Raw genomic sequence first — 55,225 nt, 5'->3', positions numbered from 1 at the left:
AAGGCCTCCGAGAACTTCACCCGCCTGTGGCCCAGCCTGCTGGTGGTGGCCGGCTACGTCGCCGCCTTCGTCCTGCTGATGCAGGTCATGAAGACCGTGCCGGTCGGCATCGCCTACGCCATCTGGTGCGGCGCCGGCATCGTGCTGGTCACGCTGATCGCCAGCGTGCTGTACCGGCAGATCCCCGACCTCGCCGCATGGCTCGGCATCGGCCTGATCGTGGCGGGGGTGGCGGTGATCCAGTTGTTTTCGAAGACGGGGGCGCATTGAGGCGCGGCCCGCCGCCTCGCGGGCTTACAGGTTGGCGATTTCCAGCACTTCCTGGCCCATCAGCGTGCAGCCGGCCGGCGCGTAGATGAAGTGCATGCGGTAAGTGCCCTTGTAGATATAGCCATACACTTCCAGCACATCGTATTTGTCCTTGCCCGCGGGGTTCTTCAGCGGCGCGAGCACCTTGACCTTGGGGTCGATCTCGATGCGGTCGTCGGGGCCGGCATGGAAGGCCAGCAGCTTGCCGGCCTGCTTCAGCGCGGCGGGCGCGCAGGCATGCTGGGGCGCCGCCGCGGCGGCGCTGGCGCACAGCGCCATGAGAGCGAGACTGAGGAGGGTGTTTCTCATCGGGCGGACCTGGTGTGTGTTTGTTTGTCGCGCCGGGCAGGCGTCGCCTCTGCGTCGCCTCTTCCCGGCCTCTGTAAACAGGCGAAAAACGGGAAGCCGGCAAGCGGCATGGCGGAGAAAACACCTCTGGTGGACCGCGTAGAACCAGCGTTGCGCTGGTCCCGCCGACAGGAATCGAACCTGTATCTAGCGCTTAGGAGGCGCTCGTTCTATCCATTGAACTACGGCGAGCGGATAGACCCCGCGGAAGCAAGCGCGGCGCCTGGACGGCGCCGCTCCGGGAGCAGGCCCGGAGTATATCAAAAACCGCACGGCGCAAGACGGGCGCGGCGTGGCGAAATGCGCGCCCGGAAACGAAAAAGCCCGCCAGTCTGCTGGCGGGCCGGTTGCGGACGGTCCGGACCTTCCTGGTCACATCGGCGTTATCCCGGCAAACAGTCGTGCACGCAGGATTCCCATGATTCCGCCCATGACGCGGACGTCCCTCCGGACCACCCGGAGAGGCGAAGGAATACTGGCAGTGACGCCGACTGCCGCGATACCAGCGGCGAGCAGCGCTTAAAGCAAGCGCCGCGGAAGGTCAGCGGTATGCTCGAGTCCGCTACCTTGCCGGGCTTCGGTGTGCCCGACGGATTCAGTATAGGCAGGCGACCGGCGGATGCAACTTCCCGGCGTGCGCGGCCGCACTCCGGCGGGAAGTGCCACGCGGCGCACCCGGCGCGCGCCGTCCACAGGGACGATTCCTATCGCAGCGCAACAAACTACTTTTCTTTCTGCTATAATCCGCGCCGTGAGTTCGCACTGTGAGTTGTGCAACCAGCCCGCCGCACCATCCGGCAGGCGATACGCCCCCCTCTCAAGCTCTGCTCCCCGGTCCGCCGGCTGGCCTGTTCCGAATGGCCAAGTGGTGATACCCGACAGAACGCATTTCTCACCGACGTAGCCTCGTCTCCGATCCTGTTGAACAGCTTATCTGAAGCTGTTTGCCTGCCAGGGATTGCGCGCCCGGCCTTGTGCCGATGCCGCCCTGCCTGCCGCCGTACTGTCAGCTGTGTCTGTCGTAACGGCCTCACCGATTGGCGCCGAAGCCTTTTTTAAGACTTTGCACTGCGCCCGCCCCTGTCCGCTCGTTCGGCATGGGGTGCCATGCATATATGTAAAACCACGACATGACCCAGCACGACATTCGTGCGGAGCACGATTTTGCCTCCGCCGCCGACGCATCGACCGAAACCGCAGCCGTCGCCGCCATCGCCACGCCCGCCGTCCAGGAACAAAGCCCGCTCGACAAGATCGACGCCATGCTCAATCCGGCAGCCGCGCCCGCCGCAGCCGCTGCGCCCGCGATCGCCGCCGACAACGGTTTCGCCAAGCTCGGCCTGGATGAAGCCATCCTGCGCGCCCTGGCCGAACTGAACTACACCGTCCCGACCCCGGTCCAGTCGCAGGCGATTCCCGCCTTCCTGGCCGGCCGCGACCTGCTGGTTTCCAGCCAGACTGGCTCGGGCAAGACCGGCGCCTTCATGCTGCCGGCGATCCAGCGCATCAGCGTCAAGCCCAGCCCGAACCGCCCGCGCGCCGACGAGCCCATCAAGCGCATGAAGGGCAAGCGTCCGCGCCCGTCGCCGGCGCAGCCCGCGCTGCTGGTGCTCACGCCCACGCGCGAACTGGCGCTGCAAGTGACCGAGGCCGCCGCCAAGTACGGCCGCCACCTGCGCCGCATCGTCTGCGCCAGCATCCTGGGCGGCATGCCCTACCCGAAGCAGCTCGCCGCGCTGTCGAAGATGCCGGACATCCTGGTGGCCACGCCGGGCCGCCTGCTCGACCACATCGAAGCCGGCCGCATCGACCTGTCCGCGCTGGACATGCTGGTGTTCGACGAAGCCGACCGCATGCTCGACATGGGCTTTGCCGATGACATCGACGCCATCGTCGCCGCCACCCCGGCCAGCCGCCAGACGCTGATGTTCTCGGCCACGCTGGACGGCCGCATCGCCCAGCTCGCCTCGCGCCAGCTGCGCGACCCGCAGCGCATCGAGATCGCCGCCGTGCGCGCCGACCAGAGCAATATCGAACAGCGCCTGCACTTCACCGACGACATGTCGCACAAGGAAAAGCTGCTCGACCACCTGCTGCGCGACGTCAGCCTCAAGCAGGCGATCGTCTTCACCGCCACCAAGCGCGACGCCGATTCGCTGGCCGAGCGCCTGTCGGACACCGGCTTCGCGGCCGGCGCGCTGCACGGCGACATGACCCAGGGCGCGCGCAACCGCACGCTCACCTCGCTGCGCCGCGGCAACCTGCGCATCCTGGTGGCCACCGACGTGGCCGCGCGCGGCATCGACGTGCCGGACATCACCCACGTGGTCAACTTCGACCTGCCCAAGCAGGCCGAGGACTACGTGCACCGCATCGGCCGCACCGGCCGCGCGGGCCGCTCGGGCGTCGCCATCAACCTGGTGAACCACGGCGACATGTTCCAGTGGAAGCGCATCGAGCGCTTCACCAACAACCGCATCGACGCCTCGGTGATCGAAGGCCTGGAGCCGCGCCGCTCGCCCAAGCCGCGCACCGGTTTCGGCGGCAAGCCGGGCGGTGACCGCGGCGGCTACCGCGGCAACAGCAACGGCGGCGGCTACCGTGGCGGCGACAACCGCACCTTCGGCGACCGCAAGTTCGGCGGCGGCGAAAGCCGCGGCTACGGCAACCGCGACGGCGCACCGCGTCCGGCCGGCGACCGCCCGTTCGGCGACCGCGACGGCAACCGCGGCTTCGGCGACCGCGGCGGCTTCGGCTACCGTGGCCAGAGCAACGGCAACACCGGCGGCAATGGTGGCAACGGCGGCGGCAATGGCGGCCAGCGCAGCTTCGGCAACAACGAAGGCGGCTACCGCGGCGGCGACAACCGTGGCTTCGGCAACCGTGACGGCGCGGCCCCGCGCAGCTTCGGCGGCGGCGCCCCGGCCGGCAACGGCGGCGGCTACCGCGGCGGCGAAAGCCGCGGCTTCGGCAACCGCGAGGGCGCGGCGCGCAGCTTCGGCGACGGCAACCGCGATGGCAACCGCGGCGGCTTCGGCGGCCAGCGCAGCGGCAACGGCGGCCGTTCGCGTTTTGAGCGTTGATTCCGAGCGCTGATTTAGCGCGCTGATCGCAGGAGGGGCCGCTTGCACGCGGCCCCCTTCCCGCAAAAGAAAACGGCACCCGCGGGTGCCGTTTTCTTTTGCGCGCCGCGCCGGAGGATCTAGATCGGGCAGCTACGGAAACCGACGAAGGCGAGATCGTCCTCGGGCAGCAGCGCCAGCCGCGCGCGCGCGTGATGCTGCCGCGCCGGGCTGGCGAACGAGGCGCCGCGCACCGCCTGGTGCGTGGCGAAACTGGCGGCGAAATCCGCGTCGCCAGGGCCCGCCTCGAACCCGGCGTAAGGCTCGTAGGGCGTGGCCGTCCACTCGCGCACCATGCCCCAGCGCAGCCCGCCGCGGTTCTGCGCGGCGGCCAGTTCCCACTCCGACTCCTGCGGCAGGCGCCGGCCGGCCCAGGCGCACCACGCCTGCGCCTCGAACAGGCTGACGTGGCGCACCGCCTCGTCCGGGTTGAGCGTGCGCAGGCTGCCGAAGCGCAGCGCCATCCAGGTCCGCGATTCCGGGTGGCGCGCCCAGTAGCGCGGCGCCGAGCGCTCCTGCGCCATCAGCCAGCGGCGGCCCGCCGGCGTCCACCACTGGGCGCGCTCGTAGCCGGCATCCTCGACGAACTCGAGAAACTGCGCGTTGCTGACCGGCGCGGCGTCCATCTCGAAGGCGGGCACGTAGGTGGACTGCGGCGGCAGTTCGTCGGGCAGCGCGAAGCCGTCCGGCTCGGCCCAGCCCTGCACGAAGCGCCCGCCGGGAAACTGCAGCGTGCCGCCGTGCGGCACCGACAGCGAAGGCAGCGCCACCGCGGGTTCCACCGGCGCCACGCCGAGCGCCTGCAGCAAGGCGGCGATGGCCTCGCCCTGGCGGTCTTCGTGGAACAGCGCGCGGCGCCAGGCGTAGAGCGTGGCGTCGCTGTCGTCGGGCAGCACCGCGAGGCGGCGCAGCGCGGCATCGAGCACGTCGGCGGCATAGCGCTTGACCACCGCCACGTCGGGCAGCGCGGCTTCCCAGCGCGCCTCGGGGCCGATGCGCTCGGGATCGAACCACGCATCGGCACCGTCCAGCAGCGAGGGCGCGCCGGCCACCTGCAGCGGCAGCCCGCCGTGCTCGCGCACGCGCACGTCGCGCAGGCACCACCATTCGGCATGCCAGGCGACATGGCCCAGGGTCCACAACGGCGGATCGGCGAACGCCTCGCGCGGCACCTCCCAGCCCCGGCGGGTCTGGCCGAAGGCGGCGAGCCACGCCAGCGTGCGGCTGCGCGCATCCACCAGCGCCTGCGCCAGGCCTTCGCGCGGCAGCCGGCGGGCGTCGGCCCAGGCCGTCTTGCCGCCGTTGAAATGCAGATCGGGAAGCATGGAAAAGCCGCTCATCGCAAACCCTGCCGGTGTGTGGGATCAGCCACGGTTGCACGGCCTCCGCGCAGGCAGCGCGCGCCTGCCCGGCGCGCCGCTCCGCTGCCGGAGGGGGACGCGGGCATTATGACACCCGCGCGCCCGGTACCCGGCGCGGCTCAGGCGCGCGCGTGGAACACCGCGAACCAGCCGCGCGGGTCGGTCCACCAGACCGGATCGTGGAAGCCGGCGTCCCGCAGCAGCTCGGCGAAACCATGCGGGTGGTACTTGTAGGAATCCTCGGTGTGGATCGCCTCGCCCGCGCGGAACGCGCGGCTGCCTTCGGCCCAGCGCACCGTGACGTCGCGCTCGGCGCGCAGGTGCATCTGGATGCGCGAGCCCGCGCGGTCGAAGCTGGCGGCATGGCGCCAGTCCTCGAGCGCGAAGTCGCTGCCGACGATGCGGTTCAGGTTGCGCAGCACGTTGCGGTTGAATGCGGCGGTCACGCCCAGCGCGTCGTCGTAGGCGGCCACCAGCGCGGGCTCGTCCTTGAGCAGGTCCACGCCGATCAGCACGCCGTCGCCGCGGCCCGCGGCCGCGTGCAGCCGCTGCAGCAGGGCCTGCGCCTGGGCGGGCGCGAAGTTGCCGATGCTGGAGCCGGGGTAGAAGAACAGCCGGCGCCCGTGCCTGACCTCGGGCGGCAGGTCCAGCGGCGCGCACAGGTCGGCGCCCAGGCCCAGCATGGGAATCTGCGGATGCTGCTGCTGCAGGCAGAACAGGGTGCCGCGCAGGAACTCCACCGAGATGTCGAGCGCGACGTACTGCGAAGGCTGCAGACTGCCGAACAGCCGCGCCGCCTTCTGGCAGTTGCCGGCGCCGAGGTCGATCAGCACGCTGCCGCTGCCGGCGCGCGCCGCCATCGCCGGCGCGAAGGCGGCAAAGACCGCGGCTTCGGTGCGGGTCGGGTAATACTCGGGCAGGTCGGTGATGGCCTCGAACAGGCGCGAGCCGAGCACGTCGTAGAAGAACTTGGGGCTGATGCTGGCGGCCTCGGCCAGCAGGCCGCGCGTGATCTCGCCGCGCAGCGCGCCGTTGTCTTCGTGGTACTGCTGGATGAAGTCCAGGCGCGGCACCGGATTGGACAGGGCGATGCCGTGGGCGGCGGCCTGGCTGCCGTTGGGTCTCAAGGATGCGTTGGGGGTGCGCTTGGCCTGGGGGTGATCGTGTCGTGGATGCAGCGGGGTCGGGACAGCCGGCATGACGTTTCCTTATTGGTCTGTGGGCGATGCGTAAAACCCCCGGCCCGCACGTCACGGCATGCGCGGGACCGGCATGGAACGCGCCTCCGGTGACGTCTGGGGCGCATCGGCCGATGCCGGTCTTCTAGGATAGGACGCAAACCGCGGCCGGCGGCGTAAAAATGCCCGGGCCGCGGGCCGCCGCGCCCGCATGTGCGCCGGCGCGCATATTTATTTACCGCACGGCCATCCGGGCTTCGTTTATAATCCGCGTCAGCGTATCGCCAAGGGGGCAGCCCCACGGCGGCACGTCCCTCAAAGGGGAGTAGCTCCGGGGCCCAGCCCTTAGCACAATCGTCATTCCGAGACCTGTCCCCGACAGCCTCCGGTTGTGCTGACCGCCAACGCAAATCGATGCACAATGGCGGTCGAGCAAGACCTTTGCAACCTGGTTTCATGGTTTGCAAAGGCGCCCCCAAAGCTCCCGAACTTCATGTCTCCAGGCGAACCCTGCGCAAGCGCAATCTTTGCTTACGGCTATTCGTTTTTCGAGGAGAGTTCATGGAATGGTTCACCGATCTGTTCACGATGCAGTTCCTGACGGCGCTGCTGTCCATCGTCGTCATTGACCTGGTGCTCGCGGGCGACAACGCCATCGTGATCGCGCTGGCGGCGCGCAACCTGCCGTCCCACCTGCAGAAGAAGGCCATCATCTGGGGGACCGTCGGCGCGGTGGTGGTGCGCTCGGCGATGACCATCGGCGTGGTCTGGCTGCTCAAGATTCCCGGCCTGCTGCTGATCGGCGGCCTGGCCCTGGTGTGGATCGCCTACCGGCTACTGTCCGACGACGGCGACGGCGACGAACACGGCGCCGGCGCCACCACGCTGGTGGGCGCCATGAAGACCATCATCATCGCCGACGCGGTGATGGGCGTGGACAACGTGCTGGCCGTGGCCGGCGCCGCGCACGGCAGCTTCCTGCTGGTGGTACTGGGCCTGCTGATCAGCATCCCGATCGTGGTGTGGGGCTCGAGCCTGGTGCTCAAGCTGATGAGCCGCTTCCCCGCGATCATCTACGCGGGCGCCGGCGTGCTGGCCTTCACCGCGGTCAAGATGATCGTCAGCGAACCGCTGGTCAAGGCCTTCTTCGACGCCAACGCGGTGGTCTACTACGGCCTGTTCGTGCTGATCATCGGCGGCGTGCTGGGCGCGGGCTACCTCAAGCAGAAGCGCCGCGCGCCCGAGACGGCGCACCAGTGACGGCGCGCGCGCGCCACCCCGGGTGACACCGGGCGGCGCCGGACGACACAGACGGGGAACGGGCCGCCACGAGGCGGCCCGTTCTTTTGCTTTGCGATAAAATGCCAACCCTCCGGCTGCCGCGCGCGCCCCGCCGCGCGGATGGCCGTTCCACGCGGAATGCCGCTGCCGCATCACTTTCCCCAACACCCGCGCCGATGAAACAGTACCTCGACTTCATGCGCCATGTGCAAGAGCATGGCACCGAAAAGGCCGACCGCACCGGCACCGGCACGCGCTCCGTGTTCGGCTACCAGATGCGCTTCGACCTGCGCGAAGGCTTTCCGGTGGTGACCACCAAGAAGCTGCACATCAAGTCGATCGTCCACGAGCTGCTGTGGTTCCTGCAGGGCTCGACCAACATCAAGTACCTGAAGGACAACGGCGTCAGCATCTGGGACGAGTGGGCCGACGAGAACGGCGAGCTGGGCCCGGTCTACGGCTCGCAGTGGCGCGCGTGGCCCACGCCGGACGGCCGCCACGTCGACCAGATCAGCGACCTGATCGCGCAGATCCGCAGCAACCCCGATTCGCGCCGGCTGATCGTGTCGGCCTGGAACGTGGGCGAGATCCCGCAGATGAGGCTGCCGCCGTGCCACGCGTTCTTCCAGTTCTACGTGGCCGAGGGCCGCCTGTCGTGCCAGCTCTACCAGCGCAGCGCCGACATCTTCCTCGGCGTGCCGTTCAACATCGCCAGCTACGCGCTGCTGACGCACATGATCGCGCAGCAGACCGGGCTGGACGTGGGCGACTTCGTCTGGACCGGCGGCGACTGCCATATCTACAGCAACCACGCCGAGCAGGTGCGCACCCAGCTCGCGCGCGAACCGATGGCGCTGCCGCGGCTGAAGATCCTGCGCAAGCCCGACAGCATCTTCGGCTACAAGTACGAGGACTTCGCGCTGGACGGCTACGAGTCGCACCCGGCCATCAAGGCGCCGGTGGCCGTATGACGCTGCTGACGCTGATCGTGGCCAAGGCCCGCAACAACGTGATCGGCCGCGACAACGCGCTGCCGTGGCGCCTGCCCGAGGATCTCGCGCACTTCAAGCGCGCCACGATGGGCGCGCCCATCATCATGGGCCGCAAGACGTGGGAGTCGATCGGCAGGCCGCTGCCGGGCCGCCGCAACATCGTGGTGAGCCGCAACCGCGACCTGCGCATCGACGGCTGCGACGTGGCGGGCTCGCTCGAAGAAGCCCAGCGGCTGTGCGCGGGCGCGGCGCAGGTGTTCCTGATCGGCGGCGCGCAGTTGTACGCCGAGGCGCTGCCCAGCGCCGACCGGCTGGTGGTGACGGAGATCGACGCGGACGTCGAGGGCGACGCGCACTTCCCGCCGATCGACCCGCGCCGGTGGCTGGCCACCAGCCGCGAGACGCACCGCTCCGAGGCCAACGGCTTCGACTACGCGTTCGTGACCTACGAGCGCCCGCCGTCCGGCGAGGAATAGGAAACCAACAGGAAACCGGCAGCCGGAAACGAAAAAACCGCGCGGCGGCCCTGGCAACAGGCCGCCGCGCGGTCGTTTGAAGCACCCCGGCTCAGTTGCCGGCGATGGTCATCTGCTCGATCAGGATCGAGCCGGTTTCCTTGGTGCCGCGCACCAGCGCGTCGGCGCCGACGGCGACGATCTGCCTGAACATCTCGGCCATGCTGCCGGCGATCGTGATCTCCTCCACCGGGAACTGGATCACGCCGTTTTCCACCCAGTAGCCCGAGGCGCCGCGCGAGTAGTCGCCGGTGACGTAGTTCACGCCCTGCCCCATCAGCTCCGTGACCAGCAGGCCGGTGCCGAGCTTGCGCAGCATGCCGGCGAAATCGTCCGCGGGCGTGGTCAGCTTGCTCGACAGCGTCAGGTTGTGCGAGCCGCCGGCGTTGCCAGTGGTCTTCATGCCCAGCTTGCGCGCCGAATAGGTGGACAGGAAATAGCCCTCCACCACGCCGCCGCGCACCACGTCGCGCGCGTGGGTGCGCACGCCTTCCTCGTCGAACGGCGCGCTGCCCATCGCGCCGGGCAGGTGCGGCTGCTCGTGGATGTGGATGTGCGGGGCGAACACGGCCTTGCCGAGCGTGTCGTGGAGGAAGGTGGACTTGCGGTACAGCGCGCCGCCCGACACCGCCTGCACGAAGGCGCCGAGCAGGCCGGCGGCCAGCGGCGCCTCGAACAGCACCGGGCAGCGCCGCGTGGAGAGCTTGCGCGAGTTCAGGCGGGCCAGCGCGCGCTCGGCGGCGTAGCGGCCGATGTCCTCGGGCGCGGCCAGCGCGCCGGGCGCGCGCTTGGACGAGTACCAGTCGTCGCGCTGCATGCCGCTGCCGGTGCCGGCGATGGGCGCGCACGAGATGAAGTGGCGCGAGTACGGGTAGCCGCCCATGAAGCCGCGCGAGGTGGCCAGCACGAACTGCGAATGCTGCGCCGACACGCTGGCGCCGTCGCTGTTGCGGATGCGCGGCGAGACCGCGAACGCGGCCGCCTCGGCCCGGCACGCCAGTTCGATGGCCTGCGCGGCGTCGATGTCCCACGGGTGGAACAGGTCGAGGTCGCGCGGGTTGCGCTCGAGCAGCTCTTCCTCGGCCAGCCCGGCGCAATCGTCCTCGGCCGTGAAGCGGGCGATGTTGTAGGCGGCCTCGGCGGTGGCGCGCAGCGCCGCCGGCGAGAAATCCGAGGTGCTGGCATTGCCGCGCCGCTTGCCGATCATCACCGTGACGCCGACCACCTTGTCGCGGTTCTGCTCGATGGTCTCGACCGCGCCCTTGCGCACGGTGACCGACAATCCGCTGCCTTCCGAGATCTCGGTGGCCGCGTCGGTGGCCCCCAGCTCGCGTGCCACCCGCAGCACATCGGCGGCCATCGCGCTGAGCTGGGCCTGGGTATAGGTGAAATGGGCGGTCTGGTCTGCGGATTGATCCATTGTGGGCGCGGTCATCAAAAGTCCAAACAAGAATCATAGCAAGATAAAATGCTCCCCATGACGCGAAACTCCCGCACCTCCCCCCGGAATGCCTCCGGCTTCCCCGGCCAGTTCGCCCCCGAACCGGACGAAGACGACCTGCCCAAGAGCAAGTCGCAGAAAAAACGCGACATGCTCGCCCTGCAGGACCTCGGCGTGGAGCTCGAAGCGCTGCCCCGCGACCGCCTGGCGCGCGTGCCCATGCCCGAAGCGCTGGCCGACGCCATCCGCGACGCGCGCCGCATCACCAACCACGAAGGCAAGCGCCGCCAGATGCAGTTCGTCGGCAAGGTCATGCGCAAGCTCGACGACGCCGAGGTGGAAGCCATCCAGCGCGTGCTGGAGGCCTTCAAGGGCGCCAGCAAGGCCGAGACGGCCCGGCTGCACCTGGTCGAGCGCTGGCGCGAGCTGCTGCTGGCCGACGACGCCGCGCTGACGAAATTCCTCGCCGAGCACCCCGCCACCGACGTGCAGGCGCTGCGCAACATCATCCGCAATGCCCGCAAGGAACGCGAGATGAACAAGCCGCCGCGCTATTTCCGCGAGCTGTTCCAGGCCGTCAAGAATGTGCTGGACGGCACCCGCGCCGCCGCCGGCGAGGACGAGGCGGCCGACGCCGGCGCCCACGGCGCCGCCGACGCCAACGACGACTGATGCCGCAACCGACCACCCCGGAGCCGACATGACCCAGCCCGCGACCACCCATCCCATTGCCCGCAAGCATCCGGACGAGCTGCTGGTCGGCCTGGTCTCGATCTCCGACCGCGCCTCGGCCGGCACCTACCAGGACGAAGGCATCCCGGCGCTGCGCGACTGGTTCGGGCGCGCCCTGACCTCGCCCTGGCAGACCGTCGAGCGGCTGATCCCGGACGAGCAGCCGCTGATCTCGCGCACGCTCATCGAACTGGTCGACGTGGCCGGCTGCGACCTGGTGCTGACCACCGGCGGCACCGGCCCGTCGCGCCGCGACGTCACGCCGGAGGCCACGCTGGCGGTGGGCACCAAGGAAATGCCGGGCTTCGGCGAGCAGATGCGCCAGATCAGCCTGCATTTCGTGCCGACCGCGATCCTCTCGCGCCAGGTGGCGGTGATCCGCGAGACCGCCAGCCGCGCCGCGCTGATCGTCAACCTGCCGGGCCAGCCGCGCGCCATCCGCGAGACGCTCGAAGGCCTGCGCGGCGAGGACGGCAAGACCATCGTGCAGGGCATCTTTGCCGCGATCCCCTATTGCGTGGACCTGATCGGCGGGCCGTACATCGAGACCGATGCGGCGGTGGCGCCGTCATGGCGCCCCAAGAACGCCGTGCGCGCCAAACCCGCGGCCTGATACACGCGGCCCGATGCGCGCGGCCTGAAGCGACGCCGCACTGGCCTCAGCGCAGGCCGAGGTAAAGCCCCAGCGGCACGAACACCACCGCGCCGATATTGCCGAGCAGCACGATCGAGGCCACCTGGTCGGGCTCCTGGCGGAAATGGTCCGCCACCAGGAAATTGAGCACCGCCGGCGGCAGCGAGGCGAACACGAACAGCAGCCCGCGCTGCAGTTGGCTCAGCGGCACCACCTGCACCAGCAGCAGCGCGCAGGCGATGCCCGTGAGCGGGCACACCGCGGCGCCGATCGCGCCCATGCTCCAGTTGCGCAGGCTCACGTCCTTCATGCGCACGCCCAGCGCGAACAGCATCAGCGGCACGGTGGCGTCGCCCAGCAGCTTGACCGACTCCAGCACCGGCTCTGGCAGCGCGAACCACGGCCGCGCCAGCGACAGCCCCACGCCGGCCACGGTGGCCAGCACCATCGGGTTGCGCGCGATCTGCGCGATCCGCGCGTGGCGGTTGACGATCTTCATGCCGATGGTGAAGTGCATCAGGTTGGACGCCGCGAACAGCGCCACCGCCGGCGCCAGCCCCACCGGCCCGAACGCGAACACCGACAGCGGCAGGCCCATGTTGCCGGAGTTGTTGAACATCATCGGCGGCACGAAGGTGCGCGGGTCCACCCGCATCGCGCGCGCGGCCAGCCACGCCAGCAGGCCAGAGCCCAGCACCACCGCCACCGCGCAGCCGAGCAGCGCGAGCTGGTCGGCCAGCACGAAGTCCTTGCTGACGAAGGCCGACACCACCAGCAGCGGCGCGATCACGTCGAGCGTGGCGCGGTTGATGCCCGCCATGTCGGGATGCGCGCGGCGCCCGTACAGCCAGCCCACCAGGATGATCAGGATGACGGGGGTGATGATCGAGACGATGCGCGCGAACATGGCTGGGCGATGAGTGGGCTGCGGGGGACCGCGGTAATGGAACGAGGCGCCCCGCGGGGCGCCTCGTGCGTGGCATGGAGCCGGCGTGTCAGGCGTGCCCGCGCGTCAGGCCGCGGGCGCCGCCGGGGCGGCGGGGGCTGCCGGCGCGTCGGCGGCAGCAGCGTCGGCGGCGGCCGGATGGCGGATGAAGTGCGTGCGGTAGTAGCGCAGCTCCTCCACCGACTCCAGGATATCGGCCAGCGCCGTGTGCAGCTGGCGCTTGACGAAGCCCTTGTGGATGGCCGGCTCCCAGCGCTTGCACAATTCCTTGAGCGTCGACACGTCGAGGTTGCGATAGTGGAAGAACGCCTCCAGCTTGGGCATGTAGCGCGCCATGAAGCGGCGGTCCTGGCAGATCGAGTTGCCGCACATGGGCGACTTGCCGGCCGGCACCCAGCGCTTGACGAAGGCCAGCAGCTCGGCCTCGGCCTGCGCTTCGGTCAGGGTCGAGGCCTTGACCTTGTCGATCAGGCCGGAGCGGCCGTGGGTGCCCTTGTTCCAGTTGTCCATGCCGTCGAGCACGGCGTCTTCCTGGTGGATCACCAGCACCGGGCCTTCGGCCAGGATGTTGAGCTCCGAGTCGGTCACGACGAGCGCGACCTCGATGATGCGGTCCTGGTCCGGCAGCAGGCCGGTCATCTCCATGTCGAGCCAGATCAGGTTGTTTTCGCTCTTGACGGATTTGGCGCCGGCGCCGGCGTGGGTGTTTTGGCTGGTCATCTGGACTGCTATCGAAGGAGGGGCGGGAAAGGGCGCGCCCGGCCCCGGACGAGGAACACGGGGCGACAGGCACGAACAACTTATAATTCTCGCATATCCGCCGCCGCGGCCGCTCTGCGGCGCGGCGCGCAACGCTTCACACGACAAGGCCCCGCCCGATGTTCACGTATCTGTTCCTCGCCGCACTGATGCTGATGGTGCTGACCAAGCTCTGGCTGGCCGCGCGCCAGGTGCGCCATGTGGCGCGGCACCGCCACGCGGTGCCCGGCCGCTTCGCCGACACCATCACGCTGGACTCGCACCAGAAGGCGGCCGACTACACCATCGCGCGCACCCGGCTGTCGATGCTCGAGGTGCTGGCCGGCGCCGCGCTGCTGATCGTGCTGACCATGCTGGGCGGGCTGCAGTGGCTCAACCTGTTCTGGCTCGACGCCTTCGGGCCCGGCTACCGCTACGGCGTCGCGCTGATCGCCAGCGTGGCCGTGCTCGGCGGCCTGGTCGACCTGCCCTTCTCGCTCTACGGGCAGTTCGTCATCGAGCAGCGCTTCGGCTTCAACCGCATGACGTGGCAGTTGTACGTCGTGGACATGCTCAAGATGGCCGGCGTCGGCATCGCGCTGGGCCTGCCCCTGCTGCTGGCGGTGCTGTGGCTGATGGAGCATATGGGCCAGTTCTGGTGGGCATGGACGTGGCTCACCTGGATGGCCTTCACGATCTTCGTGCAGATGATCGCGCCGTCGGTCATCATGCCGCTGTTCAACCGCTTCGAGCCGCTGGCCAACGCCACGCTGGAAGCGCGCATCACGCGCCTGCTGCAGAAGTGCGGCTTCCGCAGCCGCGGCCTGTTCGTGATGGACGGCAGCAAGCGCAGCGCCCACGGCAACGCCTACTTCACCGGCTTCGGCGCGGCCAAGCGCATCGTCTTCTTCGACACGCTGATGGAGCGCCTCGCCGACGACGAGATCGAAGCGGTGCTGGCGCACGAGCTCGGCCACTTCAAGCGCCGCCACATCCTCAAGGGCATGCTGGTCAGCTTCGCGCTGAGCCTGGCCTTCCTCGCGTTGCTGGGCTGGCTGGCCGGGCGCACGTGGTTCTACACCGGCCTGGGCGTGCTGCCCAACCTCGGCGCCAGCAACCATGCGCTGGCGCTGGTGCTGTTCTTCCTGACCCTGCCGGTGTTCACCTTCCTGCTCGGGCCGCTGGCCAGCCAGACCTCGCGCCGCCACGAGTTCGAGGCGGACGCCTTCGCCGCCGGGCAGACCGATGCCGGCCGCCTGGTGTCGGCGCTGGTCAAGCTGTACAAGGACAATGCCTCGACCCTGACGCCCGATCCGCTCTACAGCGCCTTCTACTACTCGCATCCGCCCGCGGCACAGCGGATCGACCGCCTGCTGGCGCACGCATGAGCCGCGCCGGCAGGACGGGCCCGCAGCGCGCCGCGAGCGCCGGCAAAGGCAATGGCGCGGCCACGGCCGACGCGCTGGTGGTCGCCGCGCACGGCCGCCACTACGTGATCGAGTTCGACGACGGCAGCCGCCTGCACGCGTTTCCGCGCGGCAAGCGCAGCGAGTGCGCGGTGGGCGACCGCGTCGCGGTCGAGTACGCCTCGGCGGACCAGTGCGTGATCGCCGGCGTCAAGCCGCGCAAGAACCTGCTGCACCGCTCGGACCAGTTCAAGTCCAAGCTGCTGGCCGCCAACATCGACCAGGTGGTGATCGTGCTGGCGACCGAGCCCGGCTTCTCGGAAGACCTGCTCGGCCGCGCGCTGGTGTCGGCCGAGGCGATGGCGATCAAGCCGCTGATCGTGCTCAACAAGGTCGACCTGAGCGCGCGCCTGGACGAGGCGCGCGCGCGCCTGGCGCCCTACCAGGCGCTCGGCTACGAGGTCCTGTTCCTGTCCGTGCACGGCGCCCCGGACGACGCGCTGGCGCAGTTGCGCCCGCGCCTGGCGCAGCGCGCCAGCATCCTGATCGGCCAGTCGGGCATGGGCAAGTCGTCGCTGCTGAACCTGCTGATCCCGGGCGTGGAAGCACAGACGCGCGAGATCTCGGCCAAGCTCGATTCGGGCAAGCACACCACCACCTTCACGCGGCTGTACCACCTGCCAGCCGGCCTCGGCGAGGGTGAGAGCGCCGGCGAGCGCGAAAACGGCTGCCTGATCGACTCGCCGGGCTTCCAGGAATTCGGCCTGCACCACCTCAGCGAAGGCATGCTCGAGCGCGCCTTCCCCGAGTTCCGCGCGCGCCTGACCGAATGCCGCTTCTACAACTGCCATCACGTCAACGAGCCGGGCTGCGGCGTGCTGGCGGCCATCGAGGCCGGCGAGATCTCCGAGCGCCGCCACCAGCTCTACACGCAGTTGCTGCACGAATCCCGCCAGCAAAAACCGTGGTGAGCCGTGGTAACGTAGCCGGGTGCCCGCGCGGGCACGCCCGGCTGCCATGAAACTACTGCTCTCGACCCCTTCGCTCGTGCACGCGGCGCATTGCCGGAACCTGCTGGAAGCCGCCGGCATCCGCGCCGACCTGCGCAACACCTGGCTGGCCGGCGCGATGGGCGACATCCCGTTTCGCGAAAGCGCGCCGCAGGTCTGGCTGGTCGACGACGAGATGGAAGCCCAGGCGTGGGCGGTATTGCGCGCGGCCGACAACCCCGCGCCGGGGCCGCGCTGGCGCTGCGCGTCCTGCGGGGAATGGCACGAGGCGCAGTTCGGCTCGTGCTGGCAATGCGGCGCGGCGCGCCAGCCCTGAGCAACTCGGGCGGCGCGGACAGCTGGCTCAGCCCACCCAGAGCGCCAGCGACAGCATCGCCAGCAGCAGCATCCACAGCACCACCGCGCGCCACACCAGGCCGATGGCCGACTGCAGCGTGCGCACGCCCGGCTCGGCGCCGAACTCGGGCGCGGCCGGCTCGGGCTCGCTGTCGTCCTCCATGCCGGGGGCGTAGTCCACCGCCGGGCCGGCCATGCTGATGCGCAGCACCACGGCGGAATCCTCTTCCGCCAGCGGCACGCCGAGGCGCACGCCGAGCGCGCCGCCGCCGCTGGCCAGCAGGATGCCGTTGACGGCATCGTTCCACTTGCGCGCGTGGTTGCGCCAGGCGTAGACCGCGTCCTCGAAATTGCCGACGATGGCAAAGCCCACCGCGGTCAGCCGCGACGGCACCCAGTCCAGCAGGTAGAACGCGCGCGCGGCGAAGCGCCCGAGCGCCGGGCTGCGCTCGGTGGAAGGCAGGTTCCAGTGGCGCGCCAGGTATTCGGCGATGCGGTACAGCACCACGCCACCCGGGCCGATCGGCACCAGGAACCAGAAGAACACGCCGAACACATGCCGGTGCACCGCCACGATGGCGGCCTCCAGCGTGTGGCGCACGATCTCGGTGACGGGCATCTCCACGGTGTCGAGCCCGGTCCACTGGTGCAGCAGCGCGCGCGCGCGCGGCAGGTCGTCGCGGTTCAGGGCCTCGTGGATGTCGGTGAAGAAGTGGCTGAACTGGCGAAAGCCCAGCGTGAGGTAGAGCAGCAGGACGTTCCATGCCAGCGTCAGCGCCACGCTGATGGACGCCAGCAGGTAATGCACGATCACCACCGCCAGCGTGAGCGGCAGCACCACGGTGCACCAGGCCAGCGCGGCATCGCGCGGGCGGCCGGTGTCGAAGGCATGCTCGGCGCGCTCGGCAAGCACGCGCACGATGTCGTAGATCGGATTGTTGCGGCCCAGGGCACGGAACTGCTCGGCGATCAGCGCGAGGAGAACGGATACAAAAGTCATCTCTGGTCTGGGGGTCGTAGGCCTGGGCGCGCCCGGAGCGGCATGTGCCGGCCCGGGCGCTTATCTATAGCGAGAAGATAGCACACGGCAAACCCGCCAAGACAAAGCCCCGCGCGGCCGCCGCGACGATGGCGGGCTGCGGGGCTTGCCGGGTGCGCCTGTTGCGCGAGGCGCGCGACAGGCGCGAGGCGCGCGCCGGGCCTCAGGGCAGGTCGAACACCAGCACCTCGGCGCCGCTGCCGCCGGACAGGCTCACGGCGTCCTCGCCTTCGATCCTGGCGGCGTCGCCGGCCTCGAGCGCGCGGCCGTTGACCGTGACGCGGCCGCGCGCCACGTGCACATAGGCGCGCCGCTGCGGCGCGAGCGCCAGCGTGGCGGACTCGTCGCCGTCGAACAGGCCGGCATAGAGGCGCATGTCCTGGTGGACCACCACCGAGCCGTCGGCGCCGTCGCGGCTGCCCACCAGGCGCAGGCGGCCGCGCTTGTCGGCGGCCTCGAAGTGCTTTTCCTCGTAGCCGGGCTGCAGGTTGGCCTGCTCCGGCAGCACCCAGATCTGCAGGAAATGCGTGGTGTCGTGCGCCGCGTGGTTGTACTCCGAGTGCCGCACGCCGGTGCCGGCGCTCATGCGCTGCACGTCGCCCGGGCGGATCACGCTGCCGTTGCCCATGCTGTCCTTGTGGGCCAGTTCGCCTTCCAGCACGTAGCTGATGATCTCCATGTCGCGGTGGCCGTGCGTGCCGAAGCCCATGCCCGGCGCGACGCGGTCCTCGTTGATCACGCGCAGCGGTCCGAACTGGACGTGCTGCGGGTCGTAGTAGTCCGCGAAGGAGAAGCTGTGGTAAGACTGGAGCCAGCCGTGGTCGGCATATCCGCGTTCGCCCGCCTTTCTGATTTCAATCATTTTGACGGCCCTCCTTGAGGCCACATCGGCGGGAAAACTCACAAAGACCGAGTTCCTGCCTTGCATTACGTTTCGATGCTAGGCAGTTTATGGCGGCAGGAGTATATTGGGCAGGACGATCTTAGTAGCATTCATTCAGAATTTCTGAACATGGCTCTCTCACTAGAATCCCTGGAAGTCCTGGACGCCATCGAGCGCAAGGGCAGCTTCGCCGCGGCCGCCCACGAGATGGGCAAGGTGCCCTCGGCGCTGACCTACGTGGTGCGCAAGCTCGAGGAAGACCTCGACGTGCTGCTGTTCGACCGCCGCCGCCACCGCGCCGAGCTGACCCCGGCCGGGCGCGCCCTGCTCGACGAAGGCCGCCACCTGCTGCACGCCGCCGACGACCTCGCGCGCCGCGTCAAGCGCCTGGCCACCGGCTGGGAAGCCACGCTGACCATCGTGGTGGACGACCTCATCAACTTCCGCGCGCTGCTGCCGGTGATCCAGGATTTCTACGCCGAGAACACCGCCACCCGGCTGCGCTTCGCCAAGGAAGTGCTGGGCGGTGCCTGGGACGCGCTGGTCAGCAACCGCGCCGACGTGGTCATCGGCGGCGCCTACGACGCGCCCAGCACGCAGGGCTTCCAGGTGCGGCCGCTGGGCACCATGCCCTTCGTCTTCGCCGTGGCCGCGCATCACCCGCTGGCCAGCGAGGCCGGCCCGCTCACCACCATCCAGATCGCCAAGCACCGCATCGTGGCGGTGGGCGACACCTCGCGCAACCTGCCCGCGCGCACGCACGGCGTGCTGGCCGGGCAGGACGTGCTGGTGGTGCCCACCATGCGCGACAAGCTCGAGGCGCAGATCCGCGGCCTGGGCTGCGGCTGGCTGCCGGCGCCGATGGCGCAGCCCTTCATCGAAAGCGGCGTGCTGCAGGCGCGCGAGACGCTCGAGGTGCGCGCGCCCGGCAACTTCAAGGTGGCCTGGCGCACCAGCACGCGCGGCAAGGCGCTGCAATGGTGGGCCAGCAAGCTCGAGGACCCGCGCCTGGCGCAGGCACTGCTACAGCAGCTGCCGGGACAACCCGACTGACCGCCGCCGCCCTTCCGCCCGCACCCCGATGACGTTCCAAGCTCCGGACCCGGCGCCCGGCTACCGCGGCCGCTTTGCGCCCTCGCCCACCGGCCCGCTGCACATGGGCTCGCTGGTCACGGCACTGGCCAGCTGGCTCGACGCGCGCGCGCACCGCGGCCGCTGGCTGGTGCGCATCGAAGACATCGACTACCCGCGCTGCGTGCGCGGCGCCGACCGGCAGATCCTGGACACGCTGGCGCGCCTCGGCCTGCATGCCGACGAGCCGCCGCAATGGCAGAGCCGCCGCGAGATGCTGTATGCCGAGGCGCTGCGCCGGCTCGACGCCGGCCACCACACCTACCCGTGCGGCTGCTCGCGCAAGGAGATCGCCGACTCGCTGCTGCACGCGCGCGAGCGCCACCAGACGCTCGGTTATCCCGGCACCTGCCGCGACGGCCTGCACGGCAAGCCGCCGCGCGCGTGGCGCGTGCGGGTGCCCGATGGCGACGCCGCCGTGATCTGCTTCGACGACCGCTGGCAGGGACGGCAATGCCAGGACCTCGCCACCGAGGTCGGCGATTTCGTGCTGCGCCGCGCCGACGGCCTGTGGGCCTATCAGCTTGCCGTGGTGGTGGACGACGGGCAGCAGGGCATCACGCACGTCGTGCGCGGCGCGGACCTGCTCGACTCCACGCCGCGCCAGATCCACCTGCAGCATCTGCTCGGGCTGCCCACGCCGTCATACCTGCACGTGCCGGTGGTGACCAACGCCGACGGGGAAAAACTCAGCAAGCAAAGCGGCGCCGAGCCCGTCGACGCGATGGCGCCGCTGGACGCGCTGCGCGCGGCGGGCGCGCACCTGGGACTGGCGAGCGGAGCGGATGCGGTGGAAAGCTGGCTGGCCGAGGCGACGGCCGGATGGCAGGCGCTGCTCGAACGGCTGCGCCGGAACGACTGAGACTGGCCGGCGGCCCGCTGCGCGCGGGCCTCGCCGGATGTGCTTGCCGGATGTGCTTGCCGGATGTGCTTGCCGGATGTGCTCGCCGGTTGTGTCAGACCGGCCGTGTCAGGCCAGATGCGGCTCGCGTGGGCGCAGCGCGCCCCGGCAGATCAGGACTTGCGCGGCACGCCGCCCAGCAGGGCCGCGAGCGGGCGCTTCGGCGCGGGACGGCCGCGGCCGAACGCGGCGGCATTGTTGTCCACCGCCTCGGGCTGCGCGGCGGCGCCGCCACTCGGCTCGTAGGGCCGCGAGAAGAACGGGTCGTCGGACGGACGGAACGCATTGCGCGAGCTGGCCGGGTCGTGCCGGCGCGGACGCGGCTCCCCGTCGTCGCCGTTGCGGGGGCGGCGCGCGTCGGTGCGGCTGTCGGTGCGGCCATCGGCACGCCCATCGGGACGGCCGCGGCGGCGCTCGCCTTCCTCGGAGCGGGCACGGGAGCCGGTGGGATCGAAACCGTCGAGCGTGCCGCGCGGGATGCTGCGCTTGAGCAGCTTCTCGATGTCCACCAGCAGGCGCTCGTCGCTGGGCACGTAGATCGACAGCGCGTCGCCGCTGGCGCCGGCGCGGCCGGTGCGGCCGATGCGGTGCACGTAGTCCTCGGCGCTGAACGGCAGGTCGAAGTTGATCACGCACGGCATGTCGGGGATGTCCAGGCCGCGCGCCGCCACGTCGGTGGCGACCAGCGCGTCGATGGTGCCCTGCTTGAAGCCTTCGAGCGTCTGCATGCGCTCGGTCTGGGTCTTGTCGCCGTGGATGGCGGCGGCGTTGATGCCTTCGCGCTCCAGGTGGCGGGCCAGCCGCGAGCAGCCGATCTTGCTGTTGACGAAGACGATGCACTGGCGCGACAGGCCTTCGCCGGCGCGCTTCTTCAGCAGATGCACCACGGCGGCCTGCTTGTAGCCGTCCTCGACCTGGAACACGGACTGGCGCACGTTCTCGTTGGCCGAGTTGCTGCGCGCCACTTCGATGGTGACCGGCTGGCGCAGGTAGCTCGACGCCAGGCGCTTGATCTCGGCGGAGAAGGTGGCCGAGAACAGCAGCGTCTGGCGCTGCGCCGGCAGCAGGTTGATGATGCGCTGCAGGTCGGGCAGGAAGCCCATGTCGAGCATGCGGTCGGCCTCGTCGAGCACCAGCATCTGCACCTGCGACAGGTTCACCGACTTCTGCTGCACGTGGTCGAGCAGGCGGCCCGGGGTGGCCACCAGGATTTCCACGCCGCGGCGCAGGGCCTCGGTCTGCGGGTTCATGTCGACGCCGCCGAACACCACCGTGCTGCGCAGGTCGGTGTGCTTGGCGTAGCGGGCCACGTTGTCGTAGACCTGGTCGGCCAGCTCGCGCGTGGGCGTCAGCATCAGCGCGCGCACCGGATGGCGCGCCGGCGACGCGCTGGCGCTCGACAGCGGCAGCAGGCGCTGGATGATCGGCAGCGCGAAGCCGGCGGTCTTGCCGGTGCCGGTCTGGGCCGCGCCCATCACGTCCTTGCCCAGCAGCACCACGGGAATCGCCTGCGCCTGGATCGGCGTGGGCTTGGTATAGCCCTGCTCGGTCAGCGCGCGCAGGATGCGCGCGTCGAGCCCGAAGCTGTCGAAGGTGATCTCTGGGGTGGTCTGGTCGGCTGAGGTGGTCTGGCCGGCGGTCTCGGTGGTCGTAGTCGTCATGGTTTCCGTGTCTTGCAATAGGCGAACCCGGCGCCAACGGACACGCGTCTTGAACCGAGCGGGGTAGATCTGCGCATGGATTCGGGGCCCGGCCGGACGACATCATCGCCGCCGCTTGCCGCGCTGCCAGTGCCTTTCGCGGGGGAATTCTCCCGCGAGATCAATAGCTCATGTAAATCAAAGACTTAGATTGTAGCACCAGAGCCCCTCGGATGGGTAGTGCGGGTGTGGCGTATCAGGCAGTCTAGGCAAGGCGGATTTCAGGCGCGTGTCAGCGGGCCAGGCAGCCCGGCGCGGGCGCGGTACCGCGCGCGGCACAGGCGATCGAAGCCGTGCCGCGCGCGCTGAAGCGCCGGATGGCGGCACGCGGGCGCCGCCATCCGTGCCCCGTCGCGCTCTTGCCGCACGCTTATTGCGCGCGCTCCACCAGCGACGCGAGCACCGTCTGCAACGGCACCGTGCCCTTGCGCGTATCCGCCTCGGCGGCTTCGAAGCGGATCCAGCCGGCGTTGAAGCCGTCGAGCATCTGCATGCGTGGCAGGGGATTGTTCATGCCTTGCGCGCGGAACAGGGCTTCCCAGGTGTCGCGCGGCACCACCTGCGCCCGCACCTCGCGGCCCAGCACCGCCGCCAGCGCGGCGGCCTGCTCCAGCGGCGTGACGCGACGCGGGCCTTCCAGCTCCACCACGCGCGTGCCCTCCCAGGTCTGCCGCAGCAGTTCCGCCGCGACGCGGCCGACGTCGGCGGTCGCCACCATCGGCACCGGCCGGTCCAGCGGCTGCAGGAAGCTGGCCATCACGCCGCCCGCGCGCGCCGGCTCGATGTCCCACTGCGCGTTCTCCATGAACCAGCCCGCGCGCAGGAACGCCACCGGCACCGGCAGCGTGCCCAGCTCGCGCTCCATGTGGGAAAGCTGCTGCAGCAGGTTGGGCTCGCTCGCCTGCGCGCCGATGGTCGACAGGCACACCACGCGCGGCGGGCGCGCGGCCAGCAGCGCTTCGCGCAGCGCCGCCACCACGCGGCGCGACTCCGACAAGTCCGGCGACGGATCGAACACCGGCGGCAGCAGCACGAACACGCCCTCGGCGCCGCTGAACGCGCGCCGCAGCGCCTGCGCGTCGCCCATGTCCGCCAGCGCCACCTCGCAGCCCTGCGCGGCCCACTCGGCACCCTTGTGCTCCGAACGCACCACCGCGCGCACGTCCCTGCCCGCGGACAACAGCGCGCGCGCCAGCACGCCACCCACTTGTCCGGTAATCCCAGTCACAGCAAACATCGTCATCTCCGGTCGGTTGCGGCGCCTGCCGCGGTGACTGGATTGTGGTCGGCGGCGCGGGATTTCGCGATAACATGACCGTCACTTGATTGATGACTGCGGAGCATCGATGAGCTTCGACGAGCGCATCCTGGACGGCATCGGCGTGCTGCTGGCGGTGGTCGACAACGGCGGCTTCGCGCGCGCCTCCGAGACGCTGGACATGACGCAGTCCGGCGTCAGCCGCGCCATCGCGCGGCTCGAGGCGCGGCTCGGCATCCGCCTGTTCGACCGCACCACGCGCGCCGTCACGCTGACCGACGACGGCCGCCGCTTCTACGAGGAAATGCTGCCGCTGCTGGCGCAGCTCGAAGAAACCACCGCCTCCGCGGCAAAGGGCGTGAGCGCCGTGCGCGGCCGGCTGCGCGTCAACATCGACCCGCTCTTCTCGCGGCTGGTGATCGCCCCGCGCCTGGGCGCGTTCGTCGACAGCCATCCCGACCTCACGCTCGACCTGGTCACGCGCGACAACCTCGGCGACATGATCGGCGACGGCTTCGACCTCGCCTTCCGCTTCGGCTTTCCGCGCGCCTCCACGCTGGTGGCGCGCAAGCTGCTCGACATCCCCGTGCTGACCGTGGCGGCGCCGTCCTACCTCAAGCGGCACGGCGCGCCCGCCACGCCGGCCGACCTCGAAAGCGGCGCCCATGCGTGCATCCACTTCCGCGACCCCGAGACCGGCCGGCCCTTCCAGTGGGAATTCCATCGCGGCGACGAGCGCATCCTGATCCAGGCCAAAGGCCGGCTGACCGTCAACGACGTCGGCACCATGCACAGCGTGTGCATGGCCGGGCACGGCATCGCGCAGATCCTCCAGCTCGGCGCCGAAAGCCTGCTGGCCGAAGGCCGGCTCGTGCCGGTGCTGGCCGACTGGCCCGACGAGCGCTTCCCGCTGTACGCGCTGTACCCGTCGCGGCACCACCTGCCGGCCAAGGTGCGGGCCTTCATCGACTTCGTGGCGTCATTGTGCGAGCGCTAGCGCGCTGCGCGCGCCAAGCGGCGGCGGCATAATCGACGTCCCGGCTTCCACCCCCGCCGCTCCAGAAGGACTAACGACGTGCCATTCATCCTCGCCGGCCTCGCCCTGATCGGCGCCCTCATCTACGGCGCGGTCCGCCTCTACGCCACCGTGGCCGCCCTGTCCGGCCCGCTCGCCGGCGCCGCGGCCGTCGCCGCCGGCGCGGCGCTGCTGGCCGCGCTGGCCGCCGGCCTGCTGCGCCGCTACCGCGCCATCCACGGCAGGAAAGTCGACGGCGAACGCATCGTGGCCGTGGCCGGATCGTGGGGCAGCCTGCGCATCGAAGCCGACAACAAGCGCGGCTACCTCGACCTCGGCGGCCAGCAGGCGAAATTCCTGTTCGCTGACATCGCCAGCGCCACGGCAGCGGACAACGGCGGCACGTGGATGCTGGGCCTGGCGCTGGAGCACAATGCGCAAGCCCACTGGGACATACCGATGGCAAGCCGCAAGGAGGCGCTGCGCTGGGAGAAGATCATCGGGCTGGCGGCGGCGCAGAGGTTGTAGGCGGGGGGCTCGCCGTGCTTATCCAGTGTTTCCGATACCGTGCGCCAATATTGATGCATCGACGCCCGCGCCAAGCGTATCGTCGGTTTCGATGCCAGCAATATACTGAAATTCGTTCGCGAAATTTATTGCTCCGAACTTTGTCATCAGCGAGCCGAGATCATTGATTCCTGATCGTACTGTTTTCCCTTGATGGCATAGACGACATCGCATCGGCAAGCCGTACCCATCTGTACAGTTCGGAGATTGAGGTAATTCGACTATTCCGTTCTGATGTACTTCAGGTTGTGCTTCGAGGAAAACCGAATTCGTTCCTCATTGCTATCGCAGCTCCCATTGAACAGCAAAGGGCCGTTTGTCTCCGATATTCCGATTAAGCGGATCAACCATCCACCCTCCGCATCAATCCTGTTTGCCTCAAAAAGCGGCGCCCTGTCTATGGAATCCGCCGCCACATAGCGCAAGAGGTGCATTGGCAAGATCGCCTGGGAAATCGATTCCGCCGGACTGTAGATTGCCACGTAACTTCGGTCTGGTCTCAAACCTTCACGTGGAGTGACTATTGCGTAACGGCCGCATAAATAGTCGAACTGCACCGCGCCGATCAATTCATCGGCAATAGGAATCAATACCAGAAAAAGAAAAACCGCCCACTTGGACAGCATGCGCTCCCAGCGATATTTAAAAAAATGATTCGTCAGCTCATCGACCCGCTTCGAAAAAGATATCATCGCACTTGCGACGACCCAAGCTACAATAACGCTCAGAAAAATTAACCCCGTCAAGATCGCCCCCAATCGATTTATCCGGCAAGGCCAAAGCTGATCGTCAAGACACGGCCTGATCACTCGTCGTGATAGCCATGATACTGTGGCTGAGGTCTGAGGACTGCCCCGAGCTGACCACGGCAGATCCTATTCCGGCGCGGCTGGTGAATTCCAGCGCCACGCGAGGAAACATCGCCAGATCGCCCCGTGCCAGATAGCGGCGGCAGTACGTATCGAGGCGCCGACGTATCGAGACAGCTGGCCAAATACGACGACCCGGCGCCTGCTTGCCCTTGCCGGCCTGACGCCGTGCATAGCAGGGCATCCGACATTCGCGCTATGCCTGCCGGGATGCCGGCCTCGCCGCCGTGGCATGGCGCTCCGGCGCCGGAGATGGTGGATCGGAACGCATGACCGAGGCCGCAGGATCCCAATGCGCTCCTGGCACCGATGCGATCAACATGCGCGTGTATGCATGGGAAGGCGCGTGGAAAATGCGATTCCGCGTGCCATACTCCACCACGATGCCGTCCTTCATCACGGCAACGTGGTCGCACAATTGCGCGGCTACGCGCAGATCGTGCGTGATGAAAATCATCGACAAGCCAAGCTCGGCTTTCAGGCGGCCGAGCAATTTCAGCACCTGCGCCTGGACCGAGACATCCAGTGCCGATACGGGTTCGTCCGCAACCAGCACCTTCGGGTCCAGCGCCAGCGCCCGGGCCAGCCCGATCCGCTGGCGCTGCCCGCCGGAAAATTCGTGAGGAAAGCGAATGATCGCATCCGGATCCAGGCCCACCAGCAAGAACAGCTCCCGGGCGCGGCGATAGGCCTCGTCGCGGGGAACCCCCTGGGCGATGGGACCCTGCGTGACGATGTCGCCGACCCGCCGGCGTGGATTCAGCGAGCCAAAAGGATCCTGGAACACCATCTGCAGATGCAGGGCCAGCTTCCTCGCGCGAGGGCCATCCAGGCGTCCGGCCAGGTTGACGCCGCCGTACAGGGCCTCGCCGGCATCGGGCGCCACCAGCCGCATGATCGTGCGTGCCAGCGTGGATTTTCCCGATCCGCTCTCGCCCACGATGCCCAACGTCTCGCCCGCAGCAAGATCCAGCGACACATCCCGCAGGGCTGTCGTGGCGCCTTGGGCGTGGCGCAACCAGTTGCGCGAACGGTAGGTTTTCGTGAGTCCCCGCATCGACAGCACCGCAGACCTGCCCTGTGCGGGCGGATCCGACGGTGATGCCTCCTGAACGGGGAGAGAGAGCACAGGCACCGCCGCGATCAGCGAACGCGTATAGGGATGCCGAGGTCTGTCGAGCACCTCGCGGGCCGATCCCGATTCGACGATTTCACCATGCCGCATGACGGCGACCCGATCCGCGATCTCGGCCACGACCTCGAAGTCGTGCGTAATGAACAGCACGGCCGTGCCCTTGCGCCGCTGCAATTCCTGGATCAGGCTCAGGATCTGCGCCTGCGTGGTGACGTCGAGCGCGGTGGTGGGTTCGTCGGCGATCAGCAAAGCCGGCTCCAGCGCCAGCGCCATGGCGATCATCGCCCGCTGGCGCTGGCCCCCGGACAATTCATGCGGCAGCCGCTTCGCCGCCGCGGCCGGCAATGGAATCTGCACGGCGTCCAGCAACTCCCAGACCTTGCGCCGGATCACGCTGCCGGACAAGCTGGTGTGGGTGCGGAACACTTCGGCAATCTGGTCGCCGATGCTCCTGAGCGGATTCAGCGCAGTCATGGGCTCCTGGAAGATCATGCCGATGCGCCTGCCGCGCCAACGTCGCATTTCCGATTCCGGCAGCGCGATCAGGTCCTGGCCGCCCTCCCAGAGCGCGCGCCCCGACGCCGCGCGCACGCCATCCGGCAACAGGCCGAGCAACGCGCTGGCGCTCATCGATTTTCCGGAACCACTCTCGCCCACCATGCAAAGGATCTCGCCCGCATCAAGCGAAAAAGACACATTGCGAAGCGCGTGGGCGCGATCGGCGCCCGGCGGCAATGCGATCGTCAGGTCCTGGACGTCAAGAAGCCTAGTCATGGGAATCGAAGTCGCCTCGCTGTTCAAAGACGTTGCCCGCCGCTGGCATCGATCTTCTGCCCCGTCACCCAGCGGCCTTCCGCGCTGGCGAGGAACGCCACGATATCGGCGATGTCCTGCGGTTGCCCGACGCGTCCGAGGGCCACGGTCCTGGCGATCGCCTCGCTCGCAACCGGATCGCTCGCCCGCTTGTTCAGGTCGGTGGCGGTCGCGCCGGGCAGGACGGCATTCACGGTGATGCCGCGCGCGCCAAGCTCGCTGGCGAGCAGCAGCGTGAGCGCTTCGAGCCCGGCCTTGGCCGGCGCGTAGACGCTCATCTCGGGGTAGGCGGCGCGGGTCCCGATCGAGGAAATGTTGATGATGCGCCCGCCGTCGCGCAACCACGGCAAGGCTTGCTGGATCAGGAAAAACGGTGTCTTGAGGTTGACCTGCATGACGCGGTCGTAGTCCGCGGCGGTCACCTCCCCGATCCTGGCGCGCAGCCCCACCCCCGCGTTGTTGACCAGAATGTCGAACGATGCCTCGCCCGTGCGTTGGCGAAGCGTCTGCCGCAGCGCGGCGACCAGCCCACCCGCGGCATCGGCGTCGCCGAGGTCCGCCTGCAATGCAAAGGCCTGTCCACCGGCTTCCTCGATGCGGGCGACCACGTCCTCGGCCTGCGCGAGGGCGCGATGGTAGTGCACGGCGACGGTGGCGCCGCGATGCCCCAGCGCCAGTGCAATGGCGCGCCCTATCCCCCGGCTCGCACCTGTCACCAATGCGACCTTGCGATGCAGGTCCTGCGATGCGGCAGCGACATGGCTCATCGTGCGGCACCTCCCGCGATGGCGGCATCCGCACTCCAGCCCTGCGTTGCCTCCAGGGTGCTGGCGCGCACCAGCAACGCATGCCGATCCACCTTGTTGGTGCCGGCCCAGGGCAGTTCGGCCAGGAACTCAATGCGCCGCGGATGCTGGTAAGCCGGGCCGTGCCTCAATGCGTGCTGCTTGAGGGCCGCCACGGTGAGATCGCTGCCGGGCTGAAGCACCACGAAGGCAACCGGCACCGCTGCCCGCTCCTCGTCGGGCAGCGGCACCACGCTGGCCTGCCGCACCGCGGGGTGCGATTCGAGCAGTTTCTCGACCTCGACCGGATAGATGTTCTCGCCGGCACAGACGAACATGTCGTCCGCCCGCCCGACGAAATGGAAAAAGCCATTCTCGTCGCGCCGCATCACGTCGCCGCTGTAATACCAGCCATCCGCGAGCACGCTGGCGGATTTCTCCGGCAGCCGGTGATAGCCATGCATGACGGCGGGATTGCGCATGACGAGCACGCCGTGGTCGTCGTCCGGCCCGTCGACCAGCCGCACGGCATCCAGCGACAGCGGATAACCGAGCGCCAGCGGCGGCGTGGGCAGCCCGTCCGGATGCGGGCCGAAGATGCTCGGGCCCGCCTCCGTCGTGCCGTAGCCGTGGGTGATACGCGCTTGCGGAAACGCCGCCTCGATGCGCGCGAGCAGGCCCGCGCTCATCGGCGCCGAGCCGAGCATCACGCGCTTGAGCGCCGAGAAATCGCGCCCCGCCAGCCGGCCCGGATCCTTTATCAGGCGCGCGAACATCGTCGGCACCGCGGTCAGCACGGAAATGCGATGGCGCTCGAGCGCATCGATGTAAGTCTCGACGTCGAACGACGGCAGGATGACCAGCAGGCTGTTGGTCGAGAACGCGCGCTTGGCCATGAACAGGCCGTTCATGTGAAACAGCGGCTGCGCGAGCAGATAGCGCTCCGCCTCCGGGCCGGCCGGCTTGGCATAGGTCGCGCCCAGCGCCCACAGCTGGCCTGCGTGCGTCAGCGGCACGCCCTTGGGGCGTCCGGTCGAACCGGAGGTGTACAGCATCTGGGCGACGGCCCCGGCATCCGGCACCACCGCGGCAAGGTCCGCGGGCCGGACCACGGCGGCGAAGCCGCTCGGGCCGCCGTCGTCGAAGTCGATTACCGGCACGCGCGCCGCGAGGCTGTCATGACGCTGCCGGTCGACAAAGGCCAGGACCACGTCGGCGTCGTCGAGCACGAAGTCGAGCACCTCCGCCGACTGCTTGATATTGACCGGCACGGCCACCAGACCGGCGCGCATGATGCCGAAGTAGGCAATCAGGTATTCGGCGCGGTTCAGCGACGCAATGGCGACATGCGCGCCGGGAGGGAAACCGCGCGCGCGCAGCGCCGCGGCGACGCCGTTCGCCAGCCGGTCGACCTCCTCATGCGAATACGATCGGGGGTGCGCGGCGTCGCGCAGGTCGACGATGGCGGCCGAGGTCAGATCGAGAGAGCGGTCGATCAGGTCGCCGAGATTGGTCCATTGCCGTGTCATGGGATGTGGAAGAATGAGGTTAGCGCCGGCGGAACGCCGGATTGAGCGCGTCGTTGAGACCGTCGCCGATGAGGTTCAGCGCGAGTACCGCCAGCATGATGGCGAGGCCCGGCACCGCGCAGATGTACCAGGAGGTGCGGATCAAGGTGCGGCCCTCGCCGATGAGGCGCCCCCAGCTGGCGACATTGGGATCGCCCAGACCGAGGAAGGACACCACCGACTCGTAGAGGATCGCGCCCGCGACGACCAGCGAGCCCATCACCAGCACGGGCGGCAGAGCATTGGGCAGGATCTCGCCGAAGGCGATGCGCCAAGGCCCGAGGCCGGTCGTGCGGCACGCCTGCACGAACTCGCGGCCCTTGAAGGACAGGAACTGGCCACGCGTCAGGCGCGCGATTCCCGGCCAGGACACCAGCGCCACGGCAATGGTCGTGTTCTCGATATGGGGCCCGAGTATCGACACCACCGTCAGCACGAAAACCACATTGGGGATGATCTGGAACAGCTCGGTGACGCGCATCAGTATCTCGTCGATCCAGCCGCCGAACCAGGCTGCCGCGGCGCCCACCAACACCCCGAGCACGGTCGCCGCCAGGCTGGCGGCGACGGCTACCAGCAGCGTGGCGCGGGCGCCATGCACGAGCATGGCTGCCATGTCGCGGCCAAGCGAGTCGGTGCCAAGCGGGAACAGCCGCGATTCGAACGGCCATAGTTCGGGCGCCCCCACGATGCGCAGCGGCTTGGCCGGGTACCACAGGCCCGCGCACAGCGCCGCCGCCACGATGGCGAGAAGGATGATCGCGCCCAGCATCGCGCCGCGATTGCGCGCGAACTGGCGCCATGCGCCGCTGCCGGCAATGCGGCCGGTGTCCGCCGGCGCCAGCGGGGAACCGGCGGCCGTCATCGGATCTCCTTCGCCATGCGTGGGTCGAGCCGCGTGTAGAGGATGTCGACAACGACGTTGGCGACCACCACGAACACGGAACACAGCAACAGCATGCCCAGCACCACCGGATAATTCCGGCTCATGACGCCGTCGAACAGCACGCCGCCGATCCCGGGCCAGCTGAACACCGCTTCGACGACGATGCTGCCGCCGAGCAACGCGCCGATCTGCAGGCCAAGCAAGGTCACCACCGGCAGGATGGCGTTGCCCACCATGTGCCCGACGATCACGCGGGCGCGCGTCAGGCCCTTCGCGTAGGCCGTGCGCACGAAGTCGTTGCGATGCACTTCCAGCATCGACGCGCGCATCACCCGCGCATAGGTGGCGGCGTAGAAAAGACCCAGCGTGACGGCGGGCAGCACCAGGTGGCGCAGGATGTCCAGCGCGGTGCCGAGCGGGCCGAGGTCGGCGCCGATCGTCGTCATGCCGCCCACCGGAAACCAGCCGAGCCTCACCGAGAACAGCACGATCAGCATGATGCCGAGCCAGAAGCTGGGCGCGGCGAAGCACACCACCGCGGCGACCGAGACCAGCGTGTCCCACCACGTATTGACCTTGACCGCCGCGACGATGCCCGCCGTCACGCCCACCAGCACCGCAATCGCGATGCTGCTGAGCATCAGAATCAGCGTGGCGGGCAGGTGCGCCGCGATCACGTCGAACACCGGGAGATTGTGGCGGTACGAGTAGCCGAGGTCCAGGTGCGCGACGGCGCCGATATAGTGCAGCAGTTGCTGCCACACCGGCTTGTCCATGCCGTAGGTGACGCGCAGCCGTTCGATCAGGGCGGGGTCCGTGACCTGCTGCTCGGCGGTCATCACGTCCAGGAAGCTGCCGGGCACCAGCTGAATCAGGAAAAAATTGAGCACCACCACGCCGAGCACCAGCGGCACGGCCTGCAGCAGGCGGCGCAACAGCAGACGCGCTACCATGTTCGCCCCACCCTCATTGCGCCAGCCACACGTCGTTCAGGGATTCGCCCTGGACATTGGCACCGGTGGAAAAATCGCGCACCTTCGTACCCGCCAGCGTGAACGACTCGATCTCGACCAGCGGCACGATCGGCACATCGGTCGACGCCAGCCGCGCGAACTCGTGCGCGAGCTTCTTGCGCAGTTCCGGATTGGTTTCGATGCTGAGCTTTTCGACCAGCGCATCCATGGCCGGGTTCGAGTAGCCGGTGGCGTTGCGGAAGGCGGCGCCCTTGACGATGCCGTCGCTGGTGAAGAACTGCGTGACGACCGGCACCAGTTCCAGCGGCGCGGTGAAATTCGACACGGCGATATCGTAGTCGTAGTCGCCGTATATCCGTTTCAGTGCCGTGGCGCGGTCGACGGAGTCCAGGCGAACGGCAATGCCGACGTCTTCCAGGGCCTGCTTCAGGTATTGGCCAAGCTTGGCGTTTTCCTCGAACCATGCCGCCGCCAGCAGATTGATCGTGAAACGGCTGCCGTTCTTGCGAGGCAGTCCGGCGGCGTCGAGCAGCGCCTCCGCCTTCTTCGGATCGAACGGATACTTCGGCACATCGTCGGTGAAAAAGATCGGGTTGCTGCGGAAGATCGGAGACACCGCCGGTTTGCCGCGGCCGAAGTAGATTGTGTCGACGATGAACTTGCGGTCGATGGCGTGCAGGATCGCCTGCCGCACTTCACGGCGCTTGACGATCTCGCGGCGCTGGTTGAACTCGGCGGTGACCGTCCATGCCGAGTTCTCGTAGCCCTTGGTATCGGCGACGACCTTGCCGGTCTTGAGCAGCCGCGCGACGTCGCGCGCGGGCACCGGATTCGAGTAGGCAAGGCCGAGCTCGCCCGTTTCCAACGCCGCCGCGCGCGACGCGGGGTCGCCCCACCAGCGCACGATCAGCTTGTCCAGGTAGGGCTCGCCACGGTTCCAGTACTGTTCGTTGCGCTTGTACTCGACATGGCTGCCGCGCACCCATTGCCCGTACTTCCAGGGCCCGGTACCCACCGGCGCGTTGTTGAGCGGATTGGTGATGAGGTCGCGTCCCGCGTACAGGTGCCTGGGCACCACCAGCTGGTACTGGCCGGCCAGCACGGACTTGAGGAAGAACTCGGGCACCGGCTTGCTGAAGATCAGCTTCACGGTGTAGGCATCGGGTGCCTCCACCGTTTGCAGCGCCTTCAGGGCGATGCCGGCCGAAATCGGCTTCCAGTGTTCCTGCACGTTGTACACCACGTCGGCCGAAGTGAACGGCTTGCCGTCGTGCCAGCTCACGCCCTGGCGCAGTTTGATGGTGTAGGTCTTGAAGTCGGCCGAGGCATTTACCTCGGTCGCCAGCACCGGCTGGAACGACAATTGGCTGTCGATCTTGAGCAGGCGCTCGAGAATCTTGGTGGAGGTCTGGAACGGGCTCGACCCGCCGCCCCCCGGCACGAACAGGGCTTGTGGCTCCAGGCCGCCCCAACTGGCCACCAGGGTGCCGCCGCGCCGGGCCTGCGCCGCCGCGGCCCATGCGGCCGTGGGCATGCCCAGTCCGACCAGCATCGTGCCGGCCGTATTGGTAAGAAACGAACGTCGGGACAGGCCCGTGATCTTGCTCATGGAACACTCCGAATCATGCATGCGTTGCGGTGCCGCTACCGGGCGGCCGGCAATGTTGAATAGCTGGCGCGTCCGATCGCGAGAAGGACGCCCTCCCCGTTTAGCAGCTCGACGTCGGCCACGCCGACGCTGCGGCCATGACGCCGGACGGTGGCCACCGCGACCAGATCGGTCTGGATTGCCGGACGCAGGTAGTCGACGCGAAAGTTGATGGTGGGCAGGCCGCGGCCGGCGAGCATGCCGACGGCGAAGTCGCCCACCGTATCGATGATCGCGGCGAGCGGTCCGCCATGCCATTGGCCGGTGCCGGCGCCGCGCTCGAACCCGGGCTGGAAAGGCACGCTCACCGTGAGCGTCTGCGCCGCATGGTCGACGCGGGTCACCGTCATCCCCAGCGAGGCGATGAACGGCGAATCGTCAAAGGCGCGCTGGATCTGCGCTTGCGTGAGAAGCGTGCTCATGCGCCCACCAGGACCTTGCCTGTCACCTGGCGGTTCTCCAGCGAGGCGAGCGCCTGGGCACCCGCTGCGAGCGGCCATTTGCGGTCGATCAGGACGCGCAGGCGCTTGCGCTGGACGAGGTCGAGCAGTTCGTGCAGGTCTTCGCGCTCCCAGCCGTTGGAGCCGCGGATCTGCAGCTCGAAGGTCCAGATATAGCGGATGTCTTCCTTGGGATCGAAGCCGGCCGTCGCGCCGCACGTCAGCAGGCGCCCGCCGAGGCGCAAGGCGCGCAGCGACCTGACCCAGGTATCGCCGCCGGTGAAGTTCACCACCACGTCCACGCCGCCCCGGTTGGCGGCGCCGCGGCGGCGGGCGGGCTTGCCGAACTTCCGCTGGATCGCGGTGAGGAAGTCCTCCTCCGTATAGAGGATGACGTGGTCGGCACCGAGTTCGCGCAGGCGTTCGGCTTTCTCCGCCGAACCGGCGCAGGCAATGACCTCCGCTCCCGCGAGCTTGGCAAGCTGCACGGCGCAGACCCCCACGCCGCCGCTGGCGCCGAGGATCAGCACCCGTTCGCCCGCGGCCACCTGCCCCACGCGATTCATCATGCGCAGCGCCGTGCCGTAGGCCACCGGCAGCGCCGCGGCTTCGTCGTAGCTCACGCCTTCCGGCAGGCGGATCAACTGGTGCTCCGGCACGCGGCATAGCTCCGCCAGCCCGCCGTGGATGGTTTCGCCGACCAGCCCGCCGTTTACCCGGTCGATGGGATCGACCAGCACGCGATCTCCCGGTTGCCAGTCCGTCACGCCGGGCCCGACCGATGCGATCTCGCCCGCCACGTCCAGGCCGATGATGACGGGAAATGGCAGATTGATGCCGGGCATGCCGCGGCGAGTAAACACGTCGTGATAGTTGAGCGAGGACGCCCCGACGCGCAGCACCACTTCGCCGGGGCCTGCAACCGGGTCGGGGAATTCGGTTTCGAGCCGCAGCTTGTCGTTGCCGCCATGCTCGCGCAGTACGATGGCTTTCATAGGATGGGGATGAGAAGGAAAGAGGGAAACCGGGCTCGCCGCCCTGCCGCCTGGCGATCGGCCTATTGCCAGCCGGCGAGCCCGTCCAGCGCCTGCGCCGTGATCTGCAGGCCGTGGCGGACGACGCTGCGGCGCCACACCGCGGAGTACGGCACGAACGCGTCGCGCAGGTCGTCGCGCAACAGCGCGTCGCGCTGCGCATCGGGCGCGAGCGGCGCCTTGAAGCGCAACCACTGATCCAGCCGCGTGGACAGCGACGTATTCGGTCCGCGCGTGCCGAACTCCACCACCGCGCCTACCATCGGCCGACCGCCCAGGAAGCGCTCGACGCCGTTGAAGACGAGTCCCTGGTAGTTCGGACGCGCGAGGCCATGGGGCCGTTGGCGCAAGATCCGGTCCCCGCCCCACCAGCGCGCGGCTTCCCGCTGCAGGGCACTGCCTTCCTCGTTGAAGCAGAGGAAGAACGGTTCGGCATAGTCGCCGATGCCCGTGTGCCAGTCGATGAAACCAACGCGTTCCGCCTGCGCCAGCTGGGCGTCGACGATCTGCTGCAGCACGCGGTTGGACCATTCCCGCCCGTTGCCGCCATACACCAGGCCCTCGGGGTGGGTGTACTGGCCGCTTGCCAGCACGTTGAACAGCGCGTCGGCACCGTGCCTGTCCCGGAATGCCTCGGTGGCAAGGACGGCGTCGGCGAGAGCATCGCGGTCCCAATGCCCCGGAATCAGCCGCTCGTGCAGCTCGGCATAGTCGGCATTGCCGGGATAGGGCGCATCGTGGTCGACGAAGTTGCGGTTCAGGTCCACGTTGTTCTCCGTGGTCCGGGTCGCGTGGGCAAAGCCGTATGGGTTCAGCCCGTGGATCAGCGTCACCGCGACGCCAGCCGGCAGCTGCCGCGCTGCCGTCGCCAGCCAGGCCACCTGCACCGCCGACCCGGCGGCGCCTTCAAGACCGTGCGTGCCGCTGATCGCCAATAGCTGGCGAGGCGCGCTCGCCGCCCCTATGCGGGCCACGTCGATGCTCAACACCTCGCCGCCGGGGCCTCTGGCGGTCGGGTGCGCATGGGTGGTCTGCTCGGCCTCCGCACGGGACGCCGCCTCGCGGAAGCGTTCGCGAGCCGCCACGTAGCCGGTGGCGAAATAGTGCCAGTAATCGAGCTCCGTGCTCATCGCGCGGCCTCTTCCACGAACTGCAAGGCGACGCCGAACGCGTCCTCGGCCAGCACGCGCACGGAGCCATCGGCAAGCGTGGCCGACGGCACGCCATTCTCCGCCAGCGTGGCGCGCAGCCGCGCGAGCGAACTGGTCTGCAGGATCAGCGCCACATTGCGTTCGCTGCCGTCGTCGGTCGTGGCGACCGGGCCGAAGCGCCGCTCGGCCTGCGCCGGCGTCACGAACTCCACGCGCGCCCGGCCCGCCTGGAAGACGCGGCCACCGGCTTCGGCAGCCGATACCGCCTTGCGGTCGAACAGCGTTTCATAGAGCGCGACTGTCTGCTCCGGCGACGCCGAGGCAATCACGAAACCGACGATGTCGGTGACCCCGTTGGGATGCGCGCGCCATTCGTCGCGCCAGACCAGTTCAGGGGTGAAGTGGTGACAGAAGAAGGTACGGCCGTTGCGCACGAGTTCCACGCCAAGGCGTACGGTGCGAAAGCGCGCTTCCCGCACCGCATCGGGAAGGTTGACCGGCCGGCCGAACTCGGCCGGCGGCTCGACCGCGAGGCCTCCGGCGCGGATCGCGTCATACAGTCCCAGCGAGTCGGTGGTCTTGAACACGAGACCCGTGAGACCCAGCGGCGCTTCGACTACCTCTGGACGCTGGATCGTCTTGCCGGTCTCGTAGCCAAGCAGTTCGAGGTAGTTCTCGCCAAAGATGGCGAGGTGATTGCTGCTGCCGAGCGAATGGTGCCCACGTTCGGTCGGCGCAAAGCCGAGCTTGCGATAGATGGCCAGCGCGTCGTCGAGCTGCTCCTTGACGTTGATGACGACATGATCGAGCACGGGAGCGGGAATCTTGCTCATTGCGCGCTCCACGCCAATGGGGAAAAGAACACAGGACGATGCGACACGGCGGCTCCAGGACGGCGGACAGAATTTCGAATGCTACGAGTCCCGGCCGTTCTGGCGAACTGACCATTTTCTCTATGTTTATCAAGCCGGCGCGGCACTTGGGCCGCCCAGCTGACCTGCCTAGCTGAGCCGCCCAGCCGGCGCGCGGCCAATGCGTGGTGGGCGGCCCAGACCACGCGGCGAACAGATGTGCTTTTGACAAAAACTTCGTTGGCCGCCCCTGTCGGCGGAACTAAGCTTTGCTGCTCACCGTGGGCGCCGCAGTGCCAATCTGTAAGCCGCTCACAAGTCAGGGAGCTGCACGCCAATGACCGCAATGACCGGAATGACTGATCTGCCAGCGAGGCCCGCTCGCGTCGCCATGCCCGCGTCGCGGGACGACACCGATGCGGGCAGCCAGGGCCTGGCCGCGTACACCAGCATCCGGCGCGATATCTTGTCGTGCCGCCTGATGCCGGGCGCCACGGTGACCGAAGCGGAGCTGATGGCTGCCTATGGGTTCGGCAAGAACAGTTGCCGGATCGCATTGACGCGCCTGGCCCACGAGCGCCTGGTGCGATCCCGCCCGCGCAAGGGCTACCAGATCGCACCGATCACGGTGAAGGATGTGGAGGAGGTCTTCGCGCTGCGCGTGCAACTGGAGCCGATGGCCGCCCGGCTGGCGACCCGCCGCGTCGACACCCGCCTGCTGCACCGCCTGGAGGCGGCCTGCCGGGTGGAGCACGTGGGGCCGCTGCCGGACCGCATCGATGTCTTCATGGATGCCAACAAGCAGTTTCATCTCGCCATCGCCACGGCGACGGGCAACGAGCGACTGCTGCGCACGCTGTCCGGACTGATGGATGAAATGTCCCGGCTGGTTGCGCTCGGGTTCAACGTGCAGCGCGTCAAGCCTGAAATCAAGCATGACCACAACGCCATGATCAAGGCCTTCGAGGACCACGACGAAAAGGCCGCGGAGACGATTGCGCGCCGCCATATCGAGACGTTCCGCGCGCAAACGCTGGAGAAGGTCTACGCCAGCCTGTCGCAGGCGGGCACCTACCTGCCTCTGCTGGCGGTGAGGGATGGCAAATGATCGCCGTGCCCGAAACATTGCCCGATGCCCTGCTGCGTGCCGGCCCGGCACCGGCCCTCGAAACCGCGGGCGTCGCCAAGCGCTTCGGCGCCGTCACCGTGCTGGAGAGCATCGACCTCACCGTGCGCACCGGGGAAGTGCTGGCGCTGGTCGGTCCTTCGGGCTGCGGCAAGAGCACGCTCCTCAACATCCTGTCGGGCCTGCTCGCGCCGGACGCGGGGCGCTTCACGGTCGGTGGCGTGCCGGCCGCGCAGATCGCCGACTGGCGCCGTATCGCCTACATGTTCCAGGAAGACCGCCTGCTGCCGTGGCGAAGCGTGCGCGACAACGTCGCCTTCGGCCTGGAAGGCACGAATCTGTCCCGCGCCGCGCGCCATGCGCGCGCCCGCGAGATGCTGCGCCTGGTCGGCCTCGAATCGCATGCCGGCGCATGGCCGCACGAACTGTCGGGCGGCATGCGCAGCCGGGTGGCCCTGGCCCGCAGCCTGGCGGCGGAGCCGTCGGTGCTGTTGATGGACGAGCCCTTCTCCAAGCTCGATCCGCAAACGCGCTCGCAGATGCATGACGAACTCCTGCGCATCCAGGCAGGCAGCGGCATGACGGTCGTGTTCGTGACCCACGACATGGAGGAAGCCGTCGTCCTGGCCGACCGGGTGGTGCGGCTCGCGGCGTGGCCGGGGCGCGTGATCGACGTGATTGCGCTGGACCGCCTGGCCCGGCCGCGCGTGCCGACCTCCCCCGCGGTTGCCGAGCAGATCCGCGTACTGCGGTCCAGACCCTGAAGGAGAAAGACTACGATGCCCAGGAGATTCGCGACCCTGTTGGCCCAGCGCCTGCTGCTTGCCGGCGTCATCCTGCTGGCCTGGTGGATCGGCGCGGCGCGCCTGCCGTCGTTCGTCCTGCCCGGCCCCGGAAAGGTGGCCCTGGCGCTGGTATCGCTATGGCACAGCGATACCTTCGCGCAGGACGTGGCGGCCACTTGCCAGCGCGTGATGCTGGGTTTTGCCATCGCCACCGTCATCGGCACGCTGCTGGGACTCGCGCTGGGCGCCAGCCGCGTGCTCGCCCGATTCTTCGAGCCGCTGCTGACGCTGTTCAATACCGTTTCCTCCGCCATCTGGGCGATCTTCGCCATCATCTGGTTCGGCATTTCCGACGCAACCACGATCTTCGTGGTCTTCATGACAGCCATGCCGCTGATCCTGACCAACGTCTGGCAAGGCGCGCAGACCGTGGACATGCAGTACGTGGACCTGGCGCGCAGCTTCCGGATGTCGCGCGCCCGGATATTGCTGAAGATCTACGGCCCGACCATCCTGCCGCACTTCTTCGCCGGTGCCCGGCTGGCCTTCGGCTTCGGCTGGCGGGTGTCGCTGGTGGCCGAGACCATCGGCGCGTCCAGTGGCATCGGCTACCGGCTGCGCCAGGCCGCCGACCTGGTGCAGACCGACCAGGTCTTCGCCTGGACCGTCCTGCTCGTCGCCCTGATGCTGCTGCTCGAAGGCGGCGCGCTCAAACCCCTGGAGCGGTGGCTGTTCCGATGGAAGTTTCCGTCGCGTCCGGCGCCCGCCCTGACACCATTTCCCGTCCCACAAGGATAACCATCGTGCGCAAGCTCTTCGCCGCGGCCCTGGCCGCCACCTCAATGATCGCCGCGTCCGCCATCACGGCTGGCCCGGCTCGCGCCGCGGATACCGTGCGCATCGGCTACTGGACCAGCGGCGTCAGCCTGGGCTATGGCTCGGTGCTGGAATCGAAGGACTTCCTCGCCAAGCGCGGCATCAACGCCGAGTTCGTGCATTTCCCGGACGTCAACGCGCCGCTGCGCGCGCTGGCCTCCGGCTCGATTGACCTGGCCTTCGGGGCGCCGGTGGCCGGCGTGTTCGGCACCGCCGCCTCGGGCGTGCCGATTCGCATTTTCGCCGCGACCCAGCCAGCGGACGTGCAGTTCGTGGTGCCCAAGGACTCGCCGATCCGCACGCTCGCGGAGCTCAAGGGCAAGAAGATCGGCATGTCGCCCGCGGGGTCCTCGGTGGCCGTGATCGCGGGGGCCATACTCGCCGGCAACTACCAGATCAAGAGTTCGGATTTCTCGCTGGTGGGCGGCAACGAATCGCGCCTCGCCCAGTTCCTGGCGCAAAAGCAGGTGGATGGCGCCGCGCTGCGCTCGGTCACCGTGGCCCAGTTGGGCGACGAACTGCCGGTGCGCCGGCTGAGCAGCTTCGCCGAGGAATGGAAAAAGCTGACCCGCTCCGATGCGGTGCCCTATATCGGCGTTGGCGCGGTGCGCGCCGAATTGGTGGAGAAGCAGCCGGAGGTGGTCGCCCGCGTCATCGCCAGCCTGCGCGACACGCTGGCGTGGGGCAACACGCATCGCGAAGAGGTGGTGCAGATCCTGCGGAAGAAGGCCAACCTGCCGGAAGACGACGCCAGGACCTATGTCAGCCTGTGGAACGAGATGAATCGCGTGGCGTTCGAGCCGGCGGACATCGCCACGCTCAAGCGCCAGCATGCCGTGTTCACCGAGTCGGGGCTGGTCAAGGGCGACATCACGGACGAGCTCTTCGCCACCAGGCCCTACCAGTTGGCCAACGGGCTCAAGTAGGCGGACGCGGCGCAGCGCGGACGAGACACACAACGCAAGAACACACGACACCAAGAGAAAGGAAACATCGCGTGAGTCAGACAATGCAAGCCCTTGTGCTGGAGGCACACGGCACTCTGGAACAACTGCAACTGGTGCATGACAAGGCTGTGCCGCAGGCCGGCCCGGGCCACGTCGTCATCCGGGTAGGCGCATCGTCGTTCAATTACCACGACGTCTTCACCGTCCAGGGCATGCCGGGCATCAAGGTCCCGCTGCCCGTGGTGATCGGTCTCGACCTCGCCGGCACCATCACCGAGGTCGGCGACGGCGTGGCCGACTGGAAGGCCGGCGACCGCGTCCTGGTCAACCCGTTGAAGCCGGGCGTCGGCCTGATGGGGGAGATGGTGGACGGCGGCATGGCCCAGTACGCCCGCGTGGACGCGGCGCAGCTGATCGCCCTGCCGGATGCGGTGACGTTTGCTCAGGCGGCCGCCTTGCCGGTGGCCTACGGCACCGCCCATCGCATGCTGTTCACGCACCGGACCGTGAAGGCCGGCGACAAGGTGCTGGTGCTGGGCGCCAGCGGCGGCGTCGGCACCGCGACGGTGTTGCTGGCCAAGCTGCTGGGCGCCGAGGTCATCGCCGCGGCTGGCAGCGACGAGAAGGCGCAGCGCCTGCTGGAGCTGGGCGCCGACCATGTCATCAACTACCGCGAGACCGACTTTGCCAAATGGGTGATCGCCAGGTACGGCAAGCCGCAGCGCCGCACCCACGAAGGCGGCGTGGACGTGGTGGTGAACTTCACCGGTGGCGATACCTGGCTGCCTTCGGTCAAGAGCCTCAAGCGAGGCGGCACCCTGCTGGTCTGCGGCGCCACCGCGGGTCACGACCCGAAGGAAGACCTGCGCTATGTGTGGAGCTTCGAGTTGAACATCAAGGGCTCCAACAGCTTCTACGAGGCTGACCTGAAAGCGCTGCTGGAACTGGTCGCCGCGGGACGCCTCGACCCGGTGATCGATCGCGTGCTGCCGCTCGCGCAGGCCGCGGCAGGACTAGCGCTGATCCGCGACCGCGCCGTGCTGGGCAAAGTGGTGGTAGCACCCTGAACCGCCAACGCGCCGTCAAGGCGATGCGCCTGCCCTCCTGAATGCCAAGAAAATCATCATGAACGACACCGTTTCCCCGGCGCTGCCCAGCGCCGAAGCCATCCAGGCCAAGCTGCTGCGCGGCCCCTATCATCAATGGCTGGGCCTGCAGGTCCTCTCCGTCGGCCACGGCGAAATCACGCTGAGCGCAAAGTTCCGCGACGAGTGGGTGGTCAATCCCGATCTGGGCTACATCCACGGCGGCATTCTTGCCGCGCTGGTGGACCTGGCTGCCGACTGGGCCCTGGTATCGCATACCGGCAAGGGCGTGCCCACCATCGACTTGCGCGTGGACTACCACCGTGCCGCACGCGGCGACCTCAAGGTGGTAGGGAAAGTCATCAAGAACGGCCGGCAGGTCTGCGTGGCGGAAGCCAGCGTCTTCGACACCAACGGCGAACTGGTTGCCAGCGGCCGGGGCGTCTATGCCACGCCCGCACCCGCGGCACGTACCGGCGATGCCTGATGGCGGCGCCAATGGACATCCCTCGCGCAAACGCATCGGCGCAATGCGCGTTCGCCCTGGAGGCACCGCAATGAGCGATAGTGAAAGCCGGAACCTGGGCCGGGTCATTGCCCGCCAGGCCGACCGTGACAGCATTGCCTTGATCGGCGTGAATGCTGGCCAGCAGGACACACTGCACAGCTTCGGCGAGATCGACGACCGCGCCGATGCGCTGGCGCGAGGCCTGCTCGCCCGAGGCTATGCCCAGGGCGAACGCATCGCGCTGCTCGGCGTGAACTCGGTGGACTATGTGGTCTGCCTGCTCGGCATCCTGCGCGCCGGGCTGGTGGCCGTGCCGGTCAACTTCAAGCTCCCGCAGGACCTGATCGGCTACATCCTGGCGGATAGCGGCGCCCGGCTGATCCTGTGCGATGCCGAGCGCGGCGCCCGCGTGCCGGCCGGCGTGCCCGCGTGCGTGTTCGGCACGCCGGACTTCGCGGCGCTGCCGAATCCCGGGCCGTTCACGGCGGTCGAACCGGAAGCGCGGGACGTTGCCTTCCTGCTCTATACCTCGGGTTCCACGGGGCGGCCCAAGGGCGTACTGCTCAGCCATGCCAGCCATCTCTGGGTGGTGCGCACGCGGCAACAGGCCACGCCGCTGGAGCGCGAGCGCGTGCTGATCGCGGCGCCGCTCTATCACATGAACGCGCTGGCCCTGATCCTGCTCACGCTGGCCAGCCATGCGCCCGCGGTGCTGTTGCCGCAGTTCGACGCGCGCGCCTACGTAGCGGCCATTGGCCGTTACCGCTGCACGTGGCTGACCGCCGTGCCGCCGATGATCGCCATGATGCTGCGCGAGCAGCAGGCGCTGGCCTCGACCGACCTGGGTTCGGTGCGCGTGGTGCGCATGGGCTCCGCGCCGGTCAGCGCCAGCCTGCTGGAGCAGATCCGCGACCTGCTGCCCAATGCCCGCGTGCTCAATGCCTATGGCACCACCGAAGGCGGCCCGGTGGTGTTCGGCCCGCATCCGGCCGGGCTGCCGACGCCGCCGCTGGCCGTGGGCCATGCCCACCCGGCCGTGCGCCTGCGGCTGGTCGACGAGCAAGGCCGCGAGGCCGATGAGGGCGTACTCCAGATCCGCAGCCCCGGCTTGATGCTCGGCTATCACCGGCGCCCCGAGCTTGCCCCGTTCACAGACGATGGCTACTACGTGACGGGAGACATCTTCCAGCGCGACGCCGACGGCTTCCATACCTTCGTCGGCCGCCGGGACGACATGTTCGTCAGCGGCGGGGAGAACCTCTATCCCGGCGAGATCGAGAAGGTGCTGGAACGCCATGCTGCCGTCCACCAGGCCAGCGTGGTGCCGGTGCCCGACGACGTCAAGGGCACCAAGCCGGTCGCCTTCGTGGTTGCGCGCGCCGGCGTTCCCGCTCCCTCGGAGCAGGAGCTCCGGGCGTTCGCGCTTGCCAACCTGGCGGCGTACCAGCACCCGCGCCGCATCTGGTTCATCGACTCGCTGCCGCTGGCGGCAACCCAGAAGATCGATCGCCGGGTCCTGACGGACGAGGCGCTACGCCGCCTTGGCAAGGACTGATACCGCGCCGCCACGCCATCCACGGAGAAGCGGCGCGCCGACCACTACACGAGGAATCAATCGATGCACACTCCGACAGCATTCGCAGCCACCGCCGCGGCCATCTTCGCCGGCCTGCTGCTGGCCGCCACGCCCAGCCACGCTCTGGACGAAGTCACGGTCGCGCTGGCCATACCGCCGGCCGTGCACGACGGCGCGCCGTACGCCGCGGCCGAGGCACTCGGCTTGTTCAAGGACGCCAACCTCAGCGTCAAGACCATCGTGTTCCAGGGCGCCGGCGCCCTGCTGCCCCAGGTGGCGGGCAAGCGCGTGACCTTCGGCTACCCCACGTCGGAGCCCGTGATCGCAAGCTACTTCTCCGGCAAGGACCCGCTGCCGCTGCGCTATTTCTACAACGGCGTACCGGCCAACACGATGGAATTTGCCGTGCTCGCGGATTCGCCCATCCGCACGCTGGCCGACCTGAAGGACAAGAAGATCGGCGTCGGCGCGCTGACCTGGGGCACCATCCCCGGCGGACGCGCGGCGCTGCGAGTGGCCGGGCTGGAGCCGGGCAAGAACGTGGAATACGTCGCGGTCGGCGCGCTCGGCGCGGGGTTCCAGGCCTTGCGCTCGCACCAGATCGACGCGCTGAACTTCAACAGCAGCTGGGATGACCTGCTGGAGCTCTCCGGCACCAGGATCCGCCGCCTTGCCTATCCGGCGGTGTTCCAGGAGGCCGCGGGCAACGGGTTCATCGCGCACGTGGACACCCTGCGCGACCAGCCCGACCTGGTGAGACGCTTTGGCCGCGCCTACACGCAGGCACAGTACGCATGCGAGGCCAATCCGGTGTTCTGCGTGAAGGCGTTTTGGAAGCAGAACCCGGAGGCGAAGCCGGCAGGCGACGAAGCCAGGAACCTGCGCGAGGCGGCCGAACTGCTGAGCCGCCGGCTGCAGCGCGTCCTGCATACACCGGCCGGCACCGCGCGCGTGCCGGGACAGTACGACGTGGCCGCCATTCAGCGGGGCATCGAGGCAATGGCGAAGGCCGGCGAGTACCCGAGCGCGGACGTGCCCCTGCAGAAAATATTCTCCAACGAGTTTGTGCCCGCCTTCTCCGATTTCGACCATGCCGCGCTCATTCGCCGGGCAAAGGCGGCACAATGAGCGCCGCCGCCCGCATCGAGATCACCCCGGCCGATGGCCTGGTGGACCAGCCGCGCCGCATCGTGGCATACGGCTTCGCGCCCGTGGCCGAGGTTGTGGTGCAGGCCTCGCTCGCCCCCGCTGACGGCAGTCTCTGGCAAAGCCGCGCCACCTTCGTGGCCGACGCGCGGGGAACCGTTTCCGTGGCGGACACCGCCCCGATAGCGGGCGACTGGCAGGAAGCCGATCCCGCCGCCCCGGTCTGGGCCATGCGCCGCACGCGGCTGCCCGCGCGGCCGGAACTCGGCGAGGATACCGCGCCGCTTCGGGTCGCCGTGTCTGCGAGCGCCGCCGACGGAACCGTCGCCCGGGCCGAGTACCTGCTGCGCTTCGTCGCGCCCGGCGTGACCCGCCGGGCCGTGGCCGAGGATGGATTGAGCGGGACGCTGTTCCTTCCCTCCGGCGCGGGTCCGCATCCCGCCGTGGTGGTGCTGGCCGGTTCCGGCGGCGGCATGCACGAGCAGCGCGCCGCGCTGTATGCCGCGCATGGTTATGCCGCGCTGGCACTCGGCTATTTCAAGGCTCCGCGCAGGCCGGACCACATCTCGGATACGCCGCTGGAGTATTTCGAAGCGGCACTGCGCTGGGTGCGCGACCACCTGCGGCCGGCAAACGGATTCATCGCGGTATCGGGTGTCTCGCGCGGGGGAGAACTGGCGCTGCTGCTGGCTTCGCGGTTTCCCGAACTGGTTTCGGCGGTCGTCGCCTACGTGCCGAGCGCGGTGGTCCATGGCACGCTGCGCGCCGGCCGCCCCGGCCAGCCGCCCGACGACACCGCCTGGACCTGGCGCGGCGAGGCGCTGCCCAACATCTGGCGCGGCAACCCGCAAGCCGACTGGACCGCATTCAACGCGGCACCCGCGCCCGGCCAGGCCGTGCGCCAGGCGGCCGCCTTCCTCAGCGTGCTGCGCGACCCGGCCCACGCCGCGGCGGCGCGGATCCCGGTGGAACGCATCCGCGGGCCGGTATTGCTGATTTCGGGCACTGACGACGGCTTCTGGCCATCGACGCTCTACTGCGAGCAGATCGCGCGGCAGCTACGCGAGCACGGGCATGGCTGGCCGGTGGAACACGTCGTGGGCGACGCCGCGGGACATGCCATCGGCCTGCCGCAGTTGCCCGCCACGCTGATCGCCAAGCCACACCCGGTAGCCGGGCTGGTACTGGACGGCGGCGGGACGGCGGCGGCCAACGCACTGGCCAGCGCGCGATCGTGGACCCGCGTGCGCGCCTTCCTGGCGCAGGCGGCAAGCGCCACGGCACAGCCATGACGGTATCCCCGACGAGTGCGCCCGCGCTGGAATTTTCCGGCGTCGGCGTGACATACCCGACCCGGCGCGGCCATACCGAGGCGCTGGCCGACATCGATCTCACCATCGCTCACGGAGAATTCGTCGCGCTGCTCGGCCCGTCCGGTTGCGGCAAGTCCACGTTGCTGCGTCTCGCCACGGGGCTGCTGGCGCCGACAAGAGGCACCATCGGACTGGCCGGCCATCCGGTCAAGGGACCGAGCCGCGGGACCGGCGTCGTTTTCCAGAAACCGCACCTGCTGCCATGGAAGAGCGTGCGCGACAACGTGCTGTTGCCAGCCAGCACGCTCGGCCTGGACCCCCGGGCGAGCCGCGCCCGCGCCAACGAACTGCTCGAGCGCGTCGGCCTGACGGCGTTCGCCGATGGCTTCCCCTTCGAGTTGTCGGGCGGCATGCAGCAACGCGTGGGCATTGCGCGCATGCTGCTGCCCGATCCCGCCCTGCTGCTGATGGACGAGCCCTTCGCCGCGCTCGACGCGCTCTCGCGCGAGACGCTGACCTTCGAATTGCAGAAGATCTGGAGCGTGCAGCGCAAGTCGGTCCTCTTCATCACGCACAGCATCCCGGAGGCCGTGTTCCTGGCCGACCGCGTTCTGGTGATGTCGCCCCGGCCGGGCCGCATCGTCGAGTCGCTTGCGATCGACCTGCCCAGGCCGCGCACGCTCGACACCTTCGATACGCCCGAATTCGTGGCACTCACCCAGCATTTGCGGAGACATTTCAATGCCTCGCCCGTCTAGCCTGCCACGCCTGCCCGCCCTCGCCTATCCGGCCATCAGCCTCGGCTTGCTGCTGCTGGCCTGGGATCAGGCGGTGCGCTGGTGGCGGATACCCGACTACCTGCTGCCACCGCCCGCGGCGGTATTCCAGGCCCTGGCGTCCGGCTTCGCCAGCGGCTCGCTGTGGCCCCACATCGGCGCCACGCTCGCCAACACCGCGGCCGGCTACGCTTCGGGCTGCGTGATGGCCGTGCTGCTGGGCGCGCTGCTGGCGGAATCGGCAACCTTCGAACGCTTCGTCTATCCGCTGCTGATCGGCCTCCAGGCAACGCCAAAGGTGGCATTGGGACCCATCATCCTGGTCTGGTTCGGCTTCGGCGCCGCCTCCAAGGTGGTGCTGGTTGCGCTGGTCTGCTTCTTCCCCTTGTTCGTCAACACGGTCAACGGCATCCGCCGCACCGACCCCGAACTGCTCGACGCGTGCCGGGCGTTCAGCGCTTCACGCTTGTTCCTGCTATGGCATGTCAAGTTGCCGGCGGCACTCGGCGACATCTTCGGCGGACTGCAGATCGGTGTCTCGCTGGCATTGATCGGCGCGGTGGTCGGAGAATTCCTTTCGGCCCAGCGCGGGCTGGGCTACCTGATCGCCTCGTCTTCCGTCAGCATGAGCCTGGCCACCATGTTTGCAGGCGTGATCTTGCTCGCCCTGACGGGACTGGCCGGCGCCCAGACGGTACGCTGGCTGCAGCGACACGTGGTGTTCTGGGAGGCGCGACATCGCGACGGCTAGAACCTCGGCCGGGATTTACGTAGCCAAGAAATAAAAAGGGGTTACGCCAAATGCAATGACGTAACCCCTTTTCTTCAATGGTGGGCCTCCCGTGAGTCGAACACGGCACCAACGGATTATGAGTCCGCTGCTCTAACCAGGCATGAGCTAGAGGCCCTGGAAAGTCAGACCAGCGCGCTGGGCGCGCTCCGGTCAGCTACCTTCGAGGAAACTCTTGAGCTTGTCGGAGCGGCTCGGGTGGCGCAGCTTGCGCAGTGCCTTGGCTTCGATCTGGCGGATCCGTTCGCGGGTGACGTCGAACTGCTTGCCGACTTCTTCCAGCGTGTGGTCCGTGCTCATTTCGATGCCGAAGCGCATGCGCAGCACCTTGGCTTCGCGCGGCGTGAGCGAGTCCAGCACGTCCTTGACGACGTCGCGCATGGAGCCGTGCAGCGCCGCCTCGGCCGGGGCCAGCGTGTTGGTGTCTTCGATGAAGTCGCCCAGGTGAGAGTCGTCGTCGTCGCCGATCGGCGTTTCCATGGAGATCGGTTCCTTGGCGATCTTCATGATCTTGCGGATCTTGTCTTCCGGCATCTCCATCTTCTCGGCCAGCGTTGCCGGATCCGGCTCGTTGCCGGTTTCCTGCAGGATCTGGCGCGAGATGCGGTTCATCTTGTTGATCGTCTCGATCATGTGCACCGGGATGCGGATGGTGCGCGCCTGATCGGCGATCGAACGGGTGATGGCCTGGCGGATCCACCACGTGGCGTACGTTGAGAACTTGTAGCCGCGACGGTATTCGAACTTGTCCACCGCCTTCATCAGGCCGATGTTGCCTTCCTGGATCAGGTCGAGGAACTGCAGGCCGCGGTTGGTGTACTTCTTGGCGATCGAGATCACGAGGCGCAGGTTGGCCTCGGTCATTTCACGCTTGGCTTCGCGGGCGCGCTTCTCGCCTTCGGACATCTTGCGGTTGACGTCCTTCAGTTCCTTGAGCGGCAGCACCACGCGCGCCTGCAGGTCGATCAGCTTCTGCTGCAGTTCGTGCACGGCCGGCACGTTGCGCTCGACGATGGTGCTGTAGCCCTTGCCGTCGTCGATGATGGTCTGGATCCAGTCGAGGTTGGTCTCGTTGCCCGGGAAGCGGGCGACGAAGTCCGCGCGCGGCATGCCGCACTTGTCGACCACGATCTTGAGGATGGAGCGCTCGAGCTTGCGCACTTCGTCCACCTGGCCGCGCAGCGTGTCGCACAGGCGCTCGACGTTGCGCGCGGTGAAGCGGATGCTCATCAGCTCGGCCTGGATGGCTTCCTGGGCCTTGACGTAGGCCTTGGACTTGTAGCCTTCCTTCTCGAACGAGCGGCGCATCTTGTCGAACTGCTCGGCGATCACGCGGAATTTCTCCAGCGCGGCCTGCTTCAGTTCTTCGAGCTGGCGGGCCGAGGCGGCCAGGCCGCCGGCGTCGTCGTCCTCGTCCTCGTCGGATTCCTCGTCGTCGTCCGATTCCACGTCCTCATCGTCGGCCGCGGCCGCCGCGACCGGCGCGCTGGCGGCGGCGGGCACGTCTTCGGCGTTGGGGTCGATCAGGCCGTCGACGAATTCGTCGATCTTGATCTCGTCGCTGGCGACGCGCTCGGCCAGGGCCAGGATCTCGGAGATGGTGACCGGGCAAGCCGAGATCGCCATGACCATGTCCTTCAGGCCGGCTTCGATGCGCTTGGCGATCTCGATTTCGCCTTCGCGCGTGAGCAGCTCCACCGTGCCCATTTCGCGCATGTACATGCGCACGGGGTCGGTGGTGCGGCCGAACTCGGAGTCCACCGTGGACAGCGCGGCCTCGGCTTCTTCCTCGGCTTCTTCCTCGCTGGTGGCCGACGGTGCGTTGTCGTTGAGCAGCAGGGTTTCCGCGTCGGGCGCCTGTTCGTAGACGGCGATGCCGATGTCGTTGAGCGTGGCGACCAGGGTGTCGATCGTCTCCGAATCGACCATGTCGTCCGGCAGGTGATCGTTGATTTCCGCGTAGGTCAGATAACCACGCGACTTGCCCAGCTTGATCAGCGCCTTGAGCTTCTGGCGGCGCGCTTCCAGTTCTTCCTCGGTGCCCTGCTGGGTCGAGGCGAATTCCTTGAGCAGGGCCTTTTCCTTGGCCTTGCGGTCACGGGCCTTCTGCTTTTCGGTCTTGGGCGCCGCGGTGGCAACGGGTGCTGCCGCGGGCATATCGTCTTCGTAAAGCTCTTCAGTCACGTCGTCTGTGGTGCTGTCGTCGTGCTGCATGCCGGCCTTGGGCTTGCGGCCACGCTTCTTCGGCTCCGGCTTGACTGCCGGAGCGGCGGGACGCTCGGATGCAACGGGGGCGGAAGTGGTGGCGGGCGCCTTGGCCTCCGACGCGGCGGCGGCCGTCCTGGCCGTTCCGGTCTTGGCGCTGGTCGCTGCCGTTCGCTTGCTCTCGACTTCGGTAATCTGCTGTTTCGCCACGGTGATACTCTTGCCTTTCACTGGTACAGATGCGGCGTGCATGCCGCTTGCATTGGCGCTATTGCCGCTCTCGCGTGCCGAAGTCGAGGGCCTCAAATTTTCGGATAGACGGGTTCCGGAGGAAGTGCTCGCTGCGGGCGCCTTGGCGCTCCGAGCGGTCTTAGCTGGCACAGGCTGGGCGGGCGTCCTGACTGACGCGGCTGACTTCGCAGCCGCCGTTGATTTCACGGACGCCTTGCCGCTCCCCGCTTGGGGAGCTTTAGTGGAAACCTTTTCGGTTGCTTTGGCCTTTGCCATTGGCACGCTCACTTTCACCAGAACTGGAGAGAAAGATTTCGCTATCCAAACCGGCTATTGTAGCACGTTGCAGCTAGCCGGCTTCCCAACAGGTGAGGTTTTCACCTGAAAAATCAAGGCTTAAGCTCAATACCGCCGGGCCAAGCCTCCATCTCTGCTTCACAAATCCACCGCCATGCCCGCTGCGGCGCACCTCGCGCCGCGCGCCGGGCCAGCCTTCAGCCCAGCTGCCGGCGGCGGTTGATCTCGCTGACCAGCCAGCGCATGCGGCTCTTGGCGGCCTCGTCGGCCGTGCCCGCGATCACCGCCGCCTGCAGGCCGTCGAGCTCGCGCCGCAGCGGCTCGGCCAGCAGCTTGGCGATGGCCGCCTCGAATTCCTGCCCCGCCGGCTCCTCCTCGATCTCCTCGCGCAGTACCGCGGCCCGCACATTGGCGTAGACCTCGGCGTGGGGCGACTGCGCCAGGTGCTCGCTGAACGCGGCGAAGTTCACCTCGCCCCGCAGTTCGTCGCAGGCGGACACCAGGTGCGTCAGGACCTCGGCGCCGGCCTGCTCGTCCTCGAGCAGCAGCACGCGGCTGTCGGCGTCGAGCCGGGCCGACAACTGCGGATAGCACATCAGCAGCTGCAGCACGCGCTGCTCCAGCCCGGTCGGCGCCTGGCGCTTAGCGCGCGGCCGCGGCTGGGCGAAGCGGCCCACCCGCGCCGGGTCGCTGGCCAGGCCGCAGACCGCCTCGATCTCGGCCGGCGTGGTGCCGGTGGCGTCGGCCAGCTCGCGCACGATCTGCAGCCGCAGCCCGCCGGCCGGCATGGCCTGCAGCAGCGGTTTGGCCTCGTACTGGGCACGCGCGCGGCCTTCGGGCTGGCGCAGGTCCTGGCCTTCGGCCACCACCTGCAGCAGGAAGCGCGACAGCGGCATCGCATCGCGCACCTGCGCGGCGAAGGCATCGGTGCCCTGCTCGCGCACGTAGCTGTCCGGGTCGTGCTCGGCGGGCAGGAACAGGAAGCGGATGGTCTTGTTGTCCGCGATATAGGGCAGGCACGCTTCCAGCGCGCGCCGCGCGGCGCGGCGCCCGGCGGCGTCGCCGTCGAACGAGAACACCACGGCGTCGGTCTGGCGCAGCAGCTTCTGCACGTGCACCGCCGTGCACGCGGTGCCGAGCGTGGCCACCGCGTTGGCAAAGCCGAGCTGGGCCAGCGCCACCACGTCCATATAACCTTCGACCACCAGAACGTAGCCGGTTTCCCGGATCGCGTGGCGGGCCTCGAACAGGCCGTACAACTCGGTGCCCTTGCTGAACAGCGGCGTTTCGGGCGAATTCAGGTACTTGGGCTCGCCCTGCCCCATCACCCGCCCGCCGAAGCCGATGACCTGGCCCTTGGTGCTGCGGATGGGGAACATGATGCGGTCGCGGAAGCGGTCGTAGCGGCGCGGCTTGCCGTCGGCGTCGCGCTTGTCGCTGCTTTCGATCAGCAGGCCGGCTTCCACCAGCGGGCCGGCGATGGCGTCGTCGCGGTAGCTGCCGAACACGGCTTCCAGGCCCTGCCAGTCGTCGGGCGCGTAGCCGAGCCCGAAATTCGCCGCGATCTCGCCGGTCAGCCCGCGGCCCTTGAGGTACTGGACCGCCTGCGGGGCGCCGCGCAGCTGCTTGCGGTAGAAATCGGTGGCGCGCGTCATGGCCTCGGACAGCGCCAGCGAGCGCGCCTGCTGCTCGGCGCGCTGGGCCGGCGGCAGGCGGTCGCGCTCCTCGGGCACCGACAGGCCGACCGACTGCGCCAGCTCGCGCACAGCGTCGGGGTAGGACTGCCCGGAATACTCCATCAGGAAGCCGATGGCGGAACCATGCGCGCCGCACCCGAAGCAGTGGTAGAACTGCTTGGTCGGCGACACGGTGAAGGACGGTGACTTCTCGTTGTGGAAGGGGCACAGCCCCATGAAGTTGGCGCCGCCCTTCTTCAACTGCACGTATTTGCCCACCACATCGACAATGTCGACACGGTTGAGCAGGTCCTGAATGAAGGATTGCGGAATCACCCGGCTTGTCGTCCTCGTGCCGGAACGCCCGTCGGGGGCGGGCGGCGGCGATATGATCGTGTTGGAAGGCGTGACCGGAACTGCGCTTTCCCGGTCCCTAACAATACATTGTAGTGCAGACGCAACGGATTGCAGGCAGTTCCGGTGAGCGATGTCCGGCGAAAGCAGCGCAAGACAGACTTTCATGCCGGCGGGCGGCGCACAGGCCGCCCGCGAAACCCATGCCACCCGTCACCGGCAATCACCGGCAGGCGCCGGCGTACGCTCAGCGCGGCGCCAGCGCGGCCTTGACCAGGCCGGACACCGCGGTCATGTCGGCGCGCCCGGCCAGGCGGGGCTTGAGCACGGCCATGACCTTGCCCATGTCCTGCGGGCCCGCCGCGCCGCTCTCGGCCACGGCCTTCTGCACCTCGGCCGCCACTTCGGCGTCGGACAGGGCTGCCGGCATGTAGACCTTGAGCACTTCCACTTCCGCGCTTTCCTTGTCGGCGAGGTCGGTGCGGCCGGCCTGCTGGAACTGGCTAATGGAGTCCTTGCGCTGCTTGATCAGCTTGTCGATCACGGCCTGCACGGCGGCGTCGTCGAGCTCGATGCGCTCGTCCACTTCCCGCTGCTTGATGGCTGCCAGCAGCAGGCGGATGGTGCCGAGGCGCTCGGACTCGCGGGCGCGCATGGCGGCCTTCATGTCTTCGCTGATACGGGCTTTGAGGGACATGGCTATCTTCCAGAAATAGTGATGCGGGGCGCCGCGCGGGCGCCAATGCAAAAACCCGCCGGAGCCTTGCCCACAGCGGGTTCTGATGCGAAGAACGAAGCAGCGTTCAGTACAGCTTCTTCGGCAGCATCTGGCTGCGGATGCGCTTGTAGTGGCGCTTCTCGGCAGCGGCCTTCTTGCGCTTGCGCTCGGCCGTCGGCTTTTCGTAGAACTCGCGAGCCCGCAACTCGGTGATCAAGCCGTTCTTTTCGATGGTGCGCTTGAAACGACGCATGGCGACTTCAAACGGCTCATTGTCTTTAAGGCGGATGGTAGTCATTGCTGAAATAAGTAGCAGTGGCAGTGCCGCGGATGAACGCAGCGGTTGAGCGGTCTTGCGAGGATTTTACGAAAACGCCAAGTCTATCACAGCTTTTGTCAAGCCCGCATTGCAGGAAATCCCCCTATCGGGGCTATGGCGCCGCCGGCGCGGCCGCGCGTGCCATTTCCGCCACAGAGCGGCCCGCGGCCACGCCCGACGCCCAGGCCCACTGGAAGTTGTAGCCGCCCAGCCAGCCGGTCACGTCGACCACTTCGCCGATGAAATAGAGGTTCGGCACCGCGCGCGCCATCATGGTGGCCGACGACAACGCCCGCGTGTCCACCCCGCCCAGCGTGACCTCGGCCTTGCGGTAGCCCTCGGTGCCGGACGGCACCAGTTCCCAGCGGTTGAGCGCCGCGCCGAGCCGGCGCAGGGCCTTGTCGGGCATGTCGTGCAGCGGCTGGGCGCCGTTCAGGCCCGCCGCCGCGCACCAGGCATCGGCCAGCCGCGCCGGCAGGCGCTCGGCCAGCAGGTTGGCCAGGTGCCTGCGGCTGGTGCCTTTGTGCTCGAGCAGCCAGTCGCCGGCGTCGGCGCCGTCGAACAGGTCGATGGCGATGGGCGTGCCGGGGCGCCAGAAGCTGGAGATCTGCAATACGGCGGGGCCGGACAGCCCGCGATGGGTCCACAGCAGGTCTTCGCGGAAGGCGCCGGCGGCCTTGCCGCTGCCGGTGGCGATGTCGACCTCCATCGAGACCCCGGCCAGCGGCGCGAACGGCGCCCAGCCCTGGCCGTCGAAGGTCAGCGGCACCAGCGCGGGGCGCGTCTCGACCATGCCCAGGCCGAACTGGCGGGCGATGCGGTAGCCGAGGTCGGTGGCGCCGATCTTGGGGATCGACAGGCCGCCGGTGGCCACCACCAGCGCGCCGGCGCGGATCGGCCCCTGCGTGGTCGCCAGCAGGAAGTCGTCGCCTTCGCGGCGCACTTCCTCCACGCCGCAGCCGGTGCGCCAGGCCACGTTGCCGGCGCCGCACTCGGCGCGCAGCATCTCGATGACCTGCTCGGCGCTGTCGTTGCAGAACAGCTGGCCGCGGTGCTTTTCGTGCCAGTCGATCTCGTGGCGCCGCATCAGGCCGAGGAAGTCCTGCGGCGTGTAGCGCGCCAGCGCCGAGCGGCAGAAGTGCGGGTTGGCGGACAGGTAGTTGGCCGGCCCGGCCTGCAGGTTGGTGAAGTTGCAGCGGCCGCCGCCGGAGATGCGGATCTTCTCCGCCAGCCGCGTGGCATGGTCGACCAGCACCACGCTGGCGCCGCCCTGGCCCGCCACCGCGGCGCACATCATGCCCGCGGCGCCGGCGCCGAGCACCGCCACGTCGAAGCGCGCGGCGCGCGCGCCGCCCGGCGCGGCTCCCGTGGTGTGCCTGCTGCTCATGTCCGTCCTGCCTGCTGAAGAAGCGGCGATTGTAGCGAAAAGGCGGCGAAAGGCCGCGGAAGGCGGGGCCGGCGCCGCTGTGCTACCCTGCTGGCCTTGCGCCAGCGCGCCGG

General features: G+C 68.5%; 52 protein-coding genes and 2 tRNA genes (1 of these 54 running past the window's edge). 26 read left to right on the top strand and 28 right to left on the bottom strand.

Annotated features, from left to right (window positions below; genetic code table 11):
• A protein-coding gene (locus AC3WXD_RS08190; RefSeq protein ID WP_454731933.1) for a DMT family transporter crosses the window boundary here: on the top strand, positions 1 to 270 show its 3' portion. 63 nt of this gene lie to the left of the window's left edge; 270 of the gene's 333 nt are visible here — the last part of the coding sequence; its start codon lies beyond the left edge, outside the window; its stop codon occupies positions 268 to 270.
• A 24-nt stretch (positions 271 to 294) separates the two neighbouring features.
• On the opposite strand, the gene AC3WXD_RS08185 is transcribed toward AC3WXD_RS08190, so the two are convergent.
• Together AC3WXD_RS08185 and AC3WXD_RS08180 are read right to left on the bottom strand one after the other, a co-directional pair.
• Entirely contained in the window at positions 295 to 618 is a 324-nt protein-coding gene (locus AC3WXD_RS08185) for a hypothetical protein (protein WP_492323499.1), read from the bottom strand.
• 156 nt (positions 619 to 774) lie between these two features.
• Positions 775 to 849 (bottom strand) — tRNA-Arg (locus AC3WXD_RS08180).
• 938 nt (positions 850 to 1,787) lie between these two features.
• Here AC3WXD_RS08180 and AC3WXD_RS08175 point away from each other — a divergent pair.
• Positions 1,788 to 3,740, top strand: coding sequence for a DEAD/DEAH box helicase (locus AC3WXD_RS08175; RefSeq protein ID WP_059411319.1), 1,953 nt, complete (start codon positions 1,788 to 1,790; stop codon positions 3,738 to 3,740).
• A 119-nt stretch (positions 3,741 to 3,859) separates the two neighbouring features.
• Here the strand turns inward: AC3WXD_RS08175 and AC3WXD_RS08170 are convergent, their stop codons facing one another.
• On the bottom strand, positions 3,860 to 5,119 hold the full coding sequence (locus AC3WXD_RS08170; RefSeq protein WP_492323498.1) for an SUMF1/EgtB/PvdO family nonheme iron enzyme: 1,260 nt from the start codon (positions 5,117 to 5,119) through the stop codon (positions 3,860 to 3,862).
• A 140-nt stretch (positions 5,120 to 5,259) separates the two neighbouring features.
• Positions 5,260 to 6,339, bottom strand: coding sequence for an L-histidine N(alpha)-methyltransferase (gene egtD / locus AC3WXD_RS08165; protein WP_492323497.1), 1,080 nt, complete (start codon positions 6,337 to 6,339; stop codon positions 5,260 to 5,262).
• Positions 6,340 to 6,879: 540 nt separating this feature from the next.
• Between egtD and AC3WXD_RS08160 the strand changes: the two genes are divergently transcribed.
• The 3 genes from AC3WXD_RS08160 to AC3WXD_RS08150 all read left to right on the top strand — a co-directional run bounded on the left by AC3WXD_RS08160 (position 6,880) and on the right by AC3WXD_RS08150 (position 9,067).
• Positions 6,880 to 7,578, top strand: coding sequence for a TerC family protein (locus AC3WXD_RS08160; protein WP_020200835.1), 699 nt, complete (start codon positions 6,880 to 6,882; stop codon positions 7,576 to 7,578).
• A gap of 197 nt (positions 7,579 to 7,775) precedes the next feature.
• On the top strand, positions 7,776 to 8,570 hold the full coding sequence (locus AC3WXD_RS08155) for a thymidylate synthase (protein WP_492323496.1): 795 nt from the start codon (positions 7,776 to 7,778) through the stop codon (positions 8,568 to 8,570).
• The gene (locus tag AC3WXD_RS08150) at positions 8,567 to 9,067 is read left to right on the top strand and encodes a dihydrofolate reductase (RefSeq protein ID WP_492323495.1); all 501 of its coding nucleotides are present in this window, start codon (positions 8,567 to 8,569) and stop codon (positions 9,065 to 9,067) included. Before AC3WXD_RS08155 ends, AC3WXD_RS08150 begins: the two co-directional genes overlap by 4 nt.
• Positions 9,068 to 9,158: 91 nt before the next feature.
• Here the strand turns inward: AC3WXD_RS08150 and pmbA are convergent, their stop codons facing one another.
• Positions 9,159 to 10,526 (bottom strand): metalloprotease PmbA, encoded by a 1,368-nt coding sequence (gene pmbA, locus AC3WXD_RS08145; RefSeq protein WP_020200838.1) that lies wholly within the window; start codon positions 10,524 to 10,526, stop codon positions 9,159 to 9,161.
• A gap of 57 nt (positions 10,527 to 10,583) precedes the next feature.
• Here pmbA and yjgA point away from each other — a divergent pair, with 57 nt between their 5' ends.
• Positions 10,584 to 11,219 carry a ribosome biogenesis factor YjgA gene (gene yjgA / locus AC3WXD_RS08140; protein WP_492323494.1) on the top strand — a complete coding sequence of 212 codons (636 nt, stop codon included), beginning with the start codon at positions 10,584 to 10,586 and terminating at the stop codon, positions 11,217 to 11,219.
• Positions 11,220 to 11,247: 28 nt separating this feature from the next.
• Complete coding sequence (gene mog, locus AC3WXD_RS08135; protein WP_020200840.1) at positions 11,248 to 11,892, top strand: molybdopterin adenylyltransferase; 645 nt, start codon at positions 11,248 to 11,250, stop codon at positions 11,890 to 11,892.
• Positions 11,893 to 11,938: 46 nt separating this feature from the next.
• On the opposite strand, the gene AC3WXD_RS08130 is transcribed toward mog, so the two are convergent.
• Both AC3WXD_RS08130 and orn read right to left on the bottom strand, forming a co-directional pair.
• Positions 11,939 to 12,820 (bottom strand): AEC family transporter, encoded by an 882-nt coding sequence (locus AC3WXD_RS08130; RefSeq protein ID WP_492323493.1) that lies wholly within the window; start codon positions 12,818 to 12,820, stop codon positions 11,939 to 11,941.
• A 105-nt stretch (positions 12,821 to 12,925) separates the two neighbouring features.
• Positions 12,926 to 13,579, bottom strand: coding sequence for an oligoribonuclease (gene orn / locus AC3WXD_RS08125; RefSeq protein ID WP_020200842.1), 654 nt, complete (start codon positions 13,577 to 13,579; stop codon positions 12,926 to 12,928).
• Between the two features lie 158 nt (positions 13,580 to 13,737).
• Between orn and AC3WXD_RS08120 the strand changes: the two genes are divergently transcribed.
• Genes AC3WXD_RS08120 through AC3WXD_RS08110 form a run of 3 tightly spaced genes read left to right on the top strand, consistent with a single transcriptional unit; the run spans position 13,738 to position 16,329 of the window.
• Complete coding sequence (locus tag AC3WXD_RS08120; RefSeq protein WP_020200843.1) at positions 13,738 to 14,985, top strand: M48 family metallopeptidase; 1,248 nt, start codon at positions 13,738 to 13,740, stop codon at positions 14,983 to 14,985.
• Entirely contained in the window at positions 14,982 to 15,974 is a 993-nt protein-coding gene (gene rsgA / locus AC3WXD_RS08115; protein WP_492323492.1) for a ribosome small subunit-dependent GTPase A, read from the top strand. Before AC3WXD_RS08120 ends, rsgA begins: the two co-directional genes overlap by 4 nt.
• Before the next feature lie 46 nt (positions 15,975 to 16,020).
• Complete coding sequence (locus AC3WXD_RS08110) at positions 16,021 to 16,329, top strand: putative signal transducing protein (RefSeq protein WP_029043156.1); 309 nt, start codon at positions 16,021 to 16,023, stop codon at positions 16,327 to 16,329.
• Between the two features lie 27 nt (positions 16,330 to 16,356).
• On the opposite strand, the gene AC3WXD_RS08105 is transcribed toward AC3WXD_RS08110, so the two are convergent.
• A complete protein-coding gene (locus AC3WXD_RS08105; protein ID WP_020200846.1) occupies positions 16,357 to 17,349 on the bottom strand; it encodes a CobD/CbiB family protein in 993 nt (330 codons plus the stop codon).
• A 202-nt stretch (positions 17,350 to 17,551) separates the two neighbouring features.
• Positions 17,552 to 18,250, bottom strand: coding sequence for a pirin family protein (locus tag AC3WXD_RS08100; RefSeq protein WP_020200847.1), 699 nt, complete (start codon positions 18,248 to 18,250; stop codon positions 17,552 to 17,554).
• A gap of 150 nt (positions 18,251 to 18,400) precedes the next feature.
• On the opposite strand from AC3WXD_RS08100, the gene AC3WXD_RS08095 reads away from it, so the two are divergent.
• Entirely contained in the window at positions 18,401 to 19,324 is a 924-nt protein-coding gene (locus tag AC3WXD_RS08095) for a LysR family transcriptional regulator (protein ID WP_020200848.1), read from the top strand.
• Between the two features lie 28 nt (positions 19,325 to 19,352).
• Positions 19,353 to 20,264, top strand: coding sequence for a tRNA glutamyl-Q(34) synthetase GluQRS (gluQRS, locus tag AC3WXD_RS08090; protein ID WP_492323491.1), 912 nt, complete (start codon positions 19,353 to 19,355; stop codon positions 20,262 to 20,264).
• A 152-nt stretch (positions 20,265 to 20,416) separates the two neighbouring features.
• Here gluQRS and AC3WXD_RS08085 read toward each other — a convergent pair whose 3' ends face one another.
• The gene (locus AC3WXD_RS08085; protein WP_492323490.1) at positions 20,417 to 21,964 is read right to left on the bottom strand and encodes a DEAD/DEAH box helicase; all 1,548 of its coding nucleotides are present in this window, start codon (positions 21,962 to 21,964) and stop codon (positions 20,417 to 20,419) included.
• Between the two features lie 409 nt (positions 21,965 to 22,373).
• A complete protein-coding gene (locus AC3WXD_RS08080; protein ID WP_492323489.1) occupies positions 22,374 to 23,240 on the bottom strand; it encodes an NmrA family NAD(P)-binding protein in 867 nt (288 codons plus the stop codon).
• Positions 23,241 to 23,349: 109 nt separating this feature from the next.
• On the opposite strand from AC3WXD_RS08080, the gene AC3WXD_RS08075 reads away from it, so the two are divergent.
• Both AC3WXD_RS08075 and AC3WXD_RS08070 read left to right on the top strand, forming a co-directional pair.
• Positions 23,350 to 24,258 carry a LysR family transcriptional regulator gene (locus AC3WXD_RS08075; protein ID WP_492323488.1) on the top strand — a complete coding sequence of 303 codons (909 nt, stop codon included), beginning with the start codon at positions 23,350 to 23,352 and terminating at the stop codon, positions 24,256 to 24,258.
• Positions 24,259 to 24,336: 78 nt separating this feature from the next.
• Complete coding sequence (locus tag AC3WXD_RS08070; protein ID WP_492323487.1) at positions 24,337 to 24,804, top strand: hypothetical protein; 468 nt, start codon at positions 24,337 to 24,339, stop codon at positions 24,802 to 24,804.
• 260 nt (positions 24,805 to 25,064) lie between these two features.
• Here AC3WXD_RS08070 and AC3WXD_RS08065 read toward each other — a convergent pair whose 3' ends face one another.
• The 11 genes from AC3WXD_RS08065 to AC3WXD_RS08015 form a co-directional block, all read right to left on the bottom strand.
• Positions 25,065 to 25,601 (bottom strand): hypothetical protein, encoded by a 537-nt coding sequence (locus tag AC3WXD_RS08065; RefSeq protein ID WP_492323486.1) that lies wholly within the window; start codon positions 25,599 to 25,601, stop codon positions 25,065 to 25,067.
• A 307-nt stretch (positions 25,602 to 25,908) separates the two neighbouring features.
• Positions 25,909 to 27,621: an ABC transporter ATP-binding protein gene (locus tag AC3WXD_RS08060; RefSeq protein WP_492323485.1), complete on the bottom strand. Its 1,713-nt coding sequence runs from the start codon at positions 27,619 to 27,621 to the stop codon at positions 25,909 to 25,911.
• Positions 27,622 to 27,644: 23 nt separating this feature from the next.
• Entirely contained in the window at positions 27,645 to 28,427 is a 783-nt protein-coding gene (locus tag AC3WXD_RS08055) for an SDR family oxidoreductase (protein ID WP_492323484.1), read from the bottom strand.
• Positions 28,424 to 29,974, bottom strand: coding sequence for a class I adenylate-forming enzyme family protein (locus AC3WXD_RS08050; protein WP_492323483.1), 1,551 nt, complete (start codon positions 29,972 to 29,974; stop codon positions 28,424 to 28,426). Before AC3WXD_RS08050 ends, AC3WXD_RS08055 begins: the two co-directional genes overlap by 4 nt.
• A 19-nt stretch (positions 29,975 to 29,993) precedes the next feature.
• On the bottom strand, positions 29,994 to 30,878 hold the full coding sequence (locus AC3WXD_RS08045; RefSeq protein WP_454731950.1) for an ABC transporter permease: 885 nt from the start codon (positions 30,876 to 30,878) through the stop codon (positions 29,994 to 29,996).
• On the bottom strand, positions 30,875 to 31,852 hold the full coding sequence (locus tag AC3WXD_RS08040) for an ABC transporter permease (RefSeq protein ID WP_492323482.1): 978 nt from the start codon (positions 31,850 to 31,852) through the stop codon (positions 30,875 to 30,877). Before AC3WXD_RS08040 ends, AC3WXD_RS08045 begins: the two co-directional genes overlap by 4 nt.
• 13 nt (positions 31,853 to 31,865) lie before the next feature.
• On the bottom strand, positions 31,866 to 33,482 hold the full coding sequence (locus tag AC3WXD_RS08035) for an ABC transporter substrate-binding protein (protein ID WP_020200859.1): 1,617 nt from the start codon (positions 33,480 to 33,482) through the stop codon (positions 31,866 to 31,868).
• Positions 33,483 to 33,517: 35 nt separating this feature from the next.
• On the bottom strand, positions 33,518 to 33,943 hold the full coding sequence (locus AC3WXD_RS08030) for a PaaI family thioesterase (RefSeq protein WP_020200860.1): 426 nt from the start codon (positions 33,941 to 33,943) through the stop codon (positions 33,518 to 33,520).
• On the bottom strand, positions 33,940 to 34,956 hold the full coding sequence (locus tag AC3WXD_RS08025) for a quinone oxidoreductase family protein (protein ID WP_492323481.1): 1,017 nt from the start codon (positions 34,954 to 34,956) through the stop codon (positions 33,940 to 33,942). The genes AC3WXD_RS08030 and AC3WXD_RS08025 overlap by 4 nt, the downstream gene beginning before the upstream one ends.
• 62 nt (positions 34,957 to 35,018) lie before the next feature.
• Positions 35,019 to 36,125, bottom strand: a complete 1,107-nt coding sequence (locus AC3WXD_RS08020; RefSeq protein WP_492323480.1) for a M14 family metallopeptidase — start codon at positions 36,123 to 36,125, stop codon at positions 35,019 to 35,021.
• The gene (locus tag AC3WXD_RS08015; protein WP_454731954.1) at positions 36,122 to 36,979 is read right to left on the bottom strand and encodes a VOC family protein; all 858 of its coding nucleotides are present in this window, start codon (positions 36,977 to 36,979) and stop codon (positions 36,122 to 36,124) included. The genes AC3WXD_RS08020 and AC3WXD_RS08015 overlap by 4 nt, the downstream gene beginning before the upstream one ends.
• Positions 36,980 to 37,334: 355 nt before the next feature.
• On the opposite strand from AC3WXD_RS08015, the gene AC3WXD_RS08010 reads away from it, so the two are divergent.
• From AC3WXD_RS08010 to AC3WXD_RS07960, 11 genes are all read left to right on the top strand, one after another.
• Complete coding sequence (locus AC3WXD_RS08010) at positions 37,335 to 38,105, top strand: GntR family transcriptional regulator (RefSeq protein WP_231401526.1); 771 nt, start codon at positions 37,335 to 37,337, stop codon at positions 38,103 to 38,105.
• Positions 38,102 to 38,887: an ABC transporter ATP-binding protein gene (locus AC3WXD_RS08005; protein WP_020200865.1), complete on the top strand. Its 786-nt coding sequence runs from the start codon at positions 38,102 to 38,104 to the stop codon at positions 38,885 to 38,887. Before AC3WXD_RS08010 ends, AC3WXD_RS08005 begins: the two co-directional genes overlap by 4 nt.
• A gap of 15 nt (positions 38,888 to 38,902) precedes the next feature.
• On the top strand, positions 38,903 to 39,706 hold the full coding sequence (locus AC3WXD_RS08000) for an ABC transporter permease (RefSeq protein ID WP_454731955.1): 804 nt from the start codon (positions 38,903 to 38,905) through the stop codon (positions 39,704 to 39,706).
• A gap of 5 nt (positions 39,707 to 39,711) precedes the next feature.
• Positions 39,712 to 40,710: an ABC transporter substrate-binding protein gene (locus AC3WXD_RS07995; protein ID WP_492323479.1), complete on the top strand. Its 999-nt coding sequence runs from the start codon at positions 39,712 to 39,714 to the stop codon at positions 40,708 to 40,710.
• Positions 40,711 to 40,793: 83 nt separating this feature from the next.
• The gene (locus tag AC3WXD_RS07990; protein WP_492323588.1) at positions 40,794 to 41,798 is read left to right on the top strand and encodes a zinc-binding dehydrogenase; all 1,005 of its coding nucleotides are present in this window, start codon (positions 40,794 to 40,796) and stop codon (positions 41,796 to 41,798) included.
• A 58-nt stretch (positions 41,799 to 41,856) separates the two neighbouring features.
• Complete coding sequence (locus tag AC3WXD_RS07985) at positions 41,857 to 42,303, top strand: PaaI family thioesterase (RefSeq protein ID WP_020200869.1); 447 nt, start codon at positions 41,857 to 41,859, stop codon at positions 42,301 to 42,303.
• 70 nt (positions 42,304 to 42,373) lie between these two features.
• Complete coding sequence (locus AC3WXD_RS07980) at positions 42,374 to 43,879, top strand: class I adenylate-forming enzyme family protein (protein ID WP_492323478.1); 1,506 nt, start codon at positions 42,374 to 42,376, stop codon at positions 43,877 to 43,879.
• A gap of 63 nt (positions 43,880 to 43,942) precedes the next feature.
• Positions 43,943 to 45,028, top strand: a complete 1,086-nt coding sequence (locus AC3WXD_RS07975) for an ABC transporter substrate-binding protein (protein ID WP_020200871.1) — start codon at positions 43,943 to 43,945, stop codon at positions 45,026 to 45,028.
• Positions 45,025 to 46,338, top strand: coding sequence for an acyl-CoA thioester hydrolase/BAAT C-terminal domain-containing protein (locus AC3WXD_RS07970; protein ID WP_454731959.1), 1,314 nt, complete (start codon positions 45,025 to 45,027; stop codon positions 46,336 to 46,338). The genes AC3WXD_RS07975 and AC3WXD_RS07970 overlap by 4 nt, the downstream gene beginning before the upstream one ends.
• Positions 46,335 to 47,117 (top strand): ABC transporter ATP-binding protein, encoded by a 783-nt coding sequence (locus AC3WXD_RS07965; protein WP_454731960.1) that lies wholly within the window; start codon positions 46,335 to 46,337, stop codon positions 47,115 to 47,117. Before AC3WXD_RS07970 ends, AC3WXD_RS07965 begins: the two co-directional genes overlap by 4 nt.
• Entirely contained in the window at positions 47,101 to 47,886 is a 786-nt protein-coding gene (locus AC3WXD_RS07960; protein ID WP_020423638.1) for an ABC transporter permease, read from the top strand. The genes AC3WXD_RS07965 and AC3WXD_RS07960 overlap by 17 nt, the downstream gene beginning before the upstream one ends.
• Before the next feature lie 78 nt (positions 47,887 to 47,964).
• On the opposite strand, the gene AC3WXD_RS07955 is transcribed toward AC3WXD_RS07960, so the two are convergent.
• A tRNA-Ile gene (locus AC3WXD_RS07955) sits at positions 47,965 to 48,043 on the bottom strand.
• Between the two features lie 35 nt (positions 48,044 to 48,078).
• The gene (gene rpoD / locus AC3WXD_RS07950) at positions 48,079 to 50,382 is read right to left on the bottom strand and encodes an RNA polymerase sigma factor RpoD (RefSeq protein WP_231401529.1); all 2,304 of its coding nucleotides are present in this window, start codon (positions 50,380 to 50,382) and stop codon (positions 48,079 to 48,081) included.
• Here rpoD and AC3WXD_RS07945 point away from each other — a divergent pair.
• Complete coding sequence (locus AC3WXD_RS07945) at positions 50,381 to 50,746, top strand: hypothetical protein (RefSeq protein ID WP_029043164.1); 366 nt, start codon at positions 50,381 to 50,383, stop codon at positions 50,744 to 50,746. The two genes, rpoD and AC3WXD_RS07945, sit on opposite strands and share 2 nt — an antisense overlap.
• 109 nt (positions 50,747 to 50,855) lie before the next feature.
• On the opposite strand, the gene dnaG is transcribed toward AC3WXD_RS07945, so the two are convergent.
• The 4 genes from dnaG to AC3WXD_RS07925 form a co-directional block, all read right to left on the bottom strand.
• Positions 50,856 to 52,670, bottom strand: a complete 1,815-nt coding sequence (gene dnaG / locus AC3WXD_RS07940) for a DNA primase (protein WP_020200877.1) — start codon at positions 52,668 to 52,670, stop codon at positions 50,856 to 50,858.
• Positions 52,671 to 52,935: 265 nt separating this feature from the next.
• On the bottom strand, positions 52,936 to 53,385 hold the full coding sequence (locus AC3WXD_RS07935) for a GatB/YqeY domain-containing protein (RefSeq protein ID WP_020200878.1): 450 nt from the start codon (positions 53,383 to 53,385) through the stop codon (positions 52,936 to 52,938).
• A gap of 106 nt (positions 53,386 to 53,491) precedes the next feature.
• Entirely contained in the window at positions 53,492 to 53,704 is a 213-nt protein-coding gene (rpsU, locus tag AC3WXD_RS07930) for a 30S ribosomal protein S21 (RefSeq protein ID WP_017226050.1), read from the bottom strand.
• Between the two features lie 133 nt (positions 53,705 to 53,837).
• Positions 53,838 to 55,112 carry a BaiN/RdsA family NAD(P)/FAD-dependent oxidoreductase gene (locus AC3WXD_RS07925; RefSeq protein WP_492323477.1) on the bottom strand — a complete coding sequence of 425 codons (1,275 nt, stop codon included), beginning with the start codon at positions 55,110 to 55,112 and terminating at the stop codon, positions 53,838 to 53,840.
• Between the last annotated feature and the right edge of the window lie 113 nt (positions 55,113 to 55,225).

The organism is Cupriavidus sp. FW216-B1, from assembly GCF_058789195.1.
Note: the sequence above shows the minus strand (reverse complement) of the source record. Positions and strands in the feature narration are given on the sequence as shown.

Coding starts and splice junctions, on each gene's coding strand:
- AC3WXD_RS08170 (WP_492323498.1), bottom strand. CDS start 5,119: ATGAGCGGCTTTTCCATGCTTCCCGATCTGCATTTCAACGGCGGCAAG.
- AC3WXD_RS07935 (WP_020200878.1), bottom strand. CDS start 53,385: ATGTCCCTCAAAGCCCGTATCAGCGAAGACATGAAGGCCGCCATGCGC.
- rpsU (WP_017226050.1), bottom strand. CDS start 53,704: ATGACTACCATCCGCCTTAAAGACAATGAGCCGTTTGAAGTCGCCATG.
- AC3WXD_RS07990 (WP_492323588.1), top strand. CDS start 40,794: ATGCAAGCCCTTGTGCTGGAGGCACACGGCACTCTGGAACAACTGCAA.
- AC3WXD_RS08160 (WP_020200835.1), top strand. CDS start 6,880: ATGGAATGGTTCACCGATCTGTTCACGATGCAGTTCCTGACGGCGCTG.
- AC3WXD_RS08155 (WP_492323496.1), top strand. CDS start 7,776: ATGAAACAGTACCTCGACTTCATGCGCCATGTGCAAGAGCATGGCACC.
- AC3WXD_RS07925 (WP_492323477.1), bottom strand. CDS start 55,112: ATGAGCAGCAGGCACACCACGGGAGCCGCGCCGGGCGGCGCGCGCGCC.
- AC3WXD_RS08175 (WP_059411319.1), top strand. CDS start 1,788: ATGACCCAGCACGACATTCGTGCGGAGCACGATTTTGCCTCCGCCGCC.
- AC3WXD_RS08100 (WP_020200847.1), bottom strand. CDS start 18,250: ATGATTGAAATCAGAAAGGCGGGCGAACGCGGATATGCCGACCACGGC.
- AC3WXD_RS08130 (WP_492323493.1), bottom strand. CDS start 12,820: ATGTTCGCGCGCATCGTCTCGATCATCACCCCCGTCATCCTGATCATC.
- AC3WXD_RS08150 (WP_492323495.1), top strand. CDS start 8,567: ATGACGCTGCTGACGCTGATCGTGGCCAAGGCCCGCAACAACGTGATC.
- egtD (WP_492323497.1), bottom strand. CDS start 6,339: ATGCCGGCTGTCCCGACCCCGCTGCATCCACGACACGATCACCCCCAG.
- AC3WXD_RS08030 (WP_020200860.1), bottom strand. CDS start 33,943: ATGAGCACGCTTCTCACGCAAGCGCAGATCCAGCGCGCCTTTGACGAT.
- AC3WXD_RS07980 (WP_492323478.1), top strand. CDS start 42,374: ATGAGCGATAGTGAAAGCCGGAACCTGGGCCGGGTCATTGCCCGCCAG.
- AC3WXD_RS08035 (WP_020200859.1), bottom strand. CDS start 33,482: ATGAGCAAGATCACGGGCCTGTCCCGACGTTCGTTTCTTACCAATACG.
- AC3WXD_RS08015 (WP_454731954.1), bottom strand. CDS start 36,979: ATGAGCAAGATTCCCGCTCCCGTGCTCGATCATGTCGTCATCAACGTC.
- AC3WXD_RS08060 (WP_492323485.1), bottom strand. CDS start 27,621: ATGACTAGGCTTCTTGACGTCCAGGACCTGACGATCGCATTGCCGCCG.
- AC3WXD_RS07985 (WP_020200869.1), top strand. CDS start 41,857: ATGAACGACACCGTTTCCCCGGCGCTGCCCAGCGCCGAAGCCATCCAG.
- AC3WXD_RS08005 (WP_020200865.1), top strand. CDS start 38,102: ATGATCGCCGTGCCCGAAACATTGCCCGATGCCCTGCTGCGTGCCGGC.
- AC3WXD_RS08000 (WP_454731955.1), top strand. CDS start 38,903: ATGCCCAGGAGATTCGCGACCCTGTTGGCCCAGCGCCTGCTGCTTGCC.
- AC3WXD_RS08105 (WP_020200846.1), bottom strand. CDS start 17,349: ATGACTTTTGTATCCGTTCTCCTCGCGCTGATCGCCGAGCAGTTCCGT.
- AC3WXD_RS07975 (WP_020200871.1), top strand. CDS start 43,943: ATGCACACTCCGACAGCATTCGCAGCCACCGCCGCGGCCATCTTCGCC.
- AC3WXD_RS08050 (WP_492323483.1), bottom strand. CDS start 29,974: ATGACACGGCAATGGACCAATCTCGGCGACCTGATCGACCGCTCTCTC.
- orn (WP_020200842.1), bottom strand. CDS start 13,579: ATGACCAGCCAAAACACCCACGCCGGCGCCGGCGCCAAATCCGTCAAG.
- AC3WXD_RS08085 (WP_492323490.1), bottom strand. CDS start 21,964: ATGACGACTACGACCACCGAGACCGCCGGCCAGACCACCTCAGCCGAC.
- AC3WXD_RS08120 (WP_020200843.1), top strand. CDS start 13,738: ATGTTCACGTATCTGTTCCTCGCCGCACTGATGCTGATGGTGCTGACC.
- AC3WXD_RS08010 (WP_231401526.1), top strand. CDS start 37,335: ATGACCGCAATGACCGGAATGACTGATCTGCCAGCGAGGCCCGCTCGC.
- AC3WXD_RS08025 (WP_492323481.1), bottom strand. CDS start 34,956: ATGAAAGCCATCGTACTGCGCGAGCATGGCGGCAACGACAAGCTGCGG.
- yjgA (WP_492323494.1), top strand. CDS start 10,584: ATGACGCGAAACTCCCGCACCTCCCCCCGGAATGCCTCCGGCTTCCCC.
- AC3WXD_RS07970 (WP_454731959.1), top strand. CDS start 45,025: ATGAGCGCCGCCGCCCGCATCGAGATCACCCCGGCCGATGGCCTGGTG.
- gluQRS (WP_492323491.1), top strand. CDS start 19,353: ATGACGTTCCAAGCTCCGGACCCGGCGCCCGGCTACCGCGGCCGCTTT.
- AC3WXD_RS08095 (WP_020200848.1), top strand. CDS start 18,401: ATGGCTCTCTCACTAGAATCCCTGGAAGTCCTGGACGCCATCGAGCGC.
- AC3WXD_RS08040 (WP_492323482.1), bottom strand. CDS start 31,852: ATGGTAGCGCGTCTGCTGTTGCGCCGCCTGCTGCAGGCCGTGCCGCTG.
- AC3WXD_RS07960 (WP_020423638.1), top strand. CDS start 47,101: ATGCCTCGCCCGTCTAGCCTGCCACGCCTGCCCGCCCTCGCCTATCCG.
- AC3WXD_RS08055 (WP_492323484.1), bottom strand. CDS start 28,427: ATGAGCCATGTCGCTGCCGCATCGCAGGACCTGCATCGCAAGGTCGCA.
- AC3WXD_RS08080 (WP_492323489.1), bottom strand. CDS start 23,240: ATGTTTGCTGTGACTGGGATTACCGGACAAGTGGGTGGCGTGCTGGCG.
- AC3WXD_RS08075 (WP_492323488.1), top strand. CDS start 23,350: ATGAGCTTCGACGAGCGCATCCTGGACGGCATCGGCGTGCTGCTGGCG.
- AC3WXD_RS07965 (WP_454731960.1), top strand. CDS start 46,335: ATGACGGTATCCCCGACGAGTGCGCCCGCGCTGGAATTTTCCGGCGTC.
- AC3WXD_RS08110 (WP_029043156.1), top strand. CDS start 16,021: ATGAAACTACTGCTCTCGACCCCTTCGCTCGTGCACGCGGCGCATTGC.
- AC3WXD_RS08185 (WP_492323499.1), bottom strand. CDS start 618: ATGAGAAACACCCTCCTCAGTCTCGCTCTCATGGCGCTGTGCGCCAGC.
- pmbA (WP_020200838.1), bottom strand. CDS start 10,526: ATGGATCAATCCGCAGACCAGACCGCCCATTTCACCTATACCCAGGCC.
- mog (WP_020200840.1), top strand. CDS start 11,248: ATGACCCAGCCCGCGACCACCCATCCCATTGCCCGCAAGCATCCGGAC.
- AC3WXD_RS08020 (WP_492323480.1), bottom strand. CDS start 36,125: ATGAGCACGGAGCTCGATTACTGGCACTATTTCGCCACCGGCTACGTG.
- AC3WXD_RS08045 (WP_454731950.1), bottom strand. CDS start 30,878: ATGACGGCCGCCGGTTCCCCGCTGGCGCCGGCGGACACCGGCCGCATT.
- rsgA (WP_492323492.1), top strand. CDS start 14,982: ATGAGCCGCGCCGGCAGGACGGGCCCGCAGCGCGCCGCGAGCGCCGGC.
- rpoD (WP_231401529.1), bottom strand. CDS start 50,382: ATGCACGCCGCATCTGTACCAGTGAAAGGCAAGAGTATCACCGTGGCG.
- AC3WXD_RS07945 (WP_029043164.1), top strand. CDS start 50,381: ATGCCGCTTGCATTGGCGCTATTGCCGCTCTCGCGTGCCGAAGTCGAG.